This is a genomic window from Nostoc sp. NMS2 (assembly GCF_017115105.1).
Taxonomy (GTDB): domain Bacteria; phylum Cyanobacteriota; class Cyanobacteriia; order Cyanobacteriales; family Nostocaceae; genus Nostoc.
Window position 1 is genome coordinate 56285 of the sequence record NZ_JABXKH010000131.1, and the last position, 57671, is coordinate 113955.

The 57671-nt window shown below is 43.2% G+C and carries 54 protein-coding genes, 1 tRNA gene and 1 pseudogene (2 of these 56 running past the window's edge); 25 read left to right on the plus strand and 31 right to left on the minus strand.

The genetic code is table 11. The annotated features are described in order from the left end of the window. Positions 1 to 1045 carry the 3' end of an Rne/Rng family ribonuclease gene (locus HWQ36_RS23145; RefSeq protein WP_292706810.1) on the plus strand. It extends 1118 nt beyond the left edge of the window, so 1045 of the gene's 2163 nt are visible here — the last part of the coding sequence; the start codon falls outside the window, past its left edge; it ends in the stop codon at positions 1043 to 1045. Between the two features lie 8 nt (positions 1046 to 1053). After that, on the plus strand, positions 1054 to 1710 hold the full coding sequence (locus HWQ36_RS23150) for a ribonuclease HII (RefSeq protein ID WP_292706811.1): 657 nt from the start codon (positions 1054 to 1056) through the stop codon (positions 1708 to 1710). A gap of 8 nt (positions 1711 to 1718) precedes the next feature. On the opposite strand, the gene HWQ36_RS23155 is transcribed toward HWQ36_RS23150, so the two are convergent. Further along, a complete protein-coding gene (locus HWQ36_RS23155; RefSeq protein ID WP_292706812.1) occupies positions 1719 to 2306 on the minus strand; it encodes a DUF1997 domain-containing protein in 588 nt (195 codons plus the stop codon). Positions 2307 to 2582: 276 nt separating this feature from the next. Between HWQ36_RS23155 and pheA the strand changes: the two genes are divergently transcribed. Continuing rightward, positions 2583 to 3458, plus strand: coding sequence for a prephenate dehydratase (gene pheA, locus HWQ36_RS23160; protein WP_292706814.1), 876 nt, complete (start codon positions 2583 to 2585; stop codon positions 3456 to 3458). A gap of 123 nt (positions 3459 to 3581) precedes the next feature. Here pheA and HWQ36_RS23165 read toward each other — a convergent pair whose 3' ends face one another. The 9 genes from HWQ36_RS23165 to HWQ36_RS23205 form a co-directional block, all read right to left on the minus strand. Beyond that, positions 3582 to 4229 carry an LON peptidase substrate-binding domain-containing protein gene (locus tag HWQ36_RS23165; protein ID WP_292706816.1) on the minus strand — a complete coding sequence of 216 codons (648 nt, stop codon included), beginning with the start codon at positions 4227 to 4229 and terminating at the stop codon, positions 3582 to 3584. A 191-nt stretch (positions 4230 to 4420) separates the two neighbouring features. Beyond that, positions 4421 to 4738 carry a 30S ribosomal protein S10 gene (rpsJ, locus tag HWQ36_RS23170; protein ID WP_008232935.1) on the minus strand — a complete coding sequence of 106 codons (318 nt, stop codon included), beginning with the start codon at positions 4736 to 4738 and terminating at the stop codon, positions 4421 to 4423. A gap of 157 nt (positions 4739 to 4895) precedes the next feature. After that, complete coding sequence (gene tuf / locus HWQ36_RS23175) at positions 4896 to 6125, minus strand: elongation factor Tu (RefSeq protein ID WP_292706854.1); 1230 nt, start codon at positions 6123 to 6125, stop codon at positions 4896 to 4898. A gap of 23 nt (positions 6126 to 6148) precedes the next feature. Beyond that, positions 6149 to 8227, minus strand: coding sequence for an elongation factor G (gene fusA, locus HWQ36_RS23180; RefSeq protein WP_292706856.1), 2079 nt, complete (start codon positions 8225 to 8227; stop codon positions 6149 to 6151). 137 nt (positions 8228 to 8364) lie between these two features. After that, on the minus strand, positions 8365 to 8835 hold the full coding sequence (gene rpsG / locus HWQ36_RS23185) for a 30S ribosomal protein S7 (protein ID WP_094331156.1): 471 nt from the start codon (positions 8833 to 8835) through the stop codon (positions 8365 to 8367). 552 nt (positions 8836 to 9387) lie between these two features. After that, positions 9388 to 9771 carry a 30S ribosomal protein S12 gene (gene rpsL, locus HWQ36_RS23190; RefSeq protein ID WP_292706859.1) on the minus strand — a complete coding sequence of 128 codons (384 nt, stop codon included), beginning with the start codon at positions 9769 to 9771 and terminating at the stop codon, positions 9388 to 9390. A 125-nt stretch (positions 9772 to 9896) separates the two neighbouring features. Then, a complete protein-coding gene (locus tag HWQ36_RS23195; protein WP_292706933.1) occupies positions 9897 to 10226 on the minus strand; it encodes an iron-sulfur cluster assembly accessory protein in 330 nt (109 codons plus the stop codon). Between the two features lie 225 nt (positions 10227 to 10451). Beyond that, positions 10452 to 10871 carry a cupin domain-containing protein gene (locus tag HWQ36_RS23200; RefSeq protein ID WP_012410234.1) on the minus strand — a complete coding sequence of 140 codons (420 nt, stop codon included), beginning with the start codon at positions 10869 to 10871 and terminating at the stop codon, positions 10452 to 10454. Between the two features lie 362 nt (positions 10872 to 11233). After that, on the minus strand, positions 11234 to 13249 hold the full coding sequence (locus HWQ36_RS23205; RefSeq protein ID WP_292706863.1) for a phosphodiester glycosidase family protein: 2016 nt from the start codon (positions 13247 to 13249) through the stop codon (positions 11234 to 11236). Between the two features lie 771 nt (positions 13250 to 14020). On the opposite strand from HWQ36_RS23205, the gene gltB reads away from it, so the two are divergent. Continuing rightward, positions 14021 to 18712 carry a glutamate synthase large subunit gene (gene gltB / locus HWQ36_RS23210; protein ID WP_292706864.1) on the plus strand — a complete coding sequence of 1564 codons (4692 nt, stop codon included), beginning with the start codon at positions 14021 to 14023 and terminating at the stop codon, positions 18710 to 18712. A gap of 569 nt (positions 18713 to 19281) precedes the next feature. Here the strand turns inward: gltB and HWQ36_RS23215 are convergent. After that, positions 19282 to 20193 (minus strand): polysaccharide deacetylase family protein, encoded by a 912-nt coding sequence (locus tag HWQ36_RS23215; protein WP_292706866.1) that lies wholly within the window; start codon positions 20191 to 20193, stop codon positions 19282 to 19284. Between the two features lie 1444 nt (positions 20194 to 21637). Between HWQ36_RS23215 and lepB the strand changes: the two genes are divergently transcribed. Further along, positions 21638 to 22210, plus strand: a complete 573-nt coding sequence (lepB, locus tag HWQ36_RS23220; protein WP_292706868.1) for a signal peptidase I — start codon at positions 21638 to 21640, stop codon at positions 22208 to 22210. Between the two features lie 272 nt (positions 22211 to 22482). Here lepB and HWQ36_RS23225 read toward each other — a convergent pair whose 3' ends face one another. After that, on the minus strand, positions 22483 to 23016 hold the full coding sequence (locus HWQ36_RS23225; RefSeq protein ID WP_292706869.1) for a ComEA family DNA-binding protein: 534 nt from the start codon (positions 23014 to 23016) through the stop codon (positions 22483 to 22485). A gap of 151 nt (positions 23017 to 23167) precedes the next feature. Next, on the minus strand, positions 23168 to 23542 hold the full coding sequence (locus HWQ36_RS23230) for an NINE protein (protein ID WP_185585057.1): 375 nt from the start codon (positions 23540 to 23542) through the stop codon (positions 23168 to 23170). Between the two features lie 189 nt (positions 23543 to 23731). On the opposite strand from HWQ36_RS23230, the gene HWQ36_RS23235 reads away from it, so the two are divergent. Together HWQ36_RS23235 and HWQ36_RS23240 are read left to right on the plus strand one after the other, a co-directional pair. Beyond that, a complete protein-coding gene (locus tag HWQ36_RS23235; RefSeq protein ID WP_292706870.1) occupies positions 23732 to 24655 on the plus strand; it encodes a DnaJ domain-containing protein in 924 nt (307 codons plus the stop codon). Between the two features lie 126 nt (positions 24656 to 24781). Continuing rightward, complete coding sequence (locus HWQ36_RS23240; protein WP_292706871.1) at positions 24782 to 25105, plus strand: DUF1825 family protein; 324 nt, start codon at positions 24782 to 24784, stop codon at positions 25103 to 25105. 71 nt (positions 25106 to 25176) lie between these two features. Here the strand turns inward: HWQ36_RS23240 and HWQ36_RS23245 are convergent, their stop codons facing one another. After that, entirely contained in the window at positions 25177 to 27102 is a 1926-nt protein-coding gene (locus HWQ36_RS23245) for a transglycosylase domain-containing protein (protein ID WP_292706873.1), read from the minus strand. Between the two features lie 176 nt (positions 27103 to 27278). Here HWQ36_RS23245 and tyrS point away from each other — a divergent pair, with 176 nt between their 5' ends. The 5 genes from tyrS (at position 27279) to gmk (ending at position 31590) form a co-directional block, all read left to right on the plus strand. After that, positions 27279 to 28466 carry a tyrosine--tRNA ligase gene (gene tyrS / locus HWQ36_RS23250; protein ID WP_292706935.1) on the plus strand — a complete coding sequence of 396 codons (1188 nt, stop codon included), beginning with the start codon at positions 27279 to 27281 and terminating at the stop codon, positions 28464 to 28466. Positions 28467 to 28487: 21 nt separating this feature from the next. Then, entirely contained in the window at positions 28488 to 29207 is a 720-nt protein-coding gene (pyrF, locus tag HWQ36_RS23255; protein ID WP_292706875.1) for an orotidine-5'-phosphate decarboxylase, read from the plus strand. Continuing rightward, positions 29204 to 29929 carry a hypothetical protein gene (locus HWQ36_RS23260; RefSeq protein WP_292706876.1) on the plus strand — a complete coding sequence of 242 codons (726 nt, stop codon included), beginning with the start codon at positions 29204 to 29206 and terminating at the stop codon, positions 29927 to 29929. The genes pyrF and HWQ36_RS23260 overlap by 4 nt, the downstream gene beginning before the upstream one ends. 632 nt (positions 29930 to 30561) lie before the next feature. Then, a complete protein-coding gene (gene remA / locus HWQ36_RS23265; protein WP_012410221.1) occupies positions 30562 to 30828 on the plus strand; it encodes an extracellular matrix/biofilm regulator RemA in 267 nt (88 codons plus the stop codon). Between the two features lie 165 nt (positions 30829 to 30993). Continuing rightward, positions 30994 to 31590 (plus strand): guanylate kinase, encoded by a 597-nt coding sequence (gmk, locus tag HWQ36_RS23270; protein ID WP_292706937.1) that lies wholly within the window; start codon positions 30994 to 30996, stop codon positions 31588 to 31590. Positions 31591 to 31679: 89 nt separating this feature from the next. Here the strand turns inward: gmk and HWQ36_RS23275 are convergent, their stop codons facing one another. The 3 genes from HWQ36_RS23275 to HWQ36_RS23285 all read right to left on the minus strand — a co-directional run bounded on the left by HWQ36_RS23275 (position 31680) and on the right by HWQ36_RS23285 (position 33158). After that, the gene (locus HWQ36_RS23275; RefSeq protein ID WP_292706879.1) at positions 31680 to 32201 is read right to left on the minus strand and encodes a photosystem I reaction center protein subunit XI; all 522 of its coding nucleotides are present in this window, start codon (positions 32199 to 32201) and stop codon (positions 31680 to 31682) included. 273 nt (positions 32202 to 32474) lie between these two features. Next, entirely contained in the window at positions 32475 to 32624 is a 150-nt protein-coding gene (psaJ, locus tag HWQ36_RS23280) for a photosystem I reaction center subunit IX (RefSeq protein ID WP_012410218.1), read from the minus strand. Positions 32625 to 32663: 39 nt separating this feature from the next. Then, complete coding sequence (locus tag HWQ36_RS23285; RefSeq protein ID WP_292706884.1) at positions 32664 to 33158, minus strand: Photosystem I reaction center subunit III; 495 nt, start codon at positions 33156 to 33158, stop codon at positions 32664 to 32666. Positions 33159 to 33425: 267 nt separating this feature from the next. On the opposite strand from HWQ36_RS23285, the gene tsaD reads away from it, so the two are divergent. Beyond that, the gene (gene tsaD, locus HWQ36_RS23290) at positions 33426 to 34475 is read left to right on the plus strand and encodes a tRNA (adenosine(37)-N6)-threonylcarbamoyltransferase complex transferase subunit TsaD (RefSeq protein ID WP_292706885.1); all 1050 of its coding nucleotides are present in this window, start codon (positions 33426 to 33428) and stop codon (positions 34473 to 34475) included. A 334-nt stretch (positions 34476 to 34809) separates the two neighbouring features. Here the strand turns inward: tsaD and HWQ36_RS23295 are convergent, their stop codons facing one another. Further along, positions 34810 to 35721, minus strand: a complete 912-nt coding sequence (locus tag HWQ36_RS23295) for an alpha/beta hydrolase (RefSeq protein WP_292706887.1) — start codon at positions 35719 to 35721, stop codon at positions 34810 to 34812. A 129-nt stretch (positions 35722 to 35850) separates the two neighbouring features. Further along, positions 35851 to 36570 (minus strand): hypothetical protein, encoded by a 720-nt coding sequence (locus tag HWQ36_RS23300; protein WP_012410214.1) that lies wholly within the window; start codon positions 36568 to 36570, stop codon positions 35851 to 35853. A gap of 616 nt (positions 36571 to 37186) precedes the next feature. On the opposite strand from HWQ36_RS23300, the gene HWQ36_RS23305 reads away from it, so the two are divergent. The 6 genes from HWQ36_RS23305 (at position 37187) to HWQ36_RS23330 (ending at position 42396) form a co-directional block, all read left to right on the plus strand. Continuing rightward, on the plus strand, positions 37187 to 37735 hold the full coding sequence (locus HWQ36_RS23305) for a GNAT family N-acetyltransferase (protein ID WP_292706891.1): 549 nt from the start codon (positions 37187 to 37189) through the stop codon (positions 37733 to 37735). Positions 37736 to 38275: 540 nt separating this feature from the next. Next, a tRNA-Pro gene (locus HWQ36_RS23310) sits at positions 38276 to 38349 on the plus strand. 601 nt (positions 38350 to 38950) lie between these two features. Next, positions 38951 to 39769: a Tic22 family protein gene (locus HWQ36_RS23315; RefSeq protein WP_292706893.1), complete on the plus strand. Its 819-nt coding sequence runs from the start codon at positions 38951 to 38953 to the stop codon at positions 39767 to 39769. 25 nt (positions 39770 to 39794) lie between these two features. After that, the gene (prmC, locus tag HWQ36_RS23320) at positions 39795 to 40685 is read left to right on the plus strand and encodes a peptide chain release factor N(5)-glutamine methyltransferase (protein ID WP_292706895.1); all 891 of its coding nucleotides are present in this window, start codon (positions 39795 to 39797) and stop codon (positions 40683 to 40685) included. Positions 40686 to 40750: 65 nt separating this feature from the next. Then, complete coding sequence (locus HWQ36_RS23325) at positions 40751 to 41359, plus strand: L-threonylcarbamoyladenylate synthase (RefSeq protein WP_292706897.1); 609 nt, start codon at positions 40751 to 40753, stop codon at positions 41357 to 41359. A gap of 98 nt (positions 41360 to 41457) precedes the next feature. After that, complete coding sequence (locus HWQ36_RS23330) at positions 41458 to 42396, plus strand: HAMP domain-containing sensor histidine kinase (protein ID WP_292706899.1); 939 nt, start codon at positions 41458 to 41460, stop codon at positions 42394 to 42396. Here HWQ36_RS23330 and HWQ36_RS23335 read toward each other — a convergent pair. From HWQ36_RS23335 to HWQ36_RS23360, 6 genes and pseudogenes are all read right to left on the minus strand, one after another. Continuing rightward, a complete protein-coding gene (locus tag HWQ36_RS23335; protein WP_292706901.1) occupies positions 42359 to 42829 on the minus strand; it encodes a GNAT family N-acetyltransferase in 471 nt (156 codons plus the stop codon). The genes HWQ36_RS23330 and HWQ36_RS23335 overlap by 38 nt on opposite strands. A gap of 315 nt (positions 42830 to 43144) precedes the next feature. Continuing rightward, the gene (locus HWQ36_RS23340; RefSeq protein WP_292706903.1) at positions 43145 to 43558 is read right to left on the minus strand and encodes a hypothetical protein; all 414 of its coding nucleotides are present in this window, start codon (positions 43556 to 43558) and stop codon (positions 43145 to 43147) included. Positions 43559 to 43606: 48 nt separating this feature from the next. Next, entirely contained in the window at positions 43607 to 44593 is a 987-nt protein-coding gene (gene secF / locus HWQ36_RS23345) for a protein translocase subunit SecF (RefSeq protein ID WP_292706905.1), read from the minus strand. After that, on the minus strand, positions 44590 to 46002 hold the full coding sequence (secD, locus tag HWQ36_RS23350; RefSeq protein WP_292706938.1) for a protein translocase subunit SecD: 1413 nt from the start codon (positions 46000 to 46002) through the stop codon (positions 44590 to 44592). Before secD ends, secF begins: the two co-directional genes overlap by 4 nt. A gap of 79 nt (positions 46003 to 46081) precedes the next feature. Beyond that, positions 46082 to 46915, minus strand: a pseudogene (locus HWQ36_RS23355) (protein translocase subunit SecD); the annotation flags it as partial. A 105-nt stretch (positions 46916 to 47020) separates the two neighbouring features. Next, the gene (locus HWQ36_RS23360) at positions 47021 to 48004 is read right to left on the minus strand and encodes an alpha-ketoacid dehydrogenase subunit beta (RefSeq protein ID WP_012410204.1); all 984 of its coding nucleotides are present in this window, start codon (positions 48002 to 48004) and stop codon (positions 47021 to 47023) included. A 331-nt stretch (positions 48005 to 48335) separates the two neighbouring features. Here HWQ36_RS23360 and HWQ36_RS23365 point away from each other — a divergent pair, with 331 nt between their 5' ends. After that, complete coding sequence (locus tag HWQ36_RS23365) at positions 48336 to 48509, plus strand: hypothetical protein (RefSeq protein WP_292706907.1); 174 nt, start codon at positions 48336 to 48338, stop codon at positions 48507 to 48509. Then, entirely contained in the window at positions 48506 to 48718 is a 213-nt protein-coding gene (locus tag HWQ36_RS23370) for a hypothetical protein (RefSeq protein ID WP_292706909.1), read from the plus strand. The genes HWQ36_RS23365 and HWQ36_RS23370 overlap by 4 nt, the downstream gene beginning before the upstream one ends. A gap of 271 nt (positions 48719 to 48989) precedes the next feature. On the opposite strand, the gene HWQ36_RS23375 is transcribed toward HWQ36_RS23370, so the two are convergent. From HWQ36_RS23375 to HWQ36_RS23390, 4 genes are all read right to left on the minus strand, one after another. After that, complete coding sequence (locus HWQ36_RS23375; RefSeq protein WP_292706910.1) at positions 48990 to 49406, minus strand: PIN domain-containing protein; 417 nt, start codon at positions 49404 to 49406, stop codon at positions 48990 to 48992. After that, positions 49403 to 49657, minus strand: coding sequence for a hypothetical protein (locus HWQ36_RS23380; protein WP_292706912.1), 255 nt, complete (start codon positions 49655 to 49657; stop codon positions 49403 to 49405). The genes HWQ36_RS23375 and HWQ36_RS23380 overlap by 4 nt, the downstream gene beginning before the upstream one ends. A gap of 184 nt (positions 49658 to 49841) precedes the next feature. Then, positions 49842 to 50822 carry a porphobilinogen synthase gene (gene hemB, locus HWQ36_RS23385; protein WP_292706913.1) on the minus strand — a complete coding sequence of 327 codons (981 nt, stop codon included), beginning with the start codon at positions 50820 to 50822 and terminating at the stop codon, positions 49842 to 49844. Between the two features lie 393 nt (positions 50823 to 51215). Next, positions 51216 to 51575 carry a DUF4870 domain-containing protein gene (locus tag HWQ36_RS23390; RefSeq protein WP_292706915.1) on the minus strand — a complete coding sequence of 120 codons (360 nt, stop codon included), beginning with the start codon at positions 51573 to 51575 and terminating at the stop codon, positions 51216 to 51218. 125 nt (positions 51576 to 51700) lie between these two features. On the opposite strand from HWQ36_RS23390, the gene prfC reads away from it, so the two are divergent. From prfC to HWQ36_RS23405, 3 genes are all read left to right on the plus strand, one after another. Further along, on the plus strand, positions 51701 to 53329 hold the full coding sequence (gene prfC / locus HWQ36_RS23395) for a peptide chain release factor 3 (RefSeq protein WP_292706916.1): 1629 nt from the start codon (positions 51701 to 51703) through the stop codon (positions 53327 to 53329). 211 nt (positions 53330 to 53540) lie between these two features. Then, positions 53541 to 55820 carry a M48 family metalloprotease gene (locus HWQ36_RS23400; RefSeq protein WP_292706918.1) on the plus strand — a complete coding sequence of 760 codons (2280 nt, stop codon included), beginning with the start codon at positions 53541 to 53543 and terminating at the stop codon, positions 55818 to 55820. A gap of 683 nt (positions 55821 to 56503) precedes the next feature. Next, positions 56504 to 57016, plus strand: a complete 513-nt coding sequence (locus HWQ36_RS23405; RefSeq protein WP_292706920.1) for an RNA-binding protein — start codon at positions 56504 to 56506, stop codon at positions 57014 to 57016. Between the two features lie 173 nt (positions 57017 to 57189). Here HWQ36_RS23405 and HWQ36_RS23410 read toward each other — a convergent pair whose 3' ends face one another. Together HWQ36_RS23410 and HWQ36_RS23415 are read right to left on the minus strand one after the other, a co-directional pair. Beyond that, on the minus strand, positions 57190 to 57324 hold the full coding sequence (locus tag HWQ36_RS23410; RefSeq protein WP_292706922.1) for a hypothetical protein: 135 nt from the start codon (positions 57322 to 57324) through the stop codon (positions 57190 to 57192). A 60-nt stretch (positions 57325 to 57384) separates the two neighbouring features. Next, positions 57385 to 57540, minus strand: coding sequence for a hypothetical protein (locus HWQ36_RS23415; RefSeq protein WP_292706923.1), 156 nt, complete (start codon positions 57538 to 57540; stop codon positions 57385 to 57387). 14 nt (positions 57541 to 57554) lie between these two features. Here HWQ36_RS23415 and HWQ36_RS23420 point away from each other — a divergent pair, with 14 nt between their 5' ends. Then, positions 57555 to 57671 carry the 5' end (the start) of a SufE family protein gene (locus HWQ36_RS23420; protein WP_292706925.1) on the plus strand. It continues 324 nt past the right edge of the window, so 117 of the gene's 441 nt are visible here — the first part of the coding sequence; the start codon lies at positions 57555 to 57557; its stop codon lies off the right edge, out of view.

Here is a 57671-nt window from a genome sequence, read left to right on the forward strand (position 1 = left end):
GGAACTGGGTTTAGTAGAACTGACCCGCAAACGTCAGGGTCAAAATATTTACGAATTGTTTGGTGAAACTTGTCCCACGTGCGGCGGTTTAGGGCATACTGTGCGTCTGCCTGGAGAACTCGAAAACCGATTACCAATACCCGCAGAAACACCAGAGCGTGAGCGTTTTGTATCCCTACCTCACCGAGAACCACGTCAGCCAGCTGCCCGCGTCCCGGAACCACGAGAAAGAGAAACTTATGATGGGTTTGGGGAAGCATTTGAAGGCGACTCGGAATCGGCTAACCTAAATCTGATTAATCATCCTAGTTATCAAGAACTTAATGATAATAAGCGTCGTACCCGCACTCGCCGCAGTCGAATTGGCATCAATGGGTTAAACGGGAAAGATGAATCTCGGGTTATTGCCAATCCACTAGCTTTTGTCAACGAGCCAGATTTAGACCTTGATATAGAACCAGAATTAGGAGTTATACCAGAAATTCCCTCACCCACCCTTGGTAAACCAGGTTGGAATGAAAGAGTAGAGCGCACTGTAGAGCGTGCTAAAGTTATCAAGGCAGAACCAGTTAAACCAGTGGTAGAACCACCGGAGATTAGAACTGTAGAAATGAGCCTCCCAGAACAGGATATGTTTGCCTTGATGGGAATATCTCCCTTGGTGAAGTTAGAGCAAGAGGTTAAAAATACCAAATCTGTGATTATTAATGTGATTCAGCCTGGTCAAGTGCGAACGACTCCAACTGAATCCATCTCAGAATCACCTATTGCCCAAAAAGTAACACCTGAAGTAGTTGCAACTAAGTTACCAATACCAAAAGTTATTGAGCCAGAACAAAAATCTTTGATAGAAGAGACAACTGAACCATCTGAGTTGGCTGCCAATCCTTCGGAAAGCTTGTCTGCAAAAGCCTCCGTCAAAGCGATCGCCGATGAAAGTGATGCAAGCACCGCCAATGCGATCGCAGATGAAAGTGATGCCAACAGCGCCGCCACTGCTAGCCGCCGTCGCCGCCGTCGTTCCTCAGCGATCGAGGATAATTAATTTGCTTTATGGTAGAAACATCGCCAACGCCCTTGGAACAATCCAATTGGCTGGAGTTTTCTACCTTGTCAGAGATTCCAGGATTGGTTGCAGGTGTGGATGAAGTAGGGCGAGGCGCTCTATTTGGCCCGGTGGTGGCGGCAGCAGTGATCCTCCCAGATCATGCTTTGCCAATACTGATGGCAGCTAAAATTAAAGACAGTAAACAGTTGTCTAGTTCTCGGAGAACTGAGCTAGCACAGCAAATTTGTGGGCTGGCTATAGACTGGAAAATTGGGTTTGCTTCTACTGCCGAAATTGACAAGATAAATATTTTGCAAGCGACGCTGTTAGCAATGAAGCGGGCTGTACTGAAGTTAAAAGTACAGCCCGCACTATGCTTGGTTGATGGCAATCAGTCAATCAAAAACTTGCTATTGCCACAACAAACAATAGTTAAGGGGGACGAGCGATCGCTCACTATTGCCTCTGCTAGTATTGTTGCCAAGGTTTGGCGTGACGATCTGGTACTACGTCTAGCATTGAAATACCCTATGTACAACCTAGAGCGTAATAAGGGTTATGGTAGCCAACGGCATTTGCTGGCTCTGCAACAATACGGGCCATCGCCCCTACATCGTCAGTCTTTTCGTCCTTGCCAAATCAAAGTATTGAACACTGAGTGATTAAATGATTACTCAGGATTCAAGATTGGCAATTCGGTACTGTCACTGTCAAGTCCTCTATCTTTAGTTTGTGATATCACCCAGTTGCGATAATCAGCCAAAAGTTGATTTAATAACCGTTGCTTAACCGACAACAGCACGCTTTTGAGCAAACCATTACCAGTAGCTTCTAAAATTGGCTTAGGAGTAAAGGAAAATGGCGGTGGTAAATCCACCAGCACTTCTAAATCAGCCCTTCCTTGCAGACGAGTGCCAGTGCTAAACTCTTTGGGAGACAAATGTCCTTTTAAATTAAGGGCAAAGCGCTGGTTAATATACTCGAAACCCAGGATTTCACAGCCTAGCGATCGCAAATAAATTATTCCATTTGATTCTGCCCAAACTCTCATGTCTACAGTCGGTTGAATACTTAATGACATAAAAGTGAGCGGACGCATTTTCAAGCGAAATACTTCCTCGGAAAGCTGCTGAGTCCTGGTGTTGTCAGCCAAAGCCTTAACTAGACGTTGGGGCTGACGCAAGTAGTGCTGAATGTGAATAGGCTGCTCTGGAACAGCGATTTCAACCGATTGGGAGGCAGTAAACCGGGTAGCCATGAGCGGATAAAAATATCTGTCTTTTAATTTTAATATTTTTTAACAACTTAAATCTAATTATTAGAAAAGTACAAAATTATCGTTGCTTATCAGCTATACAGCATTAGCAAAAATTTGGTACGCTCATTACTATCTTTAGTACAAGAAATATAGATTAGGACTAGCCCCTTTTAGAGATAACAGTTTTTACCAAGAGTAAATATTGAATATATTTGCCAAAGCCAAAATATCATAATCTCTGTTTATACATTAGACTCACAACTCAAGGCTAAAGGCATGACTCTATCGATTGCACATTTAGGGCCTCCCGGCACTTACGCAGAACAAGCAGCTGTTCTTTATGTCAACTGGTTGATTAAAAGTAGGGGAGTTGAAGCTACGTTATCTCCCTATCCCACAATATCGCAGTCACTGCACGCCGTTGCTGATGGTCAAGCTCACCTAGCTGTTGTGCCAGTGGAAAATTCTATTGAAGGGAGTGTTACCACAACACTGGATACACTCTGGCAGTTAGATAGTTTGCGAATTCAGTTGGCTTTGGTATTACCCATTGCCCATACGTTAATCTCCTGTGCGTCTAGCTTAGATAAAATTAAAACTATTTATTCTCACCCACAAGCTTTGGCACAATGTCAGAGATGGTTAGAGCGATTTCTCTCGACTGTACAGATTATTCCCAGCAACTCTACAACCGAAGCACTACAGCGATTGGAGCAAGATACAACAACAGCAGCGATCGCTTCTAGTAGAGCGGCTCAACTCTACAACCTGCCCATACTTGCCACTGGTATTAACGACTATCCAGAAAACTGTACTCGTTTTTGGGTAGTAAGTCAGGGTGAGGCGGACGCTAGATACCAGACATCAACAACACCTACCAGTCATACATCGCTAGCTTTTAGTATGCCTGCTAACACACCCGGTGCATTAGTCAAACCTTTGCAAATCTTTGCTCAACTAGGAATTAACCTTAGCCGGATTGAATCTCGTCCGACGAAGCGATCGCTAGGCGAATATTTGTTTTTCATGGATTTAGAAGTGGATGCCAAGGAAGCACAAATGCAATCTGCTTTAGCAGAATTAACTACCCACACAGAAATTTTAAAAATTCTTGGCGCTTACAATGTTTTGCCGATCAGCGCTGTTACTTGAGAAGTTAAGAGTTATCAGTTATCAGCTAGGGACTACAAATTATAAATTGCCAATATTTTATTTTTTGTTATTTTTCCTAACTTCTAACTGCTGTACAGACGTGATTAATCACGTCTCTACTCATCACTTTTCGTTAAATGTGTCTTTGAGAACAGCGCGAGCTGCCAAGTGATTCCGAGTAGAAGTTAAAATTTCTGCTTCTCGCTCTAGACGAGTTGCAGTATCTTGCATTTCTAGCAATAACTGTTGCTCTGCGGCTACATTATAAAGATTACTCGCTACCCAATAAGATAACTCTCTTGGTAGGTCAGGTAAATCTTCTGGCAGTTCGATATTTTTTTCGGTTAATTTGGCTGATAGACGCACAACATCTTTCAGGAGTTGTTCTACTTCAGTTGACAAAGGTCGCAAATCTTTAGCCGATGGTTGGTCTTCAATCCACTCAACTAAGCCAACCATGTATGGCTTTTCACGAACATACTCTAATACACGAAATCTTTGCTGCCCTAAAGTCAACATCTTGATCCGATCGTCTGGCAGCCGTTGATGATGAACGATTTCTGCACAACAACCAGTGTTTGCAATTGTCCGTTTAACAGGATCGACCATCAAAACACCGAACCTGCGATCGCTCTCCAAAATCGTGTTCATCATGATTCGGTAGCGAAATTCAAAGATGTGTAGAGGCAATGGTCTAGTAGGAAACAGAACTACTTCGGGTAACGGGAATAGAGGTAGTTCACGAACTGCAATTTTAGAAGATGATGTCATTGTTGCCTTGGTATAAACTTAATCTTTAAAATTTCTTTTTCTCTGCTTTTCCCGTATTTTGTCTATATTCTATCATTTGTTTCCTAGCTAAATAAAAGCCCTGAGATATATTTCTTCAGGGCTATGTCACTATTTATACTAATGTCTTTTGTCATTTGTCCTTTGCTAATGACCAATGACTAATGACTAAATTAAAGTTTGACTTCGATATCTACACCCGATGGTAGATCCAATTTCATCAGGGCATCTATAGTCTTAGAAGAAGGCTGGTAAATGTCAATAATCCGGCGATGGGTGCGGGTTTCAAAGTGTTCCCGTGAATCTTTATCTACGTGAGGCGATCGCAGCACACAATAGATCCGTCGTTTTGTGGGTAAAGGAATTGGGCCTATAGCTGTAGCGTTGGTGCGGTTAGCTGTGTCTACAATCTTCTCGCAAGATGTATCTAATAAGCGTCGGTCAAAAGCCTGTAAGCGAATTCTAATCTTCTGCTGCTGTAGAGTTGCCATCTTTAATTTTCCAGGTTCTAGAGATTTTAGATTCTAGATTTTAGATTTTAGATTTAATCCAAAATCCAAAATCCAAAATCTAAAATTAATTAAGGGAAGAGAAAGGAGCAGAGAGGAATTATATCATCTCTGCTCCTTTGTTATGAGCAAAAAGGTGCTACTTGATAATTTTGGAGACCACACCAGCACCAATGGTGCGTCCACCTTCGCGGATAGCGAAGCGCATTCCTTGCTCAATAGCGATCGCGTTGATCAATTCTACTGTCATCTTGATGCGATCGCCTGGCATCACCATTTCTACTTCTTTGCCTTCATCTGAGGTGTAAGCTTTGATAGTACCAGTTACATCGGTTGTCCGTACATAGAACTGGGGACGGTAGCCAGCGAAAAATGGAGTCTTACGACCACCTTCTTTTTCTGTTAAAACGTATACTTCACCTTCAAATTCCATGTGAGGTTTAATCGAACCAGGTTTGGCAATTACCATACCCCGTTCAATATCAGCCTTCTGGATACCCCGGAGTAGTACGCCAGCGTTATCTCCAGCCATCCCTTGGTCAAGACTCTTCTTGAACATTTCAATACCAGTTACGGTAGTGGCGCGAGTATCTCTGATACCAACTAGTTCAACGTTATCGCCAACTTTGACTATACCCCGTTCAATCCGACCAGTGGCGACAGTACCACGACCTGTGATTGAGAATACGTCTTCTACAGCCATCAGGAAGGGTTTATCAACATCCCGCTCAGGAGTGGGGATGTAAGAATCCACAGCATCCATCAATTCGTAGATTTTGTCTACCCAAGGATTTTCACCTCTTTTGGTCTTAGGATTCTTGGTCATTGCTTCAAGAGCTTGCAGACCAGAGCCTTTGATAATGGGGATATCATCGCCAGGGAAATCATAGCTGCTTAACAGTTCTCTCAGTTCTAGTTCCACTAGTTCCAAGAGTTCTGGGTCATCCATCAAGTCTTCTTTGTTCAAGAAGACAACCAGACTGGGAACGCCAACCTGTTTTGCTAACAGAATGTGTTCGCGGGTTTGGGGCATAGGGCCATCGGTAGCAGCAACTACGAGGATACCTCCGTCCATTTGGGCAGCACCGGTGATCATGTTCTTCACATAGTCAGCGTGTCCTGGACAGTCTACGTGAGCATAGTGCCGACTTTCGGTTTCATACTCTACGTGAGCAGTATTGATGGTAATACCCCGTGCCTTTTCTTCTGGGGCATTATCAATTTGGTCGTAGCCCTTAGCTACAGCCTGACCCATAGCTGCCAAGGTCATGGTGATGGCTGCCGTTAACGTGGTTTTACCGTGGTCAACGTGGCCAACTGTACCGATATTGATGTGGGGTTTATTTCTTTCAAACTTTGCGCGTGCCATGAATGCTCATTTCCTTATTTTAACTAAGCGTTCCCTTTGCTTTTTGCAATGATAGTTTCAGCTACGCTGCGAGGCACCTCTTCGTAGTGGCTGAACTCCATCGTGAAGGTACCCCGACCTTGCGTTTTTGACCGGATATCAGTGGCGTAGCCAAACATACTCGCCAGTGGAACTTTGGATGTTACCTTAGCGAGTCCCTTTTCGGTGCTTTGGCTTTCAATCTGTCCTCGGCGGGTGTTTAGGTCGCCAATGACGTTCCCCATATAGTCTTCAGGAACTTCAACCTCAACTTTCATCATAGGCTCTAAGATGACAGGTGAAGCTTTCAGCACAGCCTCTTTCATCGCCATTGAGCCAGCGATTTTGAAAGCCATTTCTGAAGAGTCTACATCGTGGTATGACCCATCAATTAGCGTCGCTTTAACGTCAATCAACGGATATCCAGCTAGAACACCAGATTCGCAGCTTTCTTTCATCCCTTGTTCTGCAGGACCAACGTACTCTTTAGGTACTGTACCGCCAGCAATTTTGGAAACGAATTCAAAGCCAGTACCGGGTTCTCCAGGCTCCAAATTGATCACAACGTGACCGTATTGACCTTTACCACCACTTTGGCGGATGAATTTGCCCTCAACTTTGTTCACAGCTTTCCGAATTGTTTCTCGGTAAGCTACTTGTGGCGCACCTACATTCGCTTCCACCTTGAATTCTCGTAACATCCGGTCTACTAGAATTTCTAGGTGTAGCTCTCCCATACCCGCGATTACGGTCTGGTTTGTTTCGGGATCGACACGGACACGGAAGGTGGGGTCTTCTTCTGAGAGAGATTGCAGAGCTTTGGACAACTTGTCCATGTCGTTCTTGGTTTTGGGTTCAACCGCTACCGAGATCACAGGCTCAGGAATGAATAGGGATTCCAGAATTACTGGCGATCCATCATCACAGAGCGTGTCACCTGTCAAGGTGTCTTTCAATCCCAGAGCTGCTCCTAAATCACCCGCTCGCAGTTCATCGACATCTTGCCGATCATCTGCCTTCATGAGAACTAAGCGGGAAATCCGTTCTTTTTTATTCTTACTAGCGTTGAGAACGTAGCTGCCCTTTTTCAGGACACCAGAATAAACGCGAACAAATGTGAGGCGACCGTAAGGGTCAGCCATAATCTTGAATGCCAGAGCTGCTAGGGGTTCGTTGTCATCAGCCCGCCGCTCAACAGTATCGCCATTGGGCAGTAAGCCTTGAATTGGTGGTACTTCACTTGGCGCTGGCAGGTAATCGACAACAGCATCCAGCATCAACTGTACGCCTTTGTTTTTGAATGCTGAACCGCAAAGTACTGGTACAATTGTCCCTGCAATTGTGCCTTTACGGAGGGCAGTCCGAATTTCCTGTTCTGTAAGTTCTTCGCCCTCAAAGTACTTAGCCATTAAAGCATCATCGGTTTCTGCCGCAGCTTCTATTAGCTTGGTACGGAATTCGTCTACCTGCGCTTGTAATTCTTCCGGGATATCGGTTTCCTGGATATCAGTTCCTTGGTCATTAGCGTAAATATACGCACGTTGCCCTACTAGGTCAACAATACCTTGGAAGTCGTTTTCGCTACCAATTGGTAGTTGAATGGCGATCGCATTTGCCCGCAGGCGATCGCGGATTTGCTCGTGAACTTTATAAAAGTTCGCTCCGGTGCGATCCATTTTGTTGATAAAGGCGATCCGAGGAACTTTATAGCGTTCTGCTTGTCGCCACACTGTCTCAGACTGCGGTTGCACGCCGCCCACAGAACAAAATACTGCGATTACGCCATCCAACACGCGCATGGAACGCTCAACTTCAATTGTGAAGTCTACGTGACCCGGAGTATCGATAATGTTAATTTGATGATCTTTCCAACTGGTACTGATAGCAGCAGCAGTAATAGTAATTCCCCGCTCCCGCTCCTGCTCCATCCAGTCTGTGACGGCAGTTCCTTCATGAACTTCGCCAATTTTATGAATTATCCCAGAGTAAAATAATATTCTCTCTGTTGTTGTTGTTTTGCCCGCATCTATATGCGCCGCAATACCAATGTTGCGTACTTTATCTAGCGGGATCGTGCGTGCCACAGCTACCTCCTATAGTTTTTGCCTCATGATATCTTGTATATTACTCTTTGTTAAGATTCTATACTTTTACGGAAAACCGTCTTTTTTCGTAAATCCACGATATACCGCTTCGGCAAGGTGATATATCGCTTTTCTACTTAATAACGATAATGTGCAAATGCCTTGTTAGCTTCCGCCATCCGATGCGTTTCTTCGCGTTTGCGAATAGCATTGCCAGTTTCGTTGGCAGCATCCATTAACTCATTTGCCAGTTTGCTTGCCATTGTCCGGCCTGGTCTAGACCTGGAATATTGCACTAACCAACGCAGTGCTAGGGTAGTGCCGCGTTCTGTACGCACTTCCATTGGTACTTGGTAGGTTGCTCCACCTACTCGCCGAGCTTTTACTTCTACTAAAGGCGTGGCATTTCGCACTGCTCTTTCAAAGGTTTCTAAGGCACCGTTACCAGTGCGTTCCTCAATAGTTTTCAATGCTTCATAAACAATTCGTGCGGCAAGTGATTTCTTGCCATGACGCATGATTCGCCTGATAATCATGCTCACAAGGCGACTGTTATATACGGAGTCAGACGGAACTGGGCGCCTTTGAATAACACCACGACGAGACATACTTCACCTTTAATGCGGAATTGGCAACGAAATTATATGCTATCAGACACCGGAAACTAAAAGCTGTGGAACCCACCCCTCAGACTTTTTCAATTTTGTTTTCGACTGTTGCAGCAAGGCTGACCTATTGACTGCCAATTTTGGATTAGAGTTTTTGGTAGATGTTCCGACCACAAGGATTGGAAAAATCAAAAGTCTGTAAGCCTCATCCCCTTGTGGGTTCGACCAATCCAAAATTGCAAATCGCTCGACTGAGCGTAGTCGAAGTCTAAAATCTAAAATTCATGGACTTGCTACCTGCAACTAAATACTTAAGGTGACAAGATTCTAAACCTTAATGTCCAGATAAGAATTCTGCTGTGGGTTACAGCCTTCTCCTCAGAAATTCTACACTTGCTCGCTTAGTGTAGATGTAGCTTGCTTGATTTTTTTAAACAGACTTGAGCAGGTTTCATGACTGCTCTTAGAACACAGACCCTGATAGTTTTTTTGTCCTTTAGCGCTTTTTAAGATAGACGATTAACCGTGTTGGGTGCGATTAATCGCCTAATCCTATTTCTTCGCTTCTTTCGGACGCTTGGTTCCATATTTGGAACGCCCTTGTTTACGGTCTTTGACTCCGGCTGTATCTAGGGTGCCACGGATAATGTGGTATCTCACGCCTGGTAGATCCTTAACCCGACCGCCACGAATCATCACAACTGAGTGTTCTTGTAAGTTGTGACCAATACCTGGAATGTAAGCTGTGACTTCAAATCCAGATGTAAGTCTGACTCTTGCTACTTTCCGTAGAGCTGAGTTAGGCTTCTTTGGTGTGGTCGTGTATACTCTGGTACAAACTCCCCGACGTTGAGGGCATTGTTTCAGAGCCGGGGACTTTGTTTTCTGACGCGCTAGTTCGCGCTCATTACGTATTAGCTGCTGTATTGTTGGCATGAGTTACAGCGCGTAAAGCTGCTTATATGTCTAAGTTTTAACAAATCCTGATTATATCGTTTTTTAGTGTTTTATGTCAATCGTAATTTTTCCTTTATTCTTAGCAAATGATCGCTAATTAAGGACTATTGATTAGTTGTCGAGAAGGAATTGCCACACCCACAGGTGGCGATCGCCTGGGGATTGTGGAAGCGAAAACCGCCACCCATTAAGTCTTCTGAATAATCTAACCTCAAACCGTTGAGGTAATTTAAGCTTGTAGCATCTATGACTATTTGAATCTCATCCAACTTAAAAACCTGGTCGTCAACTTTTATTGCTTCATCGAAGGACATATCATAAAATAACCCAGAACAGCCACCTGGCTTTACTGCCAATCGAAACAAGACATTTGGCTGCTGCTTGGACCTGATTCGCCCAATTTCACTCGCGGCTGCTTGACTCAGATGAATCATGGAACTCGTTTTTTGCAATTGAATACCCCATTTTCATTTTACAGACAGATGGGTTAACTCTCGCTTCTCGAAAATTCCAAATTACCGAAGCCATAAGCGCGATCGCTACTACATTTATAGCACAACACGATTAAGTCCCCACCTTAACTAGGTAGGGACTTCTGGGGTGCAGTGGTTCGTAAAGACGGTTTGCACAAAAATCTATTCAGTTTTTAGATTAAAGCTTTAATCCTTAGTACGGGCATAGTCATCTTGGTAGCGGATAATGTCATCTTCTCCCAAGTATTCGCCATTTTGCACTTCAATTAACACCAAGGGAATCACGCCAGGATTTTCTAAACGATGAGATGTACATTGGGGTACATAAGTTGACTCATTATTGCTCAGTAATACTTCTTTCTCGCCACAAGTTACCCTAGCTGTACCAGAGACGACAATCCAATGTTCGCTGCGGTGATGGTGCATTTGTAAACTGAGGCGGTGTCCGGGCTTAACTTCGATGCGCTTAATTTTGTATCCACGCCCTTCTTCCAAAACTGTAAAAGCACCCCAGGGACGTAACTCAGTTGCAGCAACGCCCCTAGAAGTGATAGTTGAAGGTAGGTGTAGAGTGTCAGTCTGTGTAGTTTCTTGATATCGAGCCATAATTACCTCATTTGAAGACATAACAAACCGTCTGTACTCTTAACTATTGATAAAAAATCTGGCGCTATGTTGCAACCTTGAAAATCAGCAATTTTGTCGCACCTTGATAAAGATAACAAAATCAAACCTTATGGTGTAAACCATCACTATTAAAACTCTTAGGTTTACACTAAGTCTTCATCAAGCAAAGTGGCAGCTTGTTCTAAACTTTAAAAAAATATTGGGAATTGGGCATTGGGCATTGAAAAGAGGCAGAGGGGCAGGGGGCGGGGGGCAGAGGGGAAAACTTTCTCCCTTACTCCCTGCTCCCTTGCTCCCTGCTCCCCTGCTCCCTCATCTCCCATTCCCCATTCCCCACTCCCTCATGAACGTGGTTTCAGGAAAATACCAATTCCATTATGAACACGAGCAGCAGTACTAGGCGATCGGTCGAGTAGTTGCCCTCCTAAGTAAAGGCTGGTAGAACTACCGCCGTCCAGATTTAAGGCATCCACACAGCCCATCTGTTGCATTAATTGGGCATGTTCTGCCAATGTAGGCCCATAACCGCCGCCACGATTATGCACGGCAGTAATCATAAGAGTGCCTGTTGCAGTTGTACAAATACCGCTACGAATAGCCTTTTCTGCAATAAAGGCATTGCTGAATTTTTCGGCTTTGGCATCAAGGACAATTTGACGATTTTGGACTAATAGTGGCCCGGCTCCGATAATGTGGGGATAACGACTAAAATCAGTGGGAGCAGTACTGCTGGAAATACGTACTGCGCTTCCAATTGGTAACTGTGAGGCAGCACTGGCAGCGTTAGCACGTAAAGTTAGTAGGTAGCCATCCTGGGGAATGGGAATGGCTGTGCCACCAACTTTGCCACCTGGTAGCTGTTGAGTAATTTGGTCTTTTTGTACCACTAGGATAATTTCGTTATCCGTCAAGGGTGTGTAAGTTGCTCCCCAAGCTGGGGTGTAACGAGCAATGCCACTCTGGACGTAGCCACTATTAAGAAACAAAATTGGTAAGCGCTGGTTATTTGCAGTAATTAAAGTTTCTTCTAAGGTGAGACGACCGAAGTAAAATTGACCTGAATCGTTCCAAGCGATCGCACCCCGGTTAAGAATGGGGCCTGATAACCACTGATTATCCCGACGAATTGCACCCAATGGCAATCTATTATTGCGGTTAAAATAACCACCGTTAATTCCAGCAACTGCTAAGTAACGTTGTGCTGTTTGAATTAAGGGAGCAGTACCCCCAAGCCCATCAGGACTAGCCCACATAGGTTTCAGGGTTAGCCCAAATTTACGGAGATTAACTTCTAACCAAACCACCGGAAAGCGTTCTGTGCCCAAGTTGACATAATGCTGTCGCCAGCGCAATCCTGGGGCCCAAGTAATATCTCGTTCTTCTAGAGGATCGGGTCGAATATCGATAATCAGGCGATTGGGGTTAGCGACAGTATTAACTTGAGGCGATAGACCAAAGGGAACGCTTAGACTAATAATCGTTTGGTTTTTCACCACCTGCACTTGTCGAATAAGTGGTTCAGGGGCTGGTGGTATTGGTTGTGTTGGTGTAACTGGTAATAATTGTTTGAGCAGGTTTGGCAGTAATGTTGGTGCTGCTGGTGGTGGCTGGGGGGTATAGCGTTCTATCAAAACGGGATCGGCTATTCCATCCAGGGTAATTGTCCACTCTCGATTTGGCGGTGTAGTGGGTTTGGGGGTTAGTGTGTCTGGATCGGAAGATGCAGTTTGCGGTTTTGCGATCGCTGATCCTTGTGCAACTTGCCAAGGTGTTGGACGATCTAAATTGACAAGTATGCGAGTCTGTTGCAAAGGGGCACTCGCGGATGGAGGTTCCTGGCTCTGAACAATATTTGTGATTTGTGTTTTTGGGGTAGCAATCACTAAGGTGTTGCCATTAGTTTGGATTTGCCATCCAGATGTTTGAGCAAAATTAGTAATATCCAGATAGCGATATGCTCCTACTAGCCTAGTGGCTAAAACCAGTGGCGTTGTCACCGATGAAAACCACTGTATTGGTTGCTTCGCTGAATTACTACTGTTTAAGAAATTTACTCCGATTAATTGTCTAAATGGCCCATCACTGATGTAAGTTGTCACCTGACCAGCTTTCCTCTGTTGTTGTAACCAAGTTCCTGGTAAAGTACGACCATTGAGGGAAATTTGATTACCAGAGGATGCCACCCCTGTTAAAGGAGGTGCAGATGACTGGGAGATCAGTGGTTTGGTTTTTTTTGGCGACTCCTGAGCGTTGATAGCACCAGTAGTCGTTAAGCACAGTACTGTTAAAAGTATTGGTGACACAGTAGCCGGAAAGAATCTGCGATCGCTAATCCCTGATTGGCAACAACTCGGCATTTTTACCATAATTTACTAGGTACTTTTGAAAACTATCACCCCAAGGTATAAACTAACTAATTATTGGGAAATATTAAAAAAACATGAATTTATTTCTTAAAAAATATGGTATTATGTATATTGGCAAGTTATCTCTTTTAGACAGAAATAAATTTAGACGCTAAAGCCACTGCAAACAAGTGTTTTAACTGGCACTAATTCTAACCACACTATACACGGTAGTCTTGGTTATCAAAACTGGATTAAGATATTCAATCCTGACTGAACGTTGTACTTCAATTAGGTCTAGTGAATAGTAATATATAGCAACTGGTAAGCAGGAAAACTCCAGACAACAACAAAAATATTTGGGAATTGTCAAATGGGTATATATTGTAATACGCTGATTTTATTGCCGGATCGGGATGAGTTTGGCTTTAAAACATAAGACAGCATTCAGTTTTAGTTTTGTTTCAGGTGAGCCGAAATAGGCTCTGTGGGTAGCTATCGTGCATCTGGAAGAAGTGGATTGAAAAAATACTTAGCCTCAGAATATAAAAAAGAAACTGTCAGGGCAATAATTATGTCTTGGCTGAGGTAAATTGTCTGACACCGCATAAATACATAAAAAATACGCAATTATTTTAACACGGGTGAACTAAAAAAGTAAAACCGAAGTTAAAATTTTTTTTCCCTAAATTTCGGTGCTTATATATTTCTCCATCGTGGAATTTAGAAATTTTTCCCATAAGTAGTGGCAAAATTGGTAACTCAATACTTCAGGAACAGGGTATGAATAATCAACCGATGAATCAAGACCAGAAAATCACAGCAAATATCAACTCAAGAGATACCTATCAGGGGCAAAAGTGGTTAGTAGAAGAACGAGATGCCTGTGGTGTCGGTTTTATTGCTCATCGTCAGAATCATACCAGCCACGAAATTGTCGAAAAAGCCTTAGCTGCTCTAACTTGCTTAGAACATCGGGGAGGTTGTAGCGCCGATCGAGACTCTGGTGATGGTGCTGGGGTATTGACAGCTATCCCTTGGGATTTGTTCCAACAAGACTTTGCCCAAAGGGGGAAGGAATTTCCATCCACCAATAATATAGCTGTGGGGATGATATTTCTCCCACAAGACCAGGAAGCAGCACAAAAAGCTAGGGCGGCAGTTGAGCAAGTAGCTACTGAAGAAAAATTGATTGTACTGGGTTGGCGAGTAGTGCCAGTGCAATCTGATTTATTGGGTGTACAAGCAAGAGAAAATCAACCCCAGATCGAACAAGTTTTGTTAGCTTCTGTTGACAAAAACGGCGATGAATTAGAAAGACAGTTGTACATTACCCGCCGCCGAATTAGTAAAGTTGCAACCAATATCTCAGAAGAATTTTATATCTGCTCTTTGTCAAATCGCACAATTGTTTACAAAGGCATGGTGCGTTCTGCCGTATTGGGAGAATTTTATCAAGATTTAAAAAATCCAGCTTACAAAAGCGCCTTTGCTGTCTATCACCGCCGCTTTAGTACCAACACGATGCCCAAGTGGCCCCTAGCTCAACCGATGCGGCTTTTGGGTCACAACGGTGAAATTAATACCTTATTGGGTAACATCAACTGGATGATGGCACGAGAAGCTAGCTTGAATCATCCTGTATGGGGCGATCGCATCCAAGAACTTAAGCCATTAGTTCATATTGATAATAGCGACTCAGCTACCCTAGACAACGTACTGGAATTACTGGTGTGTTCTGGACGCAGCCCCTTGGAAGCTTTAATGATTATGGTTCCAGAAGCTTACCAAAATCAGCCTTCTTTACGTGAATCTCCAGAAATTGTTGATTTCTACGAATATTACAGTGGTTTGCAAGAAGCTTGGGACGGGCCAGCACTTTTAGTATTCAGCGATGGCAAAAAAGTTGGCGCAACATTAGATCGTAATGGCTTAAGACCAGCTCGTTACGTAATCACCAAAGATGACTATATTGTTGTAGCTTCCGAAGCTGGCGTAGTGGACTTTCCAGAAGCCGAGATTGTCGAGAAAGGTAGACTTGGCCCTGGGCAAATGATTGCCGTGGATTTAGTCAACCATGAAGTGCTGAAGAATTGGGAGATTAAGCAGCGCATTGCCAAGCAGCACCCTTATGGAGAATGGCTGCAACAGTATCGTCAAGAATTAAAGTCATTGATCGCTTGTACTGAGCAAACGTCATTAGCAAATGGCAATGGCAAAGGACAAATGACAAATGACCAAGGACAAGTAACAATTGACAAGCAAACCTTGCTGCAACTGCAAACCGCCTTTGGCTACACCACAGAAGATGTCGAAATGGTGATTCAGCAAATGGCGATCGCAGGTTCAGAGCCAACTTTCTGTATGGGGGATGATATTCCTTTAGCAGTGCTGTCAACAAAACCCCACCTGCTTTATGACTATTTCAAACAGCGCTTTGCTCAGGTGACGAACCCGGCGATTGATCCCCTGCGGGAAAAGCTAGTGATGTCTTTGAAAGTCGAATTGGGTGAACGAGGTAACTTATTAGAACCCAAAGCAGAATATGCCCGGAGATTGAAACTTGAATCGCCAGTGTTAACGGATGCTGAATTAGAGGCGATTAAGCTATCAGGATTTGCCACGGCTGAGTTGTCAACTCTATTTGCGATCGCCAACGGCCCTGAAGGATTGAAAGCCGCAGTCGAATCTTTACAAGCACAAGCAGCCGAATCAGTCCGAGCAGGTGCAAAGATTTTAATCTTAACCGATAAGATAAATGACGGTATCAGCACAGAATATACCTACATTCCTCCCCTTTTAGCAGTCGGTGCTGTACATCATCACCTGATTCGGGAAGGGTTGCGGATGAAAACATCCCTGATTGTCAATACTGCCCAATGCTGGAGTACTCATCACTTTGCTTGTCTCATTGGCTATGGTGCTGGTGCAGTCTGCCCGTATATGGCTTTAGATACGGTGCGTGATTGGTGCATTGATCCCAGAACCCAAAAGTTAATGGGGGTGCAAAAAATTCCTACCCTTACCGTAGAACAAGCTTTAGGAAACTATCGCAAAGCGGTAGAGTCAGGTTTGCTCAAAATTCTCTCCAAGATGGGAATTTCTCTGCTCTCCAGCTATCAAGCAGCCCAAATCTTTGAAGCTATTGGCATTGGTGGAGATTTAATCCAACTAGGATTTCGTGGTACAACTTCCCGCATTGGTGGTTTGAGTATTAGCGAACTCGCTGATGAAGTACTTTCCTTCCACGTCAAAGCTTTCCCAGAACTAACAACCAAGAAGTTAGACAACCTGGGCTTTGTGCAGTACCGTCCTGGCGGCGAGTACCACATGAATAGCCCCGAAATGGTCAAGGCGCTACATAAGGCTCTAGATGGCAAAAACTACGACCACTACGAAGTTTACAAAAAGCACCTCCAAGGCAGACCAGTAACGGCATTGCGAGACTTGCTAGATTTCCAAGGTGAGCGTACCCCAATTTCTCTAGAAGAAGTAGAGTCGGTAGCTGAGATTGTCAAGCGCTTCTGCACCGGTGGCATGTCTTTAGGCGCTTTGTCAAGAGAAGCCCATGAAACTTTAGCGATCGCTATGAATCGCATTGGCGGTAAATCTAACTCTGGAGAAGGCGGCGAAGATCCAGTGCGCTATAAAGTTTTAGATGATGTAGACGAGTCTGGTAACTCGCCAACCCTACCTCATTTAAAAGGATTGCGGAATGGCGATAAAGCCTATAGTGCGATTAAGCAAGTTGCGTCAGGACGCTTTGGTGTCACACCAGAGTACCTAGTCAACGCCAAACAAATTGAAATCAAAATTGCCCAAGGTGCCAAGCCTGGGGAAGGTGGACAACTGCCAGGGCCGAAAGTCAGCCAATACATTGCGATGTTAAGGCGTTCTAAGCCAGGTGTAACGCTGATTTCGCCACCACCGCATCACGATATCTATTCTATTGAAGACTTGGCACAACTGATTTTTGATTTGCACCAAATTAATCCCAAAGCGAAGGTTTCGGTGAAGCTAGTTTCAGAAGTTGGCATTGGCACGATCGCGGCTGGTGTAGCTAAGGCAAACGCTGATATCATCCAGATTTCTGGACATGATGGTGGTACAGGTGCATCGCCACTCAGTTCGATTAAACATGCTGGTTCACCGTGGGAACTTGGTTTAAGTGAAGTGCATCGCGTTTTGATGGAAAATAGCCTGCGCGATCGCGTGATTTTACGGGTGGATGGCGGTCTGAAGAGTGGCTGGGATGTGGTAATAGGTGCATTGATGGGTGCTGAAGAATTTGGTTTCGGTTCCATCGCTATGATTGCCGAAGGCTGTATCATGGCGCGGATCTGCCACACCAATAATTGCCCCGTGGGTGTCGCCTCCCAGAAAGAAGAACTCCGCAAACGGTTTACGGGAATACCAGAACAGGTTGTCAACTTCTTCTACTTCATCGCCGAAGAAGTGCGTAGTTTGTTAGCAGGACTTGGCTACCGTTCTTTGTCAGAAATCATTGGACGCGCAGATTTGTTGAAACTGCGCCAAGAGGCAAAAATTACCAAAACGCGATCGCTGAATCTGGATTGTTTACTTAAACTACCAGATACCAGAGACAATCGTAGCTGGTTAGTGCATGAAGAAGTCCACAGCAACGGCGTGGTTTTAGATGACAAGTTCCTTGCCGATCCCGACATTCAGGCTGCCATTCGGGATCAGTCTACCGTCACCAAGAGTTACCCCATTGTCAATACTGACAGAACAGTGGGTACAAGATTAGCAGGAGCGATCGCTTCTCAATACGGTGACAGTGACTTTGAAGGACAAATTAATCTCAACTTTACAGGTAGTGTTGGGCAAAGCTTTGGTGCTTTCAACCTCCCCGGCATCATTTTGACCTTAGAAGGAGAAGCAAACGACTACGTAGGTAAAGGGATGCATGGTGGTGAAATCATCATCAAACCTCCAACTGATGCTGCCTATAACGCATCACAAAACGTCATAGTTGGCAATACCTGCCTCTATGGTGCGACTGGTGGTATGTTATTTGCCAACGGACTAGCCGGAGAGCGCTTTGCTGTGAGAAACTCCAAAGGCATTGCAGTGATTGAAGGCGCTGGGGATCACTGTTGCGAATATATGACTGGTGGTGTGATTGTCGTCCTCGGCAAAGTAGGACGTAACGTCGCAGCTGGAATGACTGGTGGATTGGCATACTTCTTAGATGAAGATGACTCATTTCGTGAGTTAGTCAACCCAGAAATTGTCAAAATCCAAAGGGTGATAACAGAAGTAGGTGCAAAACAACTGCAAGAGTTAATCCAAACTCATGCGGAACGTACTGGTTCACCAAAGGCAGAGAAAATTCTGCAAAACTGGCAAGAATTTTTGCCGAAATTCTGGCAGTTGGTTCCACCTTCTGAAGCTGATAGTCCCGAAGCTGATCCTGAAAAAAAAACTGAGTTCAGTTTAGTAAGCAGTCATTAGTAGCTGTAACCGTTCTCGTACTCTGTCAAAACCTCTTTGGATATTCAAGGTAGCCCCTGAATTAACTTCAATACAGTTCGATTAACGTTTTAATATTTTGAAGTTCCCCCAAACCCACGCTACTTGCTCATGACCCTCTTTTATTGCCTTTTTAAGGGGGTCGCCGCAGGCGGGGGGATTTTAATCGAACCGTATTTAGAATTTTCTCCTTAAAAAGCAATACGCTTGTGTTAGCGCCAAAAATCTTAAACTGCGTAGGTTGGGGAGCCACTGCGGTGGGCGGGTTTCCCGACTTGTTCGCGCAGCGTCTCCCCTTGGGAAAAGCAAGTGGCGTTTGAGGAAGGAAACCCAACATTTTCGATGGTAGGTTGGGTTTCACTTCGTTCAACCCAACCTACGATTATCCTTAACCCAAGCGTATTGTCTTAAAAAGAGGGTAAAGAGAAAAAAGATTCTCCTTTGAAAGGGGAATCTTCACTAACTGATTCAGAAATCATATATTTTCATTAAAAAAAATATAATTTTAATTTTTAGCCAATTCTTATTGACCAATTAACCATAATTAATAATTATTGCTTTTTATTAGCAAGCAACTTTTTGTCTGCATCTTCTATTTCTAAAAGTTCTGGAATAGTCACAAAGCGATAGCCTTGCTTTCTAAAGTTGCTAATAATTTCTGGTAAAGCTTGTACAGTTCTAGAACGGTTCCCACCACCATCATGCATCAACACAATCCCACCAGGTTTTGAATCTTTAATCACGTTATCGATCAACTTTGGTACAGGTGGTAATTTGTAGTCTGTGGAGTCAGCCGACCACATGATCACAGCATACTTCTGTCCTCTAGCATAAGCAGATAATCCATTGTGCAGCATACCACCAGGCGGTCGGAAGAGATTTGTTTTAGCGCCTGTGATTTGATAAATTAGGTCTGTTGTGCGATCGATTTCAAAAGCTGCTGCTTCTTGATTAAAGAAGTGATACCAGTGATGCCAAGTATGGTTAGCAATTACATGACCTTCAGTTACAATTTTCTTTCCTATTTCTGGATAATTTTTTAGGTTCTGCCCAACAACAAAAAACGTTCCTTTGATATTATTTGATTTCAGAATATCTAGCACTTGCTCTGTAGTGTCAGGCCAAGGGCCATCATCAAAGGTGAGAGCAATTACTTTTTCACCTTGAGTGAGTTTTGCCTCTTCAATTATTGCCCCTTGAAAACGTGACGGCAGAGCGTAGGATAGCCCTTTTGTTTGTGCTTCTTGCTGCCAACTTGTAAACATCGCCGCCTTTAATTTCTCAATGCGCTGCTGAGTTCCTACATTTGCAGCCACATCTTTGACATCTATATTTTGTCTACTTTGAGCCTCTGAAGCATTTGGTCTTAGAAGCATCATGAAAGCAAGGCTAAAAACACCACCTAAAGCAAGCAGTGCAATTAATATTCCTTCTGGCCACAGAAACGATTTATTGTTTTCCACCTCATAGCTCCTTCAAAGATCAAACCGTCAACCACGATTATGACGGTACGTCATAGCACATTTTTTTAGATATCTTAAATACCAGTCACTTTCTGGTAATTCTGAAAATTGGAATTGGGGCTAACGGAGATTTACAACAGACTATATGGCTTTAACTGAACCTACATACTTGAAATTTCAATGAGCGTTTACACAATACTTGGTACTGTTTAATATCAACCCATTCATAAAAGGCAAGGTCTGCATTTCCACATTCTTACCTCTAGCTCTAAGAAGGAGTACAATTAGATAATTAGCCACACCCCAAAATCCTCTTAATAGGAGTTCTGAATTAGTTTCTGTCTTTCACTTCACCGCGAAGGCAGCATTATCATTTCAAGTTTTATAGCTTTACAAATAAGATGAGCTAGACTGTCGCGCCTACAATTTGCAGTTTTCGCGGGCTGAAGTTGTTATCTTCAGACATTCTGACAGTAAAGTTGTAAATTATACAACTTAGTGAATTATTTGATTAACATACAAAACTACTTACAAGGGGCGGGGTATCTTTAAAGTGTTAGTTCTATTCTTGATAAGATATATTCTACTGCCTGCTGCTATTGCTTCCTTTTTAAGAAAAAGTTAAATTTTCAACTGACAGAATATTACCTTATACTTTCTATGGAATAGACCAGACGAAAATTGATTCAATATAGTTTCTCATTGCCAAGGGGCACTTATTCGTTAATGTAGATACTTTTGACCAATTTAGCAAAAATAATTTTCTCGGCAGTTTAATTCTATTTTTAATGCTGATACTTTAGCCTAAATTGCTAGTGACTTTTGTGTGTTAATGTTTTTCTCGATAATTAGGGAGATTTATATCTTAATTAATAGTACAATTTAATATGTACTGTTACCGTGTAATTACGGAAAAAGTCGCATATATAAGGTAAATTGTTAAAATCGCAATAATATAGGAATTCGCTTCGATTTCTGTTCGCGCAGCGTGGCGTAGCCATATTTACCTGCATAGGTAGGCAATGGTAAATAGGAAAGAAGGCTTTGTGTACTAGTTAAAGCTTGGAGAGAGAACCACAAGGAGGCTTAGATACCGCAAGGGATCTAAGTTAAGTGAACTCGTTGAACCAAGAATCCCCTCTCTAGCGAGACACTTGCGCGAACGGCAATAGCTGCGGGGAGTGTGAACTAATAACTTGCCTTATAATTGCAGTAATTAGAATTAGTATTCTTAATTATCGAGGAATCTTAATCATTCGCTTATATTGCCTTAAATAGGTCATCGTTTATTTGCAGTACTTTTACTTATGTTTGATAGATGTAATAACTGTATTATTTAATATATGTATGGGTTTATGCAGAACTTAGATTGTCTATCAGTATACCTTTTGAGTCAAAATAATCAAGGTATTTATCCCACTTCTGAAATTGGCTACAAATTTTTATGATTCCTCACGAAAGTGATGCAAAAGAAGAACGTGCGTCGTCAAAAGTATTGCGTAGTTGGCAAGAAAATCTGATTTTAATAGCGATCGCATTATGTTTAGCACTTCTGATCAGGACTTTTATTGCCGAACCCCGTTATATCCCTTCGGATTCGATGCTGCCAACCTTACATACTGGCGATCGCTTGGTAGTTGAAAAAATATCCTACCATTTTCACCCTCCCATAACCGGGGATATTATTGTTTTTCAGCCACCCGCAGAACTACAACGTCGGGGATATCCCAAAGACCAAGCTTTCATCAAGCGGGTTATTGGCCAGCCTGGTGAGGTAATTGGTGTTGATTCTGGCAAAGTCTATCTCAACGGTCAACCCTTAGCAGAAGACTACATTGCTGAACCACCAAATCAACCATATCAACCAGTGAAAGTCCCAGAAGACGAATTTTTTGTCATGGGAGATAACCGCAACGATAGTAATGACTCTCGCTATTGGGGCTTTTTACCCCAACAGAATGTCATCGGCCGGGCAACATTTCGTTTTTGGCCTCTCGATCGCATTGGGTTCATTTAATCGATTTTGGATTTTGGATACTTCGACTTACCTCGGCTTCGCTCGGCACAAGTCGCTCAGTACAAGTTTTGGATTTTAGATTTTTCCTTCAATTCAAATTCAAAATCTCAAATTAGCAGAGTTAGAAGTTATTTTAAAACTTCTAACTTATGGACTTCCAAGAAATAAATTATCCAAATAAACGAACCACAGAGGCGCAGAGAACACAGAGAGAGAAGAAATAGAGAGAATTTTTATGTCAATTTTGGGATGTTTTTTTATTTGGAAGTCCCTTAAAACCTTAAATAATACATCAGTTGAGCGATCGCATCACCAGGTAACTCCAATCGTCGTTGGAAATCAGCTAGATTACGGTAAGGCCCGGAGGATTGCCGATTTTGAACCACTGCTTGCGCTAAAGATAAATCTATAAATGGAATTTGTGCTAACTTTTCGACTGTTGCTGTATTCGGATTGACTAAATGCGTAGCACTTTCTAAAGATTCATGGTCATAGTAAATAAAATTCAGCAGAGGCTTTAGCGGTTCCAGACGCGGCGCTGGTATAGCCAAAGCCGCAGCGATATCTTCAATACAGTAAAATTTAACACCAGAATGCGAAAGTTCGACGAGCGATCGCGCTTGGTGAATTGACAAACCTGGTAGGCGTAACCAATCATCTACAGTGGCTTGATTAGCATCAATGCGAATACCTAATTTGGCCGCTATCTGAATTTCTTCCCCAGATTGGAGGCGATAGTAAGGATCGTTGAGGAGCTTGGCGCGGAGTTTTTGCAGCTTAGGGTTCAAAGGTAGCCAATTATTCATGTCCCTTACTTTAACCAATATTTGGGTCAAGTCCCCATCCCATAAGGGTTAATTCTAATGCGATTGGGGTTGAAATCCCCTTTTCGCTTACATAATTACGAATTACGAACTTGTACTGAGCGTAGCCGAAGTATTACGAATTACGAATTATTTAAGAAATCTGGTCTAGCAATTGGCGGCGCTTTTGCTCAAACTCATACTCTGAAATCAGTCCATCCTGACGCAAAGCATCTAATTCACGCATTGCGTCAGCCATCGCTCCTACCTGATTACTTACCTTTTGTGAGTTCCTTGTCGCTGACTTGCCTAGATTAAAATTGCGATCGAAAGCTTCCTCGTCTTGAGCTAAATACCAAACTCCCTCAATGGCACTAGCTACCTTGGGGATAGGTGTCCAGGAAAGTAATACATACAAAACACCCCAAAAAGGCTGTCCCAGATAGAATTTATGTAATCCTGAAATTGTCAGCGTGCCAGAAAAAGCTAAAACAGCAGCAACACTTCGACTTTTGCGCTTAGTCAACATATTTCTAATAAATCTACCAATACCACAGTTTCTACAATCAGACAGTCAAATAACCTGTCTTACCCTCCAGACTTTTAGATGAGAAATCCCACAGACAATTTAGTATTTGAAGAAATTTGAGTAAGTTTCACATGACTATGCATTGAGCTTTGATGCTAATTTTAAGTTTTTAACAGCTTTATTACTACTATGTCACAGACCTTACTACCGCCAGGATGGGTTGAAAAGCTTTGCGATCCTTACGCTGTGCTAGGAATTTCTGTGATTGCTGACGATCGCCAGATTTTCAAACGCTATCACACTTTAGCGAAGCTGCTACATCCCGATCGCCATGCCAAAAACTGCAATCCAGACCAAAAATTAGCAACGGCAATATTTAGCCATTTAATCAACCCAGCTTATGAACAACTGAAACATCGACAGAAGCGCTTGATTGCGATCGCTATGCTGCGATCGGATGCAAGGGTTTTGGAGCAGAAGCCTTTGTCTTCTCAAAGTGCCATAGCTCAGGAAATTATGGAAATGTCTACACCTGAAGCCGAATTGTTTTACGAAGAAGCGATCGCCTGTTATGCAGAAGCTCAATACAAATCACTAGATCAGTTTTATCAGGTGACGCAACAAATTACTATACTGAATTTAGTATACCTACGGTTGCATAAACCAGACCTCTTTCTACCACAAAAAGCTGTTCCCATAATCCCTGAAGTAGAAATCAAGCCAGTTGAATTGACATTAACTGATGTCAAACCAGTTTTGACAAACTACGCTCAACGTCACTACCAGCGAGCTACTGAGTATGTCAGGCTAGGAAAATGGGCCATAGCCGTTCAAGAACTGCGCGATGCCATCAAGTTAGAGCCAAATAACAGTGACTATTATGCCTTATTAGGTTTGGTACATCTCAAACAGAAATTTATGGGGATGGCTAGGGTTTACATCTGTCAAGCATTAAAACTAAACCCAAAAAATTCCCTAGCCTTAAAATACGCTCCCGAACTGAAAATTAAACTGGGTGAAAACACCAATCCTAAATCAATGGCTAAAGCTATGAGTATTGCGGCTTTATTAAGTCGGTTTACACAGCGAAAAGGTTCTCAAGTCAAGTGTTGAAATTTCGGTAACAAACCGTACTAAAACCGAAGCTTCGTCACTAGATTACTCACCTAGACTAAAATAATAAATAGAAGTAAAACTATTAAGCTACTGAGTCTGGGCGCTCAGTTTAATATAAGCAATATGGGATTCTTCGATTCTGAGATAATTCAGCAAGAAGCAAAACAACTTTTTGAAGATTATCAAGCGCTAATCAAGCTTGGTAACAACTACGGCAAATTTGACCGCGATGGCAAAAAGCTGTTTATTGAGCAAATGGAAGCCATGATGGATCGGTATCGCATCTTTATGAAGCGCTTCGAGCTATCAGAAGATTTCATGGCACAAATGACCGTAGAACAACTGAAAACGCAATTAGGTCAATTTGGTGTCACTCCGCAACAAATGTTTGACCAAATGCACCTGACTTTAGAACGGATGAAAGCCGAGCTAGAAAAACAGACTTAGTTAATTTTAGATTTTGGATTAATTGCCAATCCAAAATCCAAAATCCAAAATCCAAAATCCAAAATCCAAAATTATTGTGACTTGGGACGAGAAAACTGTGAAGGTGGCTTGAAGTTTTCTACAGGTGTGTTCTTAAGTGCCTTCTCCATAAAATCTTTCCAGATGGGAGCGACCATAACACCACCTGTTGCATGGTCAGCTAGTTGTCTGTTGTCGTCTCTGCCTACCCAAACCGCAGTTGTTAACTGTGGCACAGTACCAACAAACCAAATATCCTTTTCTGATGATGTTGTTCCCGTCTTACCGGCGGCTGGCCGACCGATAGCAGCACCTTTACCAGTACCTTCAGAAATTACCGATCGCATCACATCAATAATTGCTGCTGATGCCCAAGGATCGAGAACTAGCTGAGGCTTGGGAGTATTATCTAGCAATACGTTACCACTACTATCAGTGACACGGGCAATTACAGTTGGTGGTGACTGCCAGCCATAATTAGCAAAAGTCGCATAAGCACTAGCCATTTCCAGAGGTGTTACACCAATTGCACCTAGAGGCAAGGAAGTAACAGGTTCCATCGGACTCATAATACCCAAGGTACGACAAGTTTCGATCACTCTATTCATCCCTACAGCCTTACCAATCTTGATCACGGGAATGTTACGTGACTGGGCTAAAGCTGTGCGAATCGGCATCGATCCCCTAAAACTGTTATCGTAATTTCTGGGAAAGTACCAACCGTTACCATCTCGATAGCTAACTGGGGCATCTACCACCGTTGAATCTGGCGTATACTTACCAGTAGAAAAAGCAGTATAGTATACAAATGGTTTAAAAGAAGATCCGGGCTGGCGTTGAGCTTGAGTTGCACGATTGAACTCACTGGTCTTAGGATCTATACCGCCCACCAATGCTTTGATAAAATGTGTGCGCGGATCAATTGACACCAGGGCCATTTGGTTCTTAGATAATCCCTGATCTAAAAGTCTTTTATGCCACTTAACTACGGTTTCCTCTGCCATTATTTGGAACTTAGTATCAACTGTAGTTTGCACCCGCATCCCACCTTTGAGTAATGTCTCACGCCCAAACTTCTTAGCCAATTCCTGCGCTACAGTGTTGGTTACATAAGGTAGGGCACTACCTTGAAAAGATTTGATTCTACCAAGTTTTATTTCCTGCTTGAGGGCATTGTCATACTCTGACTGGTTGATCCAGTTTAATTCCAGCATCCGCCCCAGCACTTCTTTTTGTTTCTGTTTTGCCAGCTTCATGCTCACAAAGGGGCTGAATTCTTCTGGTGCTTGGATCAAACCCGCCATCATTGCTGATTCACCCAAGCTCAAATATTCTGATGACTTATTAAAGTAACTGCGGGCTGCCGTTTGTACACCATAATTGTTATGACCCCAATAAACTTGATTGAGGTACATTTCTAAAATTTGGTCTTTGGTAAGAATTTGCTCTAGCCTGATTGCCAGCACTGCCTCCGCTAACTTGCGGGTAAAGGCACGCTTTTGAGACAAAAATAGGTTTTTTACCAACTGCATAGTAACAGTAGAGCCACCCTCTTTGACTCCACCTGCTACAGCGTTAACTACTATAGCCCGGCCAACACCAGTGGGGTTAATACCGTGGTGATCGTAGAAGTGACTATCTTCACTTGCTAATACCGCCCGTTTTAAGTTCGGAGAAATTCTATCCAGAGGTACGACTTCCCGGTTGGCTTCCCCGTGGATACTCGTTAAAAGTTTACCTTTAACGTCATAGATGTAAGTTGTTTCTGAGGGAAAGAAGTTACGTAGCTGTCTTACATCTGGCAAATTACGGAAACTGATGGCTAAACCAACCAGTCCTCCGGCTACAATGGAACTTGCCAACATGGTAATTGAAAGCAGAGTGCCGCCAGTTACCTGACCAACTCCTTTCAAAAACTCAAAACCCGATGAAGCCCGACGTTGTGGCTGTTTATCTTCAAAAGTCCTAGAAGACGACACGGCGATTTCACTTCCTCACTTATAAATTTAACTGTAATTGATTGGACGAAGCAAGGCGGTTAATTTTTTGCAATTATAGTAGTTTGGCAGATGAGAAAGTGGATAAATTGCAAGTGTTTATAACCAACTTAACTTCTAGTGGGCAAAACATAGCTAATAATGATGAGTCTCTTAGTATGACGCAAGATTTTGCTTGGCTGCGTCGTGGTGTTGTAGAAGTTTTTCCACAACCAGTTGATGTTAACAGTGAAACTCTAGAAAAGCGTTTGGCAACTACAAACAAACCTTTGAGGATCAAGTTGGGGATTGACCCTACTGGTACTGATATTCATCTTGGTCATAGCATACCAGTACGAAAACTGCGAGCGTTTCAAGATGCTGGCCATATAGCAGTTCTAATTATTGGCGATTTTACAGCACGCATTGGCGATCCGACTGGGAAATCTGAGGTGCGTCGCCAGCTTACAGAAGCAGATGTCGCCCAAAATGCCCAGACTTATCTTGACCAAGTACGTCCTATCTTGGATTTTGACACACCAGGAAGGTTAGAGGTGCGTTATAACTCAGAATGGCTCTCTGGACTTAACTTAGAGAAAATTTTGGAGTTACTCTCGACGATGACGGTGGGGCAGATGTTGGCGAAAGAAGGATTTGCCGATCGCTATAAGAAAGAGAATCCGATTTTTATCCATGAGTTCCTATACCCGTTAATGCAAGGTTTCGATTCCGTTGCTGTTGAAGCAGATGTGGAATTAGGAGGGACTGATCAGAAATTTAACATCGCTGTGGGCAGAGATTTGCAGCGCCATTTTGGTCAAATGCCCCAGTTTGGGATGCTGCTGCCAATTTTGATTGGCACGGATGGGGTGCAAAAAATGTCCAAGTCTTTAGGTAATTATATTGGGTTGTCGGAACATCCGGGGCAAAAATATCAGAAGTTACAAGGAGTTCCAGATAATTTGCTGTCACAATATTTTGAACTGCTGACGGATTTACCTTTGGATAATCTGCCAGAAAATCCCCGCGATCGCCAAACACTTTTAGCATGGGAAGTTGTCAAGCAGTACCACGGCGAAACAGCCGCCCAAGAAGCAAAAGTTGCAGCCCAAAGTGGCGGAAAGGAAGGTACAGTTCCCGAATTTTCTCTAGCTGAGGTATCGCATCCGGCTAAATTAGCCTATATTCTCAACGTCACTGGCTTATGCAAAAGTACAGGGGAAGGTAAGCGAAAAATTCAAGAAGGTGGGGTGCGTATAGATGGCGATCGCATTACCGATGTTGATACTACTTTTGCCGATTCTGCCCAGTTACAAGGTAAGGTTTTACAAGTTGGGAAAAATAAGTTTGTGCGTTTAGTGCCTTAAATGGGAAGTAGGGAATCGCAAATGAACGCAGAGCAACGAGTTATAGTGCCTTTGGATGTGCCGGATGAACAAAGTGCGATCGCTCTTATAGATCAACTTCCGCAAGTGGTTTGGTGGAAAGTAGGCTTAGAGTTGTTTACCAGCACTGGCCCGAAAATTTTGGAAGTCCTAAAGTCCAAGGAAAAACGAATCTTCCTAGATTTAAAGTTTCACGATATCCCGAACACTGTCGCCGGTGCTTGTCGTAGTGCAGCTAAATATGGGGTAGATTTATTGACAATTCATGCGACATCTGGTATAGAAGCTCTCAAAGCTGCAACCGAGGCAGCACAAGAAGGAGCAGCCCAAGCGGGTGTAAAACCGCCTAAGTTAATTGCTATTACTTTGTTAACGAGCATTTCTACTAGGCAGTTAGCGTTTGATTTAAAAATTCCCCTAGAATTACCAGAATACGCTCTAGAAATGGCATTAATGGCTCAAGAGGCGGGATTGGATGGGGCAGTTTGTTCGCCTCAAGAGGCGGCACAGTTGCGAGAAACTTGTGGAGATGACTTTTTGCTAGTTTGTCCCGGCGTTAGACCAAATTGGGCAGAAAAAGGCGATCAAAAGCGATCGCTCACTCCAGCCCAAGCAATGATTGCTGGTGCAGATTATCTCGTAATTGGCCGTCCCATCACGGCTGCTACTGATCCGGAATTAGCCTGGAAGAGGATTTCTGAGGAGTTAACCACAGTGGCATGAAGTTAAGAGTCAGTGAGAAACTGGGAGACAGAGTGCAGGGTGTAAGGGAGAAAAATCTTGCCTCTTCGCTCAAGAAGAAAAATTATAGTTGGCTTTTAGCTTGTGGCTTCTGGGTTTTAGTATCAAATAGCCTTACTTACCCAGCGTTCTCGAAAAACCTCACCCCTAACCCCTCGGCGCTAGCAGAAAAGGAAAATGTCAACGACGGGGCGAAGTCTTTCTGTTCTGAGCAAAATTTAGAAACATTAACTATACAGCTACTCCAAGATTTACCTAGTTATACAAATCGCGCTAGTCAACGCGCCCGTCGCCTTAGCAGAAAAAGTGATATTTATAGTTATATGTTAGTGGCAGGAAGACCAGAGTTTACTCCTCTGCCCCTTAACCTGGAAGAATATAGTGCAGATGCGTCTAAAAGCTCTGCATCAGGAGTTGAGCAAGTTTTCTTTACTACCTTGGAGCGGCAGTACATAGGCAAGAAAGCGATCGAATTACAGGAGTTCCACTGGTTGTTGTTGACTAAAACTACAACTGGTTGGCATTTAGTAATGATGTTTTCTCAAACTGGTTCCAATTCAGCACAGCAGCCATTATCCCCGCCCCGCGATAGTAGTAATGGTACTGTTGCCCAAGGGGTTAATACTTGGTTACGCGATTGCCAAGCTGGAAGTGTCCGACGGATGCGTGCTGTAAATGGTGGACGATATCCCGCCCAGAACTGAAGTTATGGGCTGATAGCCAAAAAATACTCAACTACTTCTTGTGGGGTGGGCATCCTGCCCGCCTATAGTCCAATACGGTTCAGTTAAGAAAAATAGTAGGTTGGGTTGAGCAATAGCGAAACCCAACAAATGGTTAATAATGTTGGGTTTCGTTCCTCAACCCAACCTACACAACTCAACTACTTCTTGTGGGGTGGGCATCCTGCCTGCCCATAGTCCAAGGCGCTCATGTTGCCCACCCCACAAGATTGGATAATTTATTTGTTGAAAGTCCCCAAACGAAAAGCACTAAAAGTATGCTTTTGCAAAAGGGGGAAAGAGATTTTTATTACCCTTTTCCCTTTTCGCTACCTCTGCAAAAAGTCGATTTTGATCTCCATCAATTTTCGACCTAGATAATTGTTGTAAACAAAATAAATGTACATCATCTAACTAGCTTGTATCAGTGAAATTGCGCCTATGTCTTTGGGAAGATTTTCACCAAGTTTAGGCAATAAACAGCAAAAAAAAGCAGACATTATTTAAAAACGAAGGCTGGCTTTAATTTAAGCGTTGTAACTCCCATTTTTTGGCGATAACATAGAAATAAGTTTATTTCAAGCTTCTCAAACCGCCTTTGGCGTTAGTTTTTTATGGAGATTCAATTAATCAACATCGGCTTTGGTAACATTGTGTCTGCTAACCGAGTAGTTGCAATTGTCAGTCCAGAATCTGCCCCGATTAAGCGGATTATTACCGATGCGCGGGACAGAGGTCAACTGATTGATGCAACTTACGGTCGTCGGACTAGAGCTGTAATTATCACCGATTCCAGCCACGTAATTCTATCAGCAATTCAGCCGGAAACGGTAGCGAATCGCTTTGTGATTTCCCGCGATCATCAAACTGTAGATAATTAACAGTAGATTATTGCTACTCCTCTTTGTACCGCATCAGCAGTACGATGTGAATTAGATAAGTTTTCTGTCACCCTTGCTACATATTCCTTAGTCACTAGTGGACTTGGCCGGGAACACAAGACTAATGAATAATATCTATTGATTGATTCACATGTTGAGGGGATAATGCCAGTTTTACCCATCCAGAGTAGTGCTACCACCGAAGAATGCTTACATTTAGGCAGGTTGATTGTTTTGACTGGCCCTAGTGGGGTTGGTAAAGGCACTTTAATGCGATCGCTCCTACAACGTCATCCAGAACTTTATTTTTCCGTATCCGCAACGACTCGTTCTCCCCGTCCAGGGGAAATCGATGGCAAAAATTATTACTTTGTCAGCCGTAGTAAATTTGAACAATTAGTGGCTGAAGGTGAATTTTTAGAATGGGCAGAATTTGCTGGTAACTATTACGGCACTCCCCGTGAAGCTGTACTTAACCAAATTCAATCTGGCAAGTTGGTAGTGCTGGAAATCGAGTTAGAAGGCGCAAGACAAATTCGTGTTTCCTTCCCCAGTGCCCTGAGCATTTTTATTTTACCGCCTTCTTTTGATGAATTGGAGAAACGGATACGCGATCGCGCCCAAGACTCTGAAGAAGCGATCGCCCGTCGTCTACTCCGCGCCCAAGAAGAAATTCAAGCCGCAGACGAATTTGATATTCAAATCGTTAATGACGATTTTGAAACTGCTTTAAATGACATTGAAACGGTTTTGTTCAATTAAGGAGAGACGCGATTAATCGCGTCTGTACAGGAGTTAGGAGTTTAAAATCATAAATTCTAACTTCTAACTCCTAACTCTTCATTTCTAAATTAACCAAATAAACCTTGAATTATTCCCAGGTTACTAGTCAAAAAGTAGGCAACTACTGCACCACCAATACCACCAATCAAGAAAGAACTGGTAAAGTTGTTCCAGCTTTCTTTAGAGTTAAAAGCATCTACCGGGGGATTGGGTACGGTAACGCTAGGAAGTGCTTTAGGTGGATTGCTATTGGCATACAAGGATAGACAAGCGGTGAGCAAAACCACTAAGCCGATGGCTCCCAGTAACCCAGCCAAGTTAGCGTTAGCTGTATCCCGCAGTGGGCCCAATTTGGCGAAGGGGCCAAATAGCAAGTAGCCATGAGCCTGTCCAACTTCTAAACCGCGTCTAGCAGGAGACAGACCTGGACGATAGGCAGGTAAGTTATTAATGAACCACTTGCTCAAGGGAGAAGCATTAACCGGGGTTTCTAGATTGCCCAGTTGCGGATCGCGGAATGCAGGGAAAACAACTTCCCGATTTCTGGGATCGCTGGGGAGATTCTTTGATGCGTCTACAGCTTGTGCCATATTTTATGTTCGCCTCTAAATTTAAAATGGTGGCATTTTTATATTAATAATAATTGTAGCCAAAGATGTTTTTTGGCTAAGAAGTTTAGAAAAATTAATTTAGCTACTTTTAAAAGTGTGAAACTCGCGATCTGTAAACAGGATCACGAGTTTCAAAAAACTCTTTGTGCTGCCTATTCTGCTGATAACTCTGCTTAACTAAGCTGAATATATCAACTACATAATTTTAGGAAAAACACAAGAAATTTAACTGTGCTAAATCCCTTTTTCCACTTATGGCAGTGGGTGGAAAAGTAAGTCTGGGAAAAAGCGGTTGAATTCAATCAAGATACCTGCTGTGATTGTCAGCCAGATGGTAGCTGCCACAGGTGCTGTGGAAATAAACTTAATCAAATATGATGATTGATCGCCTTTGTCTGCCATGAATTTAGTCTCCAAAACGAATGAATTAGTTAAGCTGATTTAGCGTGGGGAAATGGGGATTTCTGAATCTTTGGCTGCTAATTTACCAGAGAGTAATTCTTGCACTGCTGCTGCTGGCCAAGCAAAGCCTGATGCCATTATGGGTAGTGCCAAACCAAGATCGATTTGGATTTCTTTGAGTTCAGTATCAGATTCCTTTTTGATCGCTTGCAAGTAGGCACGACCTACCCAGCCAATCCAACCGGCAATATATAGAAACAGAATGCTGGGGATCAAAAAGTCACCAGCCCGATCTAGACGACCATCAACAATTAAGTGGGGGTAGCCTTCAGGGCCGCACAGTGCCTGAGAATAACGCTCAAACCGCTTTTTTCCTGATTGGGGATCGGCGGTAGTATTACGGGCATTAGCTGCTAGCTCTTGAAAAGCGGGATTGTCCTTGCACGGTGTCAAATTAGCCCCTAAAGCTTGTGCTGGGGAGGCAAAATTGAACCAAAGACAAATCGCTAACATCAAAGCAAACAATCGTCGCATAGAGTTGTTTCCTTTTATTACAAAACAAGAAGTTCTTTGTACAAAACGAAGCGGCTTGTACAGTTGTTTATTTGCATAACTAGGAAGTCATCATACTCTTGGGTGGGAACCGAGTAAAGTTTAAGTAAATAAAAGTTAAAGCTTCTCAACCAAAATGGAGTGCCAAGTCTTGAGGGCTGAGTATAAGAATTGTTGTTGTAGGGTAGTAAAGAAGCAAGATTTTCTTTTGATTACTCTGGATTCCAGACTCAGCACTCGTTACTTGAAATGACAACCGTTTTAGCAATAGAAACCAGCTGTGATGAAACTGCCGTCGCAATTGTTAACAATCGTAAAGTTTGCAGCAGTATTGTAGCCTCGCAAATTCCAGTCCATCAGCAGTATGGCGGGGTAGTGCCAGAAGTCGCGTCTCGCCAGCACTTGGAAACGATAAATGTTGCGATCGCACAAGCCCTAGAGCAAGCCCAACTAGACTGGGGACAAATTGACGCAATTGCCGCCACCTGTGCCCCTGGACTCGTAGGAGCGCTTTTAGTAGGCTTAACTGCTGCCAAAACCCTAGCAATGGTACATAACAAGCCATTTTTGGGAGTTCATCACCTCGAAGGTCACATTTATGCAACTTACTTAAGCGAGTCAAGTTTAAATCCCCCTTTCTTGAGTTTATTAGTTTCTGGCGGACATACAAGCTTGATTTTCGTAAAAGATTGTGGTATATACGAAACGCTGGGGCAAACCCGTGATGATGCTGCGGGTGAAGCCTTTGATAAAGTGGCGCGATTATTAAAGCTGGGTTATCCGGGTGGGCCAGTAATTGACAAGTTGGCACAACAGGGAAATTCTCAAGCCTTTGCTCTACCAGAAGGAAAAGTTTCTTTACCTGGTGGGGGGTTTCATCGCTATGATGCGAGTTTTAGTGGGTTAAAAACGGCTGTATTGCGTTTAGTGCAGCAATTAGAGAAAGATGGTGGACAAGTGCCAGTGGCAGATGTAGCAGCTAGCTTTCAGGAAACCGTAGCGCGATCGCTAACCAAAAGAGCGATCGCCTGTGCCCTAGACTATGGTTTAGATACAATTGCCATTGGTGGCGGTGTAGCAGCTAATAGCGGATTAAGAAAAAACCTCCAAGCCGCCGCCATTCAACATAACCTCCGCGTCCTATTCCCACCTCTGAAATTCTGTACAGATAACGCCGCCATGATCGGCTGTGCCGCCGCCGATCATCTATCTCATGGTCATACATCGCCCCTCACACTAGGCGTTGAGTCTAGGTTAGCGCTGACCCAGGTGATGAAGTTATATCACTCTCTTGAATAGTCATTTGTCCTTTGTCATTTGTCATTTGTCCTTTGTTAGAGGATGTTTGAAAAGTCCTCTTGTTGAGATCAAAAATTTTAGATCCCTCTAAATCTCCCGATAAATTGGGAGACTTTGATTCCGGTTCCCCCCTTTTTAAGGGGAGCCAGCGCGGTCTTGGGGTCTCCCCCGCCGCAGGATGCGCGAAGCGCTGTAGTGGAGCGACTGGCGTGGGTTAGGGGGGATCTAAAAGTGCTTAAGTCACAGCGAAACACTTTTCAAACATCCTCTTAGTTGTAACCACCAATGACCAATGACCAATACTTCGGCTTCGCTCAGTACAAGTGACTAATGACTAATGACTAATGACTATCGACCGAATGCGATCGGCCACTTCATCCGGCTGTTCCAACATAGCCAGATGTCCGCAATTAGGAATTTCCAGAACATTGTCACCACAATATTGGAACAATCTGTGAAAGCTCGCTAAATGGCGCACATACTTGGGTTCCATAACCTTATCCTCAGCACCAGCCAAAAAATAAACTGGCTGCTTCAGTTGCGATACTAGCTCAGGTAAACGATTGATTTCTTCCTCCGTTGTGGAATCTAACAGAGTTCCTAACGCTGCCTCTGGGTCAGCCACAACGAAATCAATCAGCCTCTGACGTGCCCAATGGCGCTCTAAAGGACGAACTACACTGGCTCTAGTAAACAGCAAATCAATTAAAGGCACTTGGGACAGCCAACGTGGACGGACTTGCAAAAATTTCTGACCCGCCGAGCGAAACTGCTCAAAGGCTTCTTTGAGATAAATACCACCACCAGCGTTGATACAGATAACTCCCTTAACACACTCAGGCATTTGATCTGCTCCCCAAAGAGCGATCGTACCTCCCAAGGAGTGACCAATTAGCCAAGCACTAGTAATATTCAGCTGTTTTAGGAGAATGGCTAAATCCTGAGCATAGGCAGCAGGAGTATAAAGAGAATCGATTGGTGAACCAAGCACACTATTCGAGATGGGCATCAGACTTAGAGACGTTTGTGCCCGACTAAAATCGGTTTTTACTTGAGATTGGGATTCACCAAAACCCCGCAAATCATAAGAAAGGCACTGCAAATCATCTGATAGGCGGGAAATCACAGGTTGCCAATATCCACAGCTATTGAGCCAACCGTGGATAAATACTAAAGCGTGGGGGCAGGAAGTGGGAGCCGTTAGCTCGTATGCGTGTGGAACGCCCAAGATTTCAATAGTTGCCATACTTATATCGTACCCCGAAGGGCGGGTGCGACTAAATACGGAGTGCAAAGAGTTAGAAGTTATTAATTTCTAATTACGAATTACGAATTACGAATTACGAATTATTTAACTCATAACTCCTAACTTTTTTCATTTCCCCAGCAACCTCTGTCGCACCCCTTCGGCAATTTTGTGACCGAGATATTCAGGAATGAGGCTTTCATTCGGCCCCAACAAGTAGAGAATTAGCCGTGTACGCCCACGCCAAACCAATAAATTGGCATTGACTACCAGCAGGTCTTCCTGCCAGATGGCGTACATCACTTTGTAGAATAATCCTGGTTGATTATCGGCTTCAATCACTAGGGCAGGGAGATGAAAGACCGGATCGACATAGAACTCAGTTTGTACCTGCTCTAAGCCAGTATCAAGATTGAATTCTACTGCCAGCATCTCTTCTACCTCAAACCGACCTCCTAAAGCCTCGCGGATGGCGCGACAGACATTTTCTGCGGTTTTCTCGGTCAAGGCTTTACTACCACGAGATACCAACAATTTGATAAAAACTAACATTGGCGGACGGATCTGACCGTATAGACTGAGACCGTGAATAGTCAACCCATAAGCTGCTAGTACACCAAAAATATCGCTGAGGAGAAAAGACTGGTTACGGTAAGCAAAATGCAAAGCACTTTTACTACCTTCCGGTTTCAGTTCAATCACAGCGCGTCTAGTTTTATACAGACGGTAGGCTAGGCGCAAATTTTGCAGTTGAATCTCACTGCTGACGAATTGCTCATAAAACTGGGGAAACGCTCGGTTAAAGCGCTTTAGGAGTTCCAGTGTTGAAGATTTTAAACCAGAAGCCATTGTTAAGGGTAAGACTCGCTTGCTTTCATCACCTGGGGACTAGGGGCTGGGGACTAGGGAAGAATTTTCCCAAATACTCAATCTCTTGTATAAGTAAGTTGGTAGAAATAAACCAAATTATGTTACGAAACGTAAACAGGCTTAAAATCCTTACTAATGACAAAGGACAACCCTTGCCAGTTAGCTTTAATTGCGTCAACCTACTTACAATTCACTCCTAAGCTAACCTGCATTTAAGCTCTATACGAGCAATTGTCAGGATTTGGTTTTCCATATTAAATTTTGCATTTTAAGCAGAGGCTTGTGACCATCATAACTTCGGTGTCCAATTCCTTTAGCAAGTAAGAGGATGAAGTGAACAAGAAGTGATTTTTAATTTTGAATTAGTTTATATCCTGACTTTTGGGGAATTTCTCCTAGCCTTTACAACAAAATGCTAAAGTTGAAAATGATTGGTGTGAAACACGCTCTAAATAGCTGTTACCATTGCAAATCCCGAAAACAACCGAAAAACTTTGAGTGTAAGGGGTAGCAAATGGAAGTAGCTATGTTAAATGTGAATCAACACTCCTGAGAGTGGAAACCAATTTAGTTATACTACCCGAACCACGTTGGCATGGGTTTTTGGAAAACTTGGTTTAGTACTCCTGAATCTGTAGCGGCAACTAGGACAAACCCCTTTGAAGAACGTGTGGATGCTGCGGGCAACTCCAACCCTACCAGCATTAGCGAAGCTTCTTCAAAGGACACTCGTATCGTCTTCAGTACGGAGCGAGATATTGACCTGTATGAGCTAGAAGAACTCTGTGATGCAGTTGGTTGGTCGCGTCGTCCTCTAAGAAAAGTGAAAAAAGCTATTGAGCATAGTTTTCTTGTCGCCTCAATGTGGCAGGTGAGAGGAAACCAAAAGCGGCTCATTGGTTTTGCCCGCGCTACCTCAGATCACGCGTTTAATGCCACTATTTGGGATGTGGTGGTTCACCCAGACTTTCAAAGTCAAGGACTGGGTAAGGCACTGATGAAATACGTTCTCAAAAAACTGAGGAGTGAAGAAATTAGTAATGTCACTCTCTTTGCCGATCCTCATGTTGTAGATTTCTACCGGACTATGGGGTTTATGGCTGATCCAGAAGGCATTAAAGGCATGTTCTGGTATCCTCACTAGCGCTCAATCAAAATAAAACCCGATTTGCACAAGAAAATCAGGTCAAAGAAGAGGAAAGGGGGCAGGGGGCAGGGAGCAGGGGGGAGAACCCCATAAATAAATTTAGGGGCAAGAAAACGGACGCATTATTTCTCGTGCTACGCATCTCGTTCGCGCAGCGTGCCGTAGGCATAATAAATATTTTTCCTTTTGAGCATAAATAAATTTAGGGGCTTGAAACCCGAATGGCAGGGGAATTCCAGAATCTTTCTCCCCTGCTCCCTGCTCCCCTGCCTCTTTGGTCAAATGGTGAAAATCTATTATTTTGATGTAGTTTTGCTTTTTTTCAGCCGACAAGGGCGCAAGTGTATATCTTGTAGAACTAAGTCGGCAAAAAACCTTTATCGGTGTAAAAATCTAATCTATCTTGTTCTTGGCAAAGGAGAAAAAAGATTAGGTATAAGCCGGATTATGTGATATAGTGACTTTAATACTTTTGGTAAAGCGCGATCGCTTTGATGGAAAACTAAAACCTAATTCCCAAAAGTAGATGAGTATAACCGGGATGTAGCGCAGCTTGGTAGCGCGCCTGCTTTGGGAGCAGGATGCCGCAGGTTCAAATCCTGTCATCCCGATTTAAGTAATGTTTTTAATAGTTAAAGTAAATTGACAAGGTTTACTTGATACGATGTGCAATTAAATTGTACATTTTTACGGATAATAGCAATTTGCCTGTTATAGTTTTGGATTAACTGTTGAAGCCTAACAAGCAAATTTCATCCTGAAGCAGTAAAATATTCCTGATACTGAGCTTTGTATCGATTTGAGAAGATATTAAAGCAAGCGCAATGGAACGATTGATTAAGTAATAGCGTCACCCGATATTAGAGAAAGCCGATAGAATGGCATTTATCATATCCAAGGTCGAGAGACTAAGAAACTTTTCACCGTTTGAGAAGACATATAGCAGGCATCTACAGCATTTCGTGGTGAATAGCAAAGCGAAATTGAGAAAAACACAACTTTAGTACTGTCAATTTGTGAAAACGATACTATAGCAACCCTCAATAGCTGGGGAATATTGGATTTTGACCGTTGAAGCTTAACACTCAACCTCAACGCGCATAATGAATTTTTCCCATCTGAAATAGATTGCTATATAACTAAAGCTAGTTGGTGCTGTGCAAATCCAACCATTTGTTTAATTTAATTAGATTATTGATGCGAGGAGCAGTCATGAAATCATTTATTCGCTTGGGCGCAACATTGGGTATAGCTGGCAGTGTGTTTTTAGCGGGACTTTCAGGAATAGGCAATCTACCGGGAATAGCCAATCTAGAGGCGGTAGCGTTGCCACAAGATCAGATAGTGAAAAAGCTCCAAGAAGTACCTGTATTCACCCTCACTAATCCTAAAGGTGAATTCGTAGTTCTTTCGAGGAAAAACGAATCCAAGACAATCTCACAAGTGGGATTTTTTATTAGCAAGCAAGATGCTCAAAAATTCCTTGACAATCGGCTCAAAAAAGAAAATCCCCAATTGGCAAGCACCTTACAGGTAAGACCTTTATCCCTGGCAGACTACTATAAAATAGTCCAAGAAAGCAAAAAGAAATCAGACTCTGTAATTTATACTTTAGTACCGACGCAAGAACAAGTAGCTTCGGCAACAAGTATGCTGAATCAAAATGGTAAAAAAGGGCAGCAATTCAATGGGATTCCCTTATTTGTACCCAAATTTAAGAAAGATAATAGCTATTTGACGATTCCCCTGGCAAAAGGCAACGAGCGATTCATCCCGTTCTTTTTTGAAAAAGAGCAAGCAGTGGCTCTGTTAGACCAATTCAAAAAAGCCGTGCCAAAGGAAGCAGAAAACACTGAAATTCAGGTAGTGGATTTGTACGGTGTTATGGAGGCTCTCAATAGCAGTAGCGATCCTAGTATCAATAAAATTGTTCTGTATCCATCGCGGGAGTCCATCAGTTTTATTCGCTCGCTTGCGCCGAATCAATCACCAGCTGCCAAGCCTGCTGCTGCGCCCGCTCCGAAAAAATAACGGTTATGTACTCCAAGGTTGAGGCATGGGGGAGAAGCATCTGATAGTTTCTGGTTTACAACTTTGGCAGTGGCGAAATGCAGCTCTTGAAGCAGCGATCGCCACTGATGTGCCAACAATGGAGGTAGACTGGTTACTCTTAGAAGTTGCTGGGTTAGACCGCTTGGCACTGCGTTTGGAGTCTTTTAAAAACTGGCCGCAAATTCAGCTGCAATTACCTCTAGAAAAGTTAGACCAGCTATGGCAGAGGCGATTAAACGATCGCTTACCAGTGCAGTATATTGCCGGAGTGACACCTTGGCGTAACTTTCAAATCGCGGTGTCAAGTGCAGTTTTAATTCCCAGACCAGAGACAGAGAGCTTAATTGATTTAGCTTTAGCAGCCGCTAGCGGTGTGTCAGGACATTGGGCAGATTTGGGTACTGGGAGTGGAGCGATCGCTATCGGATTAGCAGATGTCTTGCCAAAAGCAACAATTCATGCAGTTGATTACAGTTTAGAAGCTTTGGCGATCGCCCGAACCAACGCCGATAATTTGGGTTTTGCTGACCGGATTAAATTTTATCAAGGTTCTTGGTGGGAGCCACTGGCATTTCTTAAAGGTCAGTTTAGTGGTATGGTGTCGAATCCTCCTTACATACCCACCAGTACCTTACCTACACTGCAACCGGAAGTTATTTACCATGAACCACATCTAGCTTTGGATGGTGGCAGTGATGGCTTAGATTGCATTCGCCATTTGATAGAAATTTCTCCTAGTTATTTGCGATCGGGTGGCGTGTGGTTAATTGAGATGATGGCTGGACAGGCGGATGCAGTGGGAGAACTTTTGCAAAATCAAGGTAGCTATTGTAAGATTCAAATTCACGCTGATTTAGCTGGAATTGAACGCTTTGCCCTGGCCTATAAAAGTTAGGAAATAGGGCATGGGGAATGGGGCATAGGAAAAATGCTCCATGCTCTATATCTGTAACTATAAAAATGACACAAGTTTCTTTAAAAAATCTAATAGCTGGCGCACGGGCTGGTTTTTTAGTGAGCTTTCCTACTGATACTGTGCCTGCACTTGCGGCGATACCAGAAAAAGCAGCATTAATTTTTGCGGCGAAGCAACGCAGTCAGGATAAACCTTTGATTTTGATGGCTGCTAATGCTGAAGATTTGTGGCTGTATGTTAAAGGTAGTGAGCATGAATATAAAGTTTGGCAAGAACTAGCAGGTAAATATTGGCCAGGAGGGCTGACGTTAGTTTTGCCAGCAAGTGAGCGCTTACCAAAAGTCATGAACCCTATTGATCCAACGACAATTGGTATTCGAGTTCCAAACAATGCGATCGCTCAAACTATTTTGGCGCAAACAGGCCCCCTTGCTACTACTAGCGCTAATTTTTCCGGTCAGCCACCTTTGCAAACGATGGCAGAAATTGAGACTCAGTTTCCCCAGATTTTGACTTTAGCAACGACAGAATGTCAGGGTGAAACAGCAGCAATGGGTATACCTTCCACCGTTGCTAAATGGACAGGGATAAATTGGCAGATTTTACGACAAGGTGCGATAAAGTTAGATATTTCGAGTGATAACCAAATATAGGTAGCTATAATGTTGTCTTCCTGATTTTCACAACAGAAAAATCTGGAACTTTAGTTTGTGCTGTTGTGATCTATTAACAAGTTAATAATTGCCAAATTATGAATTGGAGCAACTGGATATATCTAGGAGCAGGATTAGCACTAGGTATAAATTTTCGTCGGTTATTTGCGCGATGGCTACGCCCGCCGCAGGCATCGCCAAATATTTCATCTAGCTCATCCCCTGTAGCGCCATTAGAGCAAGAGGAGATGCCACCAATATCACAACAGCTACAGCAAACGCAGCTGGCATACTTTATGGCAAGGGAAATGAGCCAGTTTAAAGGTGGTTTTTTGGCACGAACTACCCATGAATTGCGATCGCCTCTCAATGGTTTGATTGGCTTGCATCAATTAATTTTGTCAGATTTATGTGAAGATCCGGCTGAAGAACGAGAATTTATCGGCCAAGCTCACGAACGAACACTGAAGCTGCTCAAGCTGATGGATGAAATTCTTACCGTTGCTAGAACGGAACATGGTACTAATAAATTAGATATTCAGCCCCGACCCTTAGCCCAAGTTTTGGAAGAGGTTCATAAATTAACTTATATGCTGGCGGCTAATCGTAATTTTCCCTTGCAATTGTTACCCGCCGATCCAGAAATTTATGTTTTGGCAGATTATCTCTGGCTCCGCCAAATATTGATCAGTTTAATAGACACTGCCATTACTCAAATGGAGGAAGGCAGCATCTGTATTTCCAGCAATATCTTACCTACAAATAGTTTTGTAAACATTTGGCTGGATGTTCCAACTCATGCTATGGCATCGAGCGAGCCGATTGATTTGCTCAAATCTGATGAGCAGCAGATCCAGATCGATCAAAAGGCTGCTCTTTCCCCAGGAATGAGACTATTAATCAATCAGACTTTAGTGGAAGTTATGGGAGGAAAGTTAGAAATCCTGCCTTCGACCATTGCTAAGGAACCACATCAGGAGATTACCAGATTACAAATCTCTATCCCCCTAGTGATTCCTGAAGCTGAACTTCTGTAGCCGGAACGAAAGCAAGATTAGCTAGATTGTGTAACACCATCGTAGTGGTGGTGTTGGTTTGAAAACCCATCTTTTCGTAGAAGCCCTGCTGGTGAGTAGTCATCAGGTAAACGCGCTCAACCCACCTCATGCGGGGATGACACAAAACGGTTTCTACTAACTTGCTTCCCAACCCACTACTTTGATACTCTGGATGAATGACAACATCCCAAATTGTGGCGCGATATATGCCATCAGATGTTGCTCTAGCAAAGCCAATGAGTCGATCGCGATCCGAGACATAAATGACTGGTTCACTGTTGGCAATGGCTATACCTAAATCTTCAATACTGCGTCCCTTTGCCCAGAAAGCTGAAACATTTAACAGTTCTTGGAGTTGATAAAGGTTAATTTCAGATTTGCGTTCGCTAAATTGAATCTGAGACTCGTTCATTTATGGCATCCACTTTTGGCAGTATCTTTGTATATTTCAGTCTAGGACTTAGCCCTTTCAAGGTGACTCCAAAAATCTCTTTTTTCTCTCTGTGTTCTCTGCGCGGCAGTCGCTCATGGGGGAAACCCCCAAGCCTTGCCTCTACGGTTTAAAAGTAATTTATTTAACCACAGAGTCGCAGAGAACACAGAGGTAAGGAATGAAAAGAGGATTTTTTGAGCCATATTTTGAGCCACCTTGAAAGGGCTAGTCTTAAAGTCATATTTTGCTAAAAATTGCTGTACGCGTATATGTATATGCAACAAGAAAGAAAAATTAATGACAAACCCACTTCCACAGAGGATGACTTGGCCCCTGTTGACGTATCCGATAAACTTGTTTTTCTAAACGTTGTTTTTCCGGCTGTGGTAGTCCAAATAAGATATTCCGACTTTGCCAAACTAAAACAGCAGCAGTCATCCCAATACAAAAGGCTAAACCGAAGGTAGACAGTGGATGGTAAAAGAGTCCATATCGCACCGCTACCCAGGTAAAATATTGTTGCCACAGAGAAATTTCTGCACGTAGACCCCACAAGCTAACAGGCGCAATGGTGAGCCACAAACAGCCGACAAATATCCACCTGCCGTATATTGTCAGCTTGTGTAACCTTTGTACTTGTTGAATAAAGGATGCGTCAGAGTTCTCAAATTCTGGATTAGGGATTAATGGTTCTTCAGGTTGATCCATAGAAGAATAAAATTCCAAAGCACGATCAATTGTGAAATACACACGAGTTTAACTATCCTGAGAACTGGCAGATGTATCAATCGGCTCTACGCTTTCTACCACTTGGGATTCATCCCTTTCTCGCCACCAAGTAAGGAGAGTACTGGCAATGAAAATACTTGAATAAGCTCCCATTGTGAACCCAATAATCAAAGCTAGGGAAAAGTTTCTCAGTGTTTCTCCGCCAAATAGAAAGATTGCAGTTAATGTCAGCAACACGGTTAAGGTCGTGTTAATCGATCTTGTCAGAGTTTGGTTAACTGCATCATCGACAATTTCGGCAATTGGGCGTTCAGGATTGATTTTAATGGTTTCCCGAATGCGATCGTAAATTACCACTGTGTCGTTGACCGAGAAACCTGTAATTGTAAGTAAGGCAACGATAAAAAGGCTATCTACTTCGATGCCCGCTACCAAACCCAAAATTGAAAAAGCCCCGACTGTGATCAAGATATCGTGAAATAGGGCAACGATCGCAAAGACAGCATAATCTAACTGGAAGCGGAAGCTCATATAGATAGTAATACCAATGAAGGAAACTATCAGAGCTAATAGTCCAGACCTCAACAGTTCTTTTCCCAAGGTAGGGCCAACGGAGTCAATTTGATTTTTTTGCGGATCAAAAACCCCAACTTCTTCGCTTAAAGCATTTTGCAACTTGGTGCGCTGATCGACACCCAAATCTTTTGTCCGAATTAGTACACCATTTTCTGCACCATTTTCGGAGATAAGTTGAATGCTGCTATCACCTAGTCCCTGCGCTTTTGCTACCTCCCGGACAGCATTGATATTAATTGGTTTGTCGCAATTGCCGGGTTTGGTGCAATCTCGGACAAACTGTAACCGTGTACCACCGATAAAATCTAAACCGGGGCGTAAGGGGGCGTGAATATTGGGTTGTTGCCAAGAAATCACCATTGAGATCATACCGGCAAGAATAATCGCAGCAGAAATAGTCCACCAAAGCGATCGCGATTTGTTGATACTCAGTTTCATTGAGTCACCTCTGCCTTATTCGATGTTGGCAGGTTTGGACAGAAAAGTTCTGTCTTCCGCAAGGAGGGAATTGAAATCGCCAAAAACAGCAATGTCCGACTACAAGTAATTGCGGTAAACATACTCACAGCCACCCCCAAAGCTAAGGTAAGAGCAAAACCTTTGACTAAACCAGACCCTAGCCAAAACAGGGCAGCACAAGCAATCCATGTAGTGACGTTGCTATCTAAAATACTAGAAAATGCTCGGTAAAAACCAGATTCTACAGAACGATACAGAGATTTACCCGCCCGCAATTCTTCTCGTGTCCGTTCAAAAATTAGGACATTGGCATCAACCGCCATCCCAATACTGAGGATAAAACCAGCTATTCCCGGCAAAGTTAGGGTAACGCCCAATAAAGCGAAGGTTGCCCAAGTTAAAAGGGAATAAATCACTAGTGATACATCCGCAATCAGTCCTGGTAATCGATAGTAAAACACCATGAATATTAATACTAAAGTCAGACCACCAACCCCAGCATAAATACTGCTTTGAATACTATCTTTACCTAACGTTGCTCCCACTGTCCGTCTTTCTGCGATTTCTACTGGTACGGGTAATGCACCACCACGTAGCTGTACACCCAAGTCATTAGCTTCTTGGGCGGTAAACCGTCCTGTAATCACGGCAGAGCCACCAGTAATACCTGCGGCAGCAAATTCTATACCCACAGTAGGAGCGCTGATTAGTTCATTGTCTAGAAAAACACCAATGCTCCGCCCAGTACCAGCAAGATTTTTCGTCAAATTGGCAAATAGTTCACCACCCTTTTGGTCGAAGCGAATGGTAACGTGCCAGTTGTTACCTTGAGTGGGTTCACCAGAAGCATCCTTGAGGTATTTGCCACTTAGTGGTGGATTAGTGCTTTCAAACAATTCTGCGATCGCTTGATTACTTTTTTGTAAATCTTCTTGATTCTTAGCTATTGCTGCTTTGTCAGTACTTTTTCTCAACTCTTCTTGCTTGACTTTCAATTCGGCTCTAGATGTTTGGAAAGCACGTAGTTGGATTTCTGTATTTTGCTTTTGGGTACGAAATTCTAACTGCGCCGTCCCCCCTAACACCCGTTCGGCTTGTTCTGGATCGTTAACCCCTGGCAATTGTACCAAAATTTTATCTGTGCCGACTGTTTGGATCACTGGTTCAGAAACACCCAAACCATTAATCCGACCTTCGACAACTTTCTTCACACCTTCCAATTCTCGTTCGGTGATTTTAGGAATTTCTGCTGATGGTTTTACCTGAATTGTTAGCTGTGAACCTCCCCGCAAGTCTAGTCCCAGGGGTATCGGAATTGTCGCAATCACCGTAAAAGCGGCAATTATCAGCACTAAAATCAAAATTAATAGCGATCGCTGTCTTTGCATACCATAACTCGCAACTGACAAACGCTATGATAGCGTTCTTTTGCAGCATCATGAGTTAGGATTCCCGCTTCACCGATAGGATTTTTACTGGTATAGGTAATGCACCACCGCGTAACTGAATGCCTAAGTCATTGGCTTGTTGTGCAGTAAACCGTCCTGTAATCACAGCAGAGCCTCCAGTAATCCCAGTGGCGGCAAATTCTACACCCACACTAGGAGCGCTGATCAGTTCATTGTCCAGGAAAACACCAATACTACGGCCAGTGCCAGCAAGGTTTTTCGTCAGTTCGGTAAACAGTTCACCACCCTTTTGGTCGAAGCGAATCGCCACATTCCAATTGTTACCTTGACTCGGTTGGCCATAGGCATCCTTGAGGTATTTGCCAGTTAATGGTGGATTGGTGCTTTCAAACAATTTAGCGATCGCTTGATTACTTTTCTGTAAATCTTCTTGATTCTTGACAGTTGCTGCTTTGTCGGTGCTTTTTCTCAACTCTTCTTGCTTGAATTTCAATTCGGCTCTAGATGCTTGAAAAGCAAGCAGTTGAGTTTCTGTATTTGGCTTTTGCCTGCGAAATTCTAACTGCGCTGTAGCCCCCAGCACCCGTTCGGCTTGCTGTGGATCGTTAACTCCTGGTAGCTGTACGAGAATTTTGTCTGCACCTACTGTTTTAATGACTGGTTTTGAGATGCCCAGACCGTTTATACGACCTTCGATTACTTTTTTAACGGCTTCCAATTCCCGTTCGGTGATTTGCGGAATTTCTGGTGTTTTTTGTAACTCAATAATTAGCTGATAACTTCCCCGTGAGTCTTGGCTTTGTTCCAATAGTGCGGGAATGCAAGAACTCAACGTCATTACCACGACTACCTGAGTTGAAATTAGGGCTAATAATGAGCTTTGTTTTTGCATACCATAACCTGCTTCGACTAAAGATTATGATACCGTACTATTACGGAGTTAAAAGTTATAAGTGAGAATTTTTACTCCTCACTCATAACTCCTCACTCCTAACTTTTAAACCCGCAACGCTACCATTTTTTCCACAGCTTCCACTATTTGCTCTGGTTGGATAATTGTCAGTCTTTCCAGATTGCCGTTGTAAGGTGTGGGGATATCTTGGGAAGAAAGCCGCAGTACTGGCGCATCTAATTCATCAAATAAGCGATCGTTTATTGAAGCGATTACTTCTGCCCCGATACCCGCAGTTCGCATGGATTCTTCCACAACAATGACTTTATGGGTTTTACGTACCGATGCGCCAATTGTATCAAAATCTAATGGCTTGAGGGATATTAAATCAATAACTTCTGGATCGTAACCTTGTTTTTCAAGTGTTTTTACCGCTTGCAGCACATGATGCCGCATCCGAGAATAAGTGATAATTGTGACATCCTTTCCTTGACGCACAACTTCGGCTTTATCTAGGGGTAGTAAATATTCTTCTTCTGGTAAATCTTCTTTCAAGTTGTAAAGTAAAACGTGTTCAAAGAACAACACAGGGTTATCATCGCGGATAGCTGATTTTAGTAGTCCTTTGGCGTTTCTTGGTGTGGAGCAGGCAACAATCTTCAACCCTGGCACAGCTTGGAAGTAAGTTTCTAAGCGTTGAGAATGTTCTGCACCTAGCTGCCTTCCTACACCCCCAGGGCCGCGAATTACCATCGGAATTTTGAAGTTACCGCCAGAAGTATAGCGCAACATCCCAGCGTTGTTGGATATTTGGTTGAAGGCGAGCAGTAAAAAGCCCATATTCATCCCTTCGATGATGGGACGTAACCCAGTCATGGCTGCTCCTACTGCCATACCAGTGAAGCTATTTTCGGCGATGGGCGTGTCTAGAATGCGGAGTTCGCCATATTTTTGGTACAGGTCTTTGGTAACTTTGTAGGAACCGCCGTAGTGTCCTACGTCTTCACCGAGAACGAATACGCTGGAATCACGGGCCATTTCTTCATCAATGGCTTCCCGTAAGGCGTTGAAGAATAGTGTTTCTGCCATTTAGACCTTTTAGTACGATTATGGTTTTAGAATTTTATCGTGCTGCTGTCGCAAATACGGTGAGCGATCGCACTTGTTAGAGATTGGTTTTTTTAAACGAACCGCCCCAAGCATAGAGCGAGTAATTGCCATAACTATATCAAAGCTATTTAATTTAGATTTTAGAGGTTTTATGAGCGATCGCCTCGCCCTCTGGCAAATCGGCTGATTTGCTTATGTAATAAAACGTAGAGCAAATGTATAAAGTAAACTTAATACTTCACGCTTGAAAGATAGTAACTTAACTGAATTTACGCCCGATTAAAAAATTTGTGGTAGCAATAATTTAAATATGCCTACTGTAGAACAATTGAAAACGTTGTTTATCTTAAGTTTTTGGGCTACTAAAATGTATTTACCTGTGTTTTTGGTGCGAATCGATGAACGAACAAAAAATCTTGTAATTCTCGCTGGTGAAGAAAATGAAATTATAATTTACCTAGACGGGAAGTGGAGATATGTATGAGTAAGCCAGATTTTATGACAATGCCCCGTGTCCAATTGCGTCAATATATCCTTGACCACAGAGAAGATGATGAAGCCTTTCAAACTTATTTAGATCGATTCACCTCTGAAGACGCTGTAATCTTCCCTGCGCCGCAATCAATAGATGATTTAGAAAACTTCCCAGAGTTACATCAACAGAACTTAGAAAGACTACGAAAGCAAGCTTAAGCCTTCTCCAACAAAACAAACGAAGCTTAAGTTAGACAAGAACTGTTGATAGAATTTAACGGAATTCCAATTTTAACTCCGCAAGATTTTCTAAGTCGTTATTTCTCAAATTCATAATTATAAGTTCATCAAACCAGTAAAATCGCCCCTCAATAATCATGTCATAATTCCTGACGCAAGCGTAGCCTGCACAACTCTTGGAGACGCTGCGCGTAGCAAGATCCCCGAAGTGGTACGGCAAGCTCAGTGACCATCGGAGACATCGCCATCCCTAAAACACCCGCTCAAAAGGTTTTTTCCGATAACGGCGATAAATATCAAAATCACTGTCCAAAGTAGCTATCGCAGCAATATCCAAACGCTCTGAAATGACGATCAAGGATAAATCTGCAAAATCCCCTGGTAAATCTCTGTACTGAGTATTCAACTCAGCAATGCGCGAAAAATCTTGCGGCAATAGTTGCTCACACTCATAGAGTTGTTTAGCAACATCTAGAAAAAACTCGTTTTGTGTACGCCAATCTAAGTTGAGTAACCATACCACTTCTGCAATACAAATGGGCGTAGTCACAAGCCTAGAAGTACAACTCTCAAAGAAGCGACACACCTGTTGGTGATACTGATCTCTGGCGCTGTAGTACGCAAACAAAAACCCGCTATCCGCGAGTATAAGCGGATAGTAGGTCATGGATGGCGCTTGTTGAGATATTGAGCGATCGCTTTTTTACGGTTTGAGCGTTCCGATAAATCCCTTGGTGCATCTTGCAGCAGATGTTCAGGGTGTCCACCCCGCCTCTCAACCAAAGTTTTACCCGCTTGTAAGGTTAGCCAGCGTTCAGCAATCAAGCGTCGGATCAATTCACTCTTTTCCGTTTGCTCGTGAGCCAAGATATCAGCTAGCTGCCGTTCTGTTTCTTCATCCAGCCTGACACTGAGCATAACTTTTATTTGATTTGCAATACACGTATGACAAGTGTAACGCGGATTAGTTAATTTATTTTGAATTTTGCACCAGCCAAACCCAAAATACAAAGAATCTCACGTCCAAACACTAAAACACAACTCTGCGTCTGAAGTGCCTCTGCGTGAGAATTCTTAAATTCTTACTACTCAATCGCACACCTTACTTTAACCATCGCGCCGCATCTTTGGCATGATAGGTCAAAATCAAATCTGCACCAGCCCGTTTAAACCCAGTTAAAGTTTCCATAACCACCCGCTCTTCATCAATCCAACCATTGAGAGCCGCAGCTTTCACCATCGCATACTCACCAGAAACATTGTAAGCCGCAACTGGTAAGTTACTAGCTTCCTTCACCCGCCAGATAATATCCATGTATGCCAAGGCTGGCTTAACCATGAGCATATCAGCCCCTTCAGCTATATCCAATTCAATCTCTTTAATTGCTTCGCGGGAGTTACCTGGGTCCATTTGGTAAGTTCTTCTGTCGCCAAATTGCGGTGTTGAATCTGCTGCATCCCGAAATGGGCCATAATAACCCGAAGCATACTTAGCAGCATAAGACAAGATCGGCGTATCTTGAAATCCGGCTTCATCCAAACCCTGGCGAATTGCTTGCACAAATCCATCCATCATCCCCGAAGGCGCGATGATATCAGCACCGGCTTTCGCTTGCGAAACTGCTGTTTTCTTCAACAATTCCAAAGTTGGGTCATTTAAAACTCGTCCTGTTAAATCACCAACTTGCAGATAACCACAATGACCGTGGCTGGTGTACTCACATAAACAAGTATCTGCAATTACAATCAAATCTGGCACTGCTGCTTTTACCGCCGTTGCTGCTTTTTGGACGATACCGCAATCATGCCAAGCGCCTGTTGCATCTACATCTTTATCAGCCGGAATACCAAATAAAATAATAGAAGGAATTCCTAAGTCGTAAACTTCTTTTGCCTCTTCAACAATTTTATCTACCGAAAGTTGGTAGACTCCGGGCATGGATTTCACCTCATTAGCGATTCCCTCACCTGGTACGGCAAATAATGGGTAGATTAAATCGCTTGTTGTTAAAACAGTTTCACGAACCATCCGGCGCAGTTGAGGATGGGTACGCAGACGACGGGGGCGATGTGTAGGAAACATAAAATTTTATGAAGAAAAACAACGCAGATGGACACAAAATAAAGCGTCACAAAAGCAGGTTAAAATTTTCCTGCCGTCAGACAGACTACAAACAGTGCTTAACTGTCCTTTGCCCTACTCTTAATCAAGTTGTGGGGCAATTTTGTATTCTACAGCTTGGTTGCACCTATCCGACGGACTAGGAAAAAAACAACATAATAAGCAACTCAAAATTTAAGACTGTCTGTTGGGAAAATCGTGGTGAATTGAGGGTGGAAATTTAAACGCAAAGTAGCGCAGAGGTAAACGCAGAGAATTTGATACGAATTAATGAAATGTTGTACTTGGTAGCAAATAACTGACAATTACCAATGCCCAATTTCCCATGCCCTGTTTGGCCAATGATCATCTGTGCTAAAAAACTCGGAAAATGTAGGGATAACGGAAGGGTATATCAGGATTGTTGAAAACTCCGATGAGCGCCCAAATTGTTAATCCCCAGTGTAATAGATATCCCAGACCGGCTAGTGGGCCCAGCAATAATAGAGGAAACAATAACCAACCGAATATAAAAAACAGCGCTCCCAGAATTGCACCATAAAACCAGACATTAAAGTGGAAATTGATGGATTCTTTGGCGTTTTCTTTAACAACAGGATCGTCAGATACGAGCAGTATGGCGATAGGTACACCTACAGATACTAATGTTGTGCTGAAAAAAATGGCTCCATGCGACAAGGCTGATAGAAGCTTTCGCTTGTCTGTGTCGTACATTGCTTTCTCCTCTTTAGTTAGATTGTTGGTTACATTACGACCCTATCACGAGCATCGTTGTCTTAAGATTAAAAGACTTACTAGAGTCAGAAAAAAATTAAGCTAGCTAACAAACAAATACAATTATGTCTACTGAACTTCAGTCTGAACTTATTCAAGCAGTTGAACTTCGCCGCAATTTTGCGATTATATCTCACCCCGATGCGGGTAAAACGACACTAACTGAAAAGCTACTCCTGTACGGAGGTGCAATTCACGAAGCTGGAGCGGTTAAGGCGCGACGGGCACAGCGTAAAGCTACCTCTGACTGGATGGCGATGGAGCAACAACGGGGTATTTCTATTACTTCCACGGTCTTGCAATTTGAATACCGGAACTGTCAGATAAATTTATTAGACACTCCTGGACACCAAGATTTCAGTGAAGATACTTATCGCACTCTCGCCGCCGCCGATAATGCAGTGATGTTAATTGATGCGGCAAAAGGTTTGGAACCCCAAACTCGCAAATTGTTTGAAGTGTGTAAGTTGCGCGGTATCCCGATTTTTACATTTATCAACAAGCTCGATCGCCCAGGCAGAGAACCTCTAGAATTATTGGATGAAATTGAGCAAGAATTAGGATTGCAAACCTATGCGGTAAATTGGCCGATTGGGATGGGCGATCGCTTTAAAGGTGTTTTTGACCGACACATGCAACAAATTCACCTCTTTGAACGCAGCGCCCACGGCAGCCGAGAAGCCCGTGATACGATAGTCGAATTAGGCGATCCGAGAATAGAAGAGCAGCTAGAACAAAGCCTGTACTACCAACTGAAAAATGATTTAGAACTGTTAGAAGGAGTTGGGCCAGAGCTAGATTTGCAGCTGGTACACGAAGGCAAAATGACACCTGTGTTCTTTGGTAGCGCCATGACCAACTTCGGGGTAGAGTTATTCCTCAAGTATTTCCTCGACTATGCCCTCAAACCCGGTTCTCATTACAGCAGTGTTGGCGAAGTTGCCCCTACATACCCGGAATTTTCGGGGTTTGTCTTTAAATTGCAAGCGAATATGGACCCGAAACACCGCGATCGCGTTGCATTTATCCGGGTCTGTACTGGTAAGTTTGAAAAAGATATGATGGTGAATCACGCCCGCATTGGTAAACTTATCCGTCTATCTCGCCCGCAAAAACTTTTTGCTCAAGAGCGAGAATCGATTGATGTGGCTTATCCTGGCGATGTGATCGGTTTGAACAATCCTGGTGTTTTTGCGATCGGGGATACAATTTACACGGGACAAAAGCTCGAATATGAGGGGATTCCGTATTTTTCGCCGGAACTGTTTGCATCTCTGAGGAATCCCAACCCCTCGAAGTCTAAACAATTCCAAAAAGGCGTTGCGGAATTGCGAGAAGAAGGTGCTGTACAAATTATGTATTCAACTGATGAAGCCAAGCGCGATCCAATTTTGGCGGCGGTGGGTCAGTTGCAATTCGAGGTGGTACAGTTTCGCTTACAAAACGAGTATGGTGTAGAAACCATATTAGATTTATTACCCTACAGTGTCGCCCGTTGGGTTGAGGGTGGTTGGGAAGCATTAGAAAAGGTGGGACGAATATTCAATACCACTACAGTTAAAGACAGCATGGGACGACCAGTGTTGCTATTCCGCAATGAATGGAATTGTCAACAGTTACTGGGCGACCATCCAGAGTTAAAATTAAGCGCGATCGCTCCAGTATTTTCTAGTCAACAATCAGTGGAGGAATGAAGAAGAATACAGAATCCAGAATCCAGAATTCAGAATTAGTCCTACAGGAGATCCAACTGAATTCTGACTCCTGACTCCTGACTTCTGAATTCAATCTTTATCCTTCACTTGACAAGCAAAACTCGGGCGCGGTTGAGTTCCACGGCATCCGAGGTTCGCGCTTTTGCACAAACGTGGATCACCTAGAAGAGATTGGAGTGCCAGAATTTGTATGCCTTCACATGCCAAACCGTCTTTGGAGGCTGGTTTAGTTGCCCTCAAGCAGGGAAATTACCAAACAGCGATCGCCCAACTAGAACCTATTGCTAACAGCCAAAACAATGGGACTGCTAGCTTACAAGCTCAGGTTGGTTTAGTGATGGCTTATGCTCGCACTGGCGAAGTTCCCAAAGCGATCGCTATTTCCCAGAATCTCATTGAGAGTAACAATCCGCAAGTTCAAGAGTGGGCAACACGCGCTCTCGAACACCTGACAAAACGGAAAAAACGCGATCGAGAATCAAAAAATGTCGAAACTGGATTTGTTGCTTTTGATAACTCAACTCCAGATCCTCCTCCAGATTCTCCCCCAGTTCCCCCCCCGGTAAATCCTACATTAGAGGAAAAGCCAGAAGAACAAGTAATAGAAACCAAGAGCAACGACACCCCGGCGATGGTGCCACTACCTAAACTCAAAGCTACGGTAGCTACACCATTACCACCGCCGACTGCACCTCTAAACGGTTTCATGGGTTCTGTTACCCGCACCCAAGCTAAATTATTCGGTGTTATTTATTGGCGACAAGCACAACGCGCCAAAGCATGGCAACCCCTACATAAACCAAAATTAATTCCCTTGCGGCTGCTGACAGCAGGAACATTCATTGCCCTGTTTTGGGTGATGCGAGAAATCCTCAAGTTAGCAATGGGATTCATCAACTTGACTTTAGTCAAACTACCTTATCTGGAGCCGTTGCAGCTTTTATACCGCGACCCTACTAAATTGTTGCTCATAGTATTGGTGATTTTGATCGGAGTATCACCTTGGTTGCTGGATCTGCTACTGGCAAACTTATATGGTCAGCGAGAATTTCCCAAAGATGTATTAAATACTCATAGCCGCGAAGCTGTGCGGGTACTACAACGCTGTTGCCAACAGCGCCACTGGCCCTTACCCAAACTGCGGATTTTACCAATGGCTGCACCAATTATCCTGACCTACGGTAGTTTACCACGTAATGCCAGGATTGTTGTGAGTCAAGGGCTATTAGAGCAACTGGCAGATGATGAAATCGCTATTATTTACGCCACGCAGCTAGGGCATATTGCTCACTGGGATTTTGCTGTCATGTCTTTGTTGCTGCTGGTGACACTACCAATCCATAAGCTATATCAGCAACTGTCGGAGTTGGGAGACAAGATATCAGCGAAAATTTGGCGCTGGCCGGTGACAATTACGGCTAGTCTAGTTTATGGAGTTTGGGCTTTACTGACTGGGACTGGATTGTGGTTGTCGCGGTTGCGGCTTTATTATAGTGATCGCGTCGCATCTGAAATCACCGGTAATCCCAACGCCCTGATTCGCGCTTTACTCAAAATTTCCATTGGCATTGCAGCTGATATCCAAAACCAAGAACAGACCAGTTGGCAACTGGAAAGCTTAAATCTCCTGACACCAGTTAGCCATCAACAGAGCCTTTCTTTGGGCACTATTGCCAGCAATTTATCTTTTGAATCATTTTTGAAGTGGGATACTGCCAATCCCTACCGCCAATGGTTTACGATTAATAATAGTCATCCCTTGATGGGCGATCGCATCGAACGCCTGTGCAAAATAGCTCGTCACTGGCATCTAGACACCGAATTACATTTTGCAAGCGAACCATCACAGGTTGAGCGTCAGTCTTTCTTATTACAAATCGCTCCTTGGTTGGGAATCCCTTTAGGAGTTCTGTTTGCAGCTTTGGTCTGGCTAACCTGGCAACTAGCATTCGTACTCAAGTTTTTAAATCTAAAGTGGATATATGAAGATTGGTCTTTCATTACAGGCTGCCTTCTAATTGGCTTTAGCATCGGTACAGTCATGCGGATTAATTCTTTTTTCCCCGACATCAAATCTGCCACTGTGCAAACTGAAGACTACCTACCCAACCTATTAGCTGACCCTTCTGCCTTACCTATTGATAGCGTCAGCGTGCGTCTGGCGGGCAAACTATTAGGTCGTCAAGGCACTAGCAACTCCCTAGCGCAAGATTTAATCCTCCAATCCAGCGCAGGTTTAGTGAAATTACACCACATTTCTTGGCTAGGACAGTCAGTGAATCACCAGGATCTCATCGGTCGGCAAATTATCGTCACAGGTTGGTTCCGGCGAGGAGCAACACCTTGGATCGATGTCCAAACCCTGGAAACTCAAAGTGGTAAAACCATTCATAGCCCTCATCCCATCTGGTCTACTTTTTTGGCAGTTGCAGCACAGGCTTGGGGCGCATACGTTTTTCTTACTGGTTAGTCATTGGTCATTAGTCATTGGTCATTTGTACTGAGCGTAGTCGAAGTATTGGTTATTTGCAAAGCACAAAGGACAACTGACAAATGACAAACCAAAATGTAAACAAATGTTGCAGGTTTTATTTTAAAGTGTTACATTTATTTACACAAACAATAGCAACCAACATAACTAGGCACTACAGCTTAGTTATGAATTCGGATGCTGTTCCCCCCCTCCATACTTTTTATCCTCCCAACACAGCAGGAAATCAACCAGCCACCGGCTGGTTTTTGTTTCAAATTATGCCCCCTTGAATAAAAAAATGTGTTTTATGTTACGATGCAGTAATACTAACGTTAGAAATGTATGCGCTAAACTAGCTACGTAGAAAATACCGTGGTACTGTAAGGAATGGTATTTGATTCTGCGAAGAAGGCATGGAAGAAAGCGTGTACTTTAGCAGGCAATAGGCTTATTAAATTTACAATTCTTAGAATTAAGGTGTTATTAGCTCACCATTGTGTGGGCCTTTGGATTAAACAAGCTTGATCCCGACGAAAAACTGTATTGTATAGGTTGACAGTTTCGAGCAAAAAATTGGTTGATGGCAGTCTTGGTCAATAGCATCTATTTAAATTAAAAGCCAAAGCCAAGTGATTGTTTTCTCGCCTTGCCATGTTCATTTAACTCTGGAGGTATAGTTCATGTCTGTTCGCCTATATATAGGTAATTTGCCTAAAGAAGAAATCGATCGTCAAGATTTGCAAGCAGTTTTTGCAGCAGAAGGTGAAGCTGTAACTACTAAATTAATTAAAGACCGCAAAACTGGCAAATGCCGTGGTTTCGGTTTTCTTACCGTCAACAATGACGAACAAGCTGATGAAATCATTGAAAAGTATAATGGTCAGATGTTTAAAGACACTGCCATTAAGCTAGAAAAGGCATTACCTCGGACAAAGGGTGAAGAGGGCGACGAACAAGCTGCTCCTAAACCAGTTACTCTGGCTGGTAGTAGCACGCCCACTCCTAGCGTTAATAGAGAAGGTAGCCGTCGGGAGAAAAGCTCTAAAAAGCCCCGTCGTGGCGGTGGTGGTGGCGGTTCCCGCGAAAACAGCACAACAACAACTACCGATTCAGACGCTATTCGTCCAGATCCTCGTTGGGCTTCGGAATTAGAAAAGCTGAAGCAGATGCTAGCTGCACAAACTACGAACTAATCCTTAAGGGAGAGAAATTAAAAATTAAAAGTCAGAATTTTTTGATTTTTAATTTTTAATTGTTGATTATCACCTGGCTGCTTAGTTAAAAGCTACTTGCAGCTATTTTTGTAAGTGCATATTGAGACAAAGTAACTTGTATCGAGTTGCTGTTAAAGTCTGCTTATAAAAAATTAAGTTTTTGCGATTAGACGGATTAAAAACGCAACTGAACCTCGTCTACCTTGAGAACCGTAGTTTTGTAGGTTGGGTGCAGCGATAGCGTAACCCAACATAAAATTTGGTGATAATGTTGGGTTGCGTTTCACTCCACCCAACCTACATAAATATATCTTTTAAAAAACTCTAGGTTTCAACATAGATGAGGTTTAAAGATGAGTGCGATCGCAGGAATTATCTGGATTTGACAAGTTATAGTTAATAGTGGCTAGCTTCATCCTGCCAAGAGAACCAGAGGCGCGTAGGCACAGCCCGCCGTAGGCATCGCTCTCCAGATAATTTACACTCAAGGTAAGACCGATCATTTGCAGCTTCTGTTATGTCCTCAACTCTAGATTCTTTGCCACCTGCGCTTGCTAAAATTGTCCAGCGCTTTCAACGCGCTTCCGAACCGAAGCGGCGCTACGAACAGCTAATCTGGTATGCTCAGAAGCTC

Coding starts and splice junctions, on each gene's coding strand:
- HWQ36_RS23315 (WP_292706893.1), top strand. CDS start 38,951: ATGAAATCATTTATTCGCTTGGGCGCAACATTGGGTATAGCTGGCAGT.
- HWQ36_RS23415 (WP_292706923.1), bottom strand. CDS start 57,540: ATGATCGGTCTTACCTTGAGTGTAAATTATCTGGAGAGCGATGCCTAC.
- HWQ36_RS23375 (WP_292706910.1), bottom strand. CDS start 49,406: ATGACCTACTATCCGCTTATACTCGCGGATAGCGGGTTTTTGTTTGCG.
- HWQ36_RS23205 (WP_292706863.1), bottom strand. CDS start 13,249: ATGCCGAGTTGTTGCCAATCAGGGATTAGCGATCGCAGATTCTTTCCG.
- HWQ36_RS23390 (WP_292706915.1), bottom strand. CDS start 51,575: ATGTACGACACAGACAAGCGAAAGCTTCTATCAGCCTTGTCGCATGGA.
- HWQ36_RS23370 (WP_292706909.1), top strand. CDS start 48,506: ATGAGTAAGCCAGATTTTATGACAATGCCCCGTGTCCAATTGCGTCAA.
- HWQ36_RS23235 (WP_292706870.1), top strand. CDS start 23,732: ATGTCACAGACCTTACTACCGCCAGGATGGGTTGAAAAGCTTTGCGAT.
- pyrF (WP_292706875.1), top strand. CDS start 28,488: ATGAACGCAGAGCAACGAGTTATAGTGCCTTTGGATGTGCCGGATGAA.
- HWQ36_RS23305 (WP_292706891.1), top strand. CDS start 37,187: ATGGGTTTTTGGAAAACTTGGTTTAGTACTCCTGAATCTGTAGCGGCA.
- HWQ36_RS23285 (WP_292706884.1), bottom strand. CDS start 33,158: ATGCGACGATTGTTTGCTTTGATGTTAGCGATTTGTCTTTGGTTCAAT.
- HWQ36_RS23330 (WP_292706899.1), top strand. CDS start 41,458: ATGAATTGGAGCAACTGGATATATCTAGGAGCAGGATTAGCACTAGGT.
- rpsL (WP_292706859.1), bottom strand. CDS start 9,771: ATGCCAACAATACAGCAGCTAATACGTAATGAGCGCGAACTAGCGCGT.
- secD (WP_292706938.1), bottom strand. CDS start 46,002: ATGCAAAGACAGCGATCGCTATTAATTTTGATTTTAGTGCTGATAATT.
- HWQ36_RS23150 (WP_292706811.1), top strand. CDS start 1,054: ATGGTAGAAACATCGCCAACGCCCTTGGAACAATCCAATTGGCTGGAG.
- HWQ36_RS23325 (WP_292706897.1), top strand. CDS start 40,751: ATGACACAAGTTTCTTTAAAAAATCTAATAGCTGGCGCACGGGCTGGT.
- HWQ36_RS23380 (WP_292706912.1), bottom strand. CDS start 49,657: ATGCTCAGTGTCAGGCTGGATGAAGAAACAGAACGGCAGCTAGCTGAT.
- HWQ36_RS23200 (WP_012410234.1), bottom strand. CDS start 10,871: ATGGCTCGATATCAAGAAACTACACAGACTGACACTCTACACCTACCT.
- hemB (WP_292706913.1), bottom strand. CDS start 50,822: ATGTTTCCTACACATCGCCCCCGTCGTCTGCGTACCCATCCTCAACTG.
- HWQ36_RS23405 (WP_292706920.1), top strand. CDS start 56,504: ATGTCTGTTCGCCTATATATAGGTAATTTGCCTAAAGAAGAAATCGAT.
- HWQ36_RS23300 (WP_012410214.1), bottom strand. CDS start 36,570: ATGGCTTCTGGTTTAAAATCTTCAACACTGGAACTCCTAAAGCGCTTT.
- tsaD (WP_292706885.1), top strand. CDS start 33,426: ATGACAACCGTTTTAGCAATAGAAACCAGCTGTGATGAAACTGCCGTC.
- gmk (WP_292706937.1), top strand. CDS start 30,994: ATGCCAGTTTTACCCATCCAGAGTAGTGCTACCACCGAAGAATGCTTA.
- HWQ36_RS23365 (WP_292706907.1), top strand. CDS start 48,336: ATGCCTACTGTAGAACAATTGAAAACGTTGTTTATCTTAAGTTTTTGG.
- tuf (WP_292706854.1), bottom strand. CDS start 6,125: ATGGCACGCGCAAAGTTTGAAAGAAATAAACCCCACATCAATATCGGT.
- gltB (WP_292706864.1), top strand. CDS start 14,021: ATGAATAATCAACCGATGAATCAAGACCAGAAAATCACAGCAAATATC.
- HWQ36_RS23340 (WP_292706903.1), bottom strand. CDS start 43,558: ATGGATCAACCTGAAGAACCATTAATCCCTAATCCAGAATTTGAGAAC.
- rpsJ (WP_008232935.1), bottom strand. CDS start 4,738: ATGGCAACTCTACAGCAGCAGAAGATTAGAATTCGCTTACAGGCTTTT.
- lepB (WP_292706868.1), top strand. CDS start 21,638: ATGATTCCTCACGAAAGTGATGCAAAAGAAGAACGTGCGTCGTCAAAA.
- secF (WP_292706905.1), bottom strand. CDS start 44,593: ATGAAACTGAGTATCAACAAATCGCGATCGCTTTGGTGGACTATTTCT.
- HWQ36_RS23260 (WP_292706876.1), top strand. CDS start 29,204: ATGAAGTTAAGAGTCAGTGAGAAACTGGGAGACAGAGTGCAGGGTGTA.
- HWQ36_RS23360 (WP_012410204.1), bottom strand. CDS start 48,004: ATGGCAGAAACACTATTCTTCAACGCCTTACGGGAAGCCATTGATGAA.
- remA (WP_012410221.1), top strand. CDS start 30,562: ATGGAGATTCAATTAATCAACATCGGCTTTGGTAACATTGTGTCTGCT.
- HWQ36_RS23155 (WP_292706812.1), bottom strand. CDS start 2,306: ATGGCTACCCGGTTTACTGCCTCCCAATCGGTTGAAATCGCTGTTCCA.
- tyrS (WP_292706935.1), top strand. CDS start 27,279: ATGACGCAAGATTTTGCTTGGCTGCGTCGTGGTGTTGTAGAAGTTTTT.
- rpsG (WP_094331156.1), bottom strand. CDS start 8,835: ATGTCTCGTCGTGGTGTTATTCAAAGGCGCCCAGTTCCGTCTGACTCC.
- pheA (WP_292706814.1), top strand. CDS start 2,583: ATGACTCTATCGATTGCACATTTAGGGCCTCCCGGCACTTACGCAGAA.
- HWQ36_RS23165 (WP_292706816.1), bottom strand. CDS start 4,229: ATGACATCATCTTCTAAAATTGCAGTTCGTGAACTACCTCTATTCCCG.
- HWQ36_RS23195 (WP_292706933.1), bottom strand. CDS start 10,226: ATGATTCATCTGAGTCAAGCAGCCGCGAGTGAAATTGGGCGAATCAGG.
- HWQ36_RS23335 (WP_292706901.1), bottom strand. CDS start 42,829: ATGAACGAGTCTCAGATTCAATTTAGCGAACGCAAATCTGAAATTAAC.
- prmC (WP_292706895.1), top strand. CDS start 39,795: ATGGGGGAGAAGCATCTGATAGTTTCTGGTTTACAACTTTGGCAGTGG.
- prfC (WP_292706916.1), top strand. CDS start 51,701: ATGTCTACTGAACTTCAGTCTGAACTTATTCAAGCAGTTGAACTTCGC.
- psaJ (WP_012410218.1), bottom strand. CDS start 32,624: ATGGCAGACAAAGGCGATCAATCATCATATTTGATTAAGTTTATTTCC.
- HWQ36_RS23295 (WP_292706887.1), bottom strand. CDS start 35,721: ATGGCAACTATTGAAATCTTGGGCGTTCCACACGCATACGAGCTAACG.
- HWQ36_RS23400 (WP_292706918.1), top strand. CDS start 53,541: ATGCCTTCACATGCCAAACCGTCTTTGGAGGCTGGTTTAGTTGCCCTC.
- HWQ36_RS23230 (WP_185585057.1), bottom strand. CDS start 23,542: ATGTTGACTAAGCGCAAAAGTCGAAGTGTTGCTGCTGTTTTAGCTTTT.
- HWQ36_RS23240 (WP_292706871.1), top strand. CDS start 24,782: ATGGGATTCTTCGATTCTGAGATAATTCAGCAAGAAGCAAAACAACTT.
- HWQ36_RS23225 (WP_292706869.1), bottom strand. CDS start 23,016: ATGAATAATTGGCTACCTTTGAACCCTAAGCTGCAAAAACTCCGCGCC.
- HWQ36_RS23275 (WP_292706879.1), bottom strand. CDS start 32,201: ATGGCACAAGCTGTAGACGCATCAAAGAATCTCCCCAGCGATCCCAGA.